Origin of the sequence: Roseovarius sp. (assembly GCF_040219995.1) — a bacterium.
GTDB lineage: Bacteria > Pseudomonadota > Alphaproteobacteria > Rhodobacterales > Rhodobacteraceae > Roseovarius.
In genome coordinates this window covers 1-40,674 of record NZ_JAVJUC010000028.1, presented here as the reverse complement: position 1 = coordinate 40,674, position 40,674 = coordinate 1, and the positions used below count along the sequence as shown (strand labels likewise).

The following is a 40,674-nucleotide window of genomic DNA, read 5'->3' as shown; positions in this document are numbered from 1 at the left end:
TCCCCCACCAGATCCTCGGGTCAAGCCCGAGGATGACGGGGAGGTGGGGTCGCGTTGCAGACAGGAGAGCGACCGGCCTGCCGCGCGATGGCCGACGCGCGCGGGGGCGATCCGACCGATGCGCATGTCACTTTATCTCAGCCACATCCGCGTGACCTTCATACGGTGCACCCAGCCTCACCAAATCGCCGCCGCGTGGGGGCGCGTCGGCGATCGCGCGGCGGGCCTGCGGCCCTCGATTCCGCGCGGGGGAGAAGCCGCTTAGTGGATCGACATACATTTCGGAAAATTATTTGCACGCGGCGAAAAATCCACGAATGAGCGTCGATGCAGACGTCTCCGTAGAAGCTATGAGACTAAAATCGTCGGTCTATCGATCTGCACGGCCTATCGCCTTTCATTGTTCGATACACCGTGGAACCACCAAGCACCGCATGGAAAAGTTTACCAGATATGCGGTCAATAGTTATTCGAGACCGATACCCCTCTGTATTCTCAGGGTCATAATCCAGAATTATGCGATCACTCTCGTTAGAATAGGACCAGCGCGAACCGTTAATCCAAGCAAAGTCGTCTTCAAGCTTAATAACGTACTCCACATTTTCCTGGTCGGACACGCGTGTAGCTTCACACTCCAGAATTTTTTCTGCAGCAAGCGCCATATTTGCGGTAGCCGTGCCAAGGGCGAAAACAAGTAACGCCAATCCCCACATTAGATAATCACCTCGCAAACTTCTTATACTTCACCCGCTTCGGCTCCAGCGCATCCGGCCCCAGACGGCGCTTCTTGTCTTCCTCGTAATCCGAGAAGGCGCCTTCGAACCATTCGACATGGGCCTCGCCCTCGAAGGCGAGCATGTGGGTGCAGATGCGGTCGAGGAAGAAGCGGTCGTGGGAGATGACCACGGCGCAGCCGGCGAAATCGACGAGGGCGTCTTCCAGAGCGCGGAGGGTTTCGACGTCGAGATCGTTGGTGGGCTCGTCGAGGAGCAGCACGTTGCCGCCCTCTTTCAGCAGCCGCGCCATGTGGACGCGGTTGCGTTCGCCGCCCGAGAGCAGCGAGACCTTTTTCTGCTGGTCGCCGCCCTTGAAGTTGAACGCGCCGCAATAGGCGCGCGAGTTGATCTGGGCGTCGCCCAGCTGGATGATCTCGGCACCGCCGGAAATGGCTTCCCACACGGTCTCGTCGGGTTTCAGGTCATCGCGGGACTGATCGACATAGGACAGCTCCACCGTGTCGCCGTAGTCGATGCTGCCTTCGTCCGGGTTCTCCTGCCCGGTCAGCATCTTGAAGAGGGTGGATTTGCCCGCGCCGTTGGGGCCGATCACGCCGACGATACCGCCGGGGGGCAGCGAAAAGCTGAGATCCTCGATCAGGAGCTTGTCGCCCATGGCCTTTTTCAGCCCCTCGACCTCGATCACCTTGGACCCGAGACGCGGCCCGTTGGGGATGACGATCTGGGCGCGGCCGACCTTTTCGCGCTCGGACTGGCCTGCCAGTTCGTTATAGGCGTTGATCCGGGCCTTTTGCTTGGCCTGGCGGGCCTTGGCACCCTGCCGCATCCATTCCAATTCGCGCTCGAGCGTCTTCTGCTTGGACTTGTCTTCCTTGGCCTCGCGCTCCAGCCGCTTGGCCTTTTGCTCCAGCCAGGCGGAATAGTTGCCCTCGTAGGGGATGCCGCGGCCGCGGTCCAATTCCAGAATCCAGCCGGTGATCGAGTCGAGGAAATAGCGGTCATGGGTGACGATCAGGATCGTACCCTTGTAGTCGATGAGGTGCTGTTGCAGCCAGGCGATGGTTTCGGCGTCGAGGTGGTTGGTCGGTTCGTCGAGGAGCAGCATGTCGGGCGCTTCGAGCAGCAGCTTGCAGAGCGCAACGCGGCGTTTCTCGCCGCCCGAGAGGGTGGTGACATCGGCATTGTCGGGCGGGCAGCGCAGCGCCTCCATCGAGACGTCGATCTGGGCGTCGAGATCCCAGAGGTTGTCGCTGTCGATCTCGTCCTGAAGCTGCGCCATCTCATCGGCGGTCTCGTCCGAGTAGTTCATCGCCAGTTCGTTGAAGCGGTCGAGCTTGGCCTTTTTCCCGGCCACGCCCAGCATGACGTTTTCGCGCACGGTGAGGCTCTCGTCGAGATGCGGCTCCTGCGGGAGATAGCCGACCTTGGCGCCCTCGGCGGCCCAGGCCTCGCCGGTGAAGTCGGTGTCGAGGTCGGCCATGATCTTCATCAGGGTGGATTTGCCCGCGCCGTTCACGCCCACGACGCCGATCTTCACGCCGGGCAGAAAGCTGAGATGGATGTTCTCGAAGCATTTCTTGCCGCCCGGGTAGGTCTTGGAGACGCCCTGCATGTGATAGACGTATTGATAGGCTGCCATCGCTCTGGCCCTCCGTTGCGTGTGGGGTGATCAGAGGTGGTGATAGCGCCCAAGGGCGGCGGGGGCAATGGCTTGCGCGCGGCTCGGCGGTTCAGCTTTCCATCCAGATGGTCACCGGGCCGTCGTTGAGCGGCGACACTTTCATATCCGCGCCAAAGCGCCCGGTTTCGGTTGGAATGCCATGGGCCGCGATCCGGGCGGCGAAATGCTCATAGAGGCGGCGGCCCTCGTCGGGGGCAGCGGCGGTGGAAAAGCCGGGCCGGTTGCCGCGCGAAGTGTCGGCGGCGAGGGTGAACTGGCTGATCACGAGGGCAGAGCCGCCCGCATCGACGACCGAGCGGTTCATCTTGCCCGCGTCATCGGTGAAGATGCGTAGTTTCACGATCTTTGCCGCCAGCCGGTCGGCCTCGGCCTCGGTGTCGCCCTGCATGGCGCAGACGAGGACCAAGAGGCCCGGGCCGCATTGGCCGATGGTGTCGCCCCCGACGGTGACGGAAGCCTGGGAGACACGTTGCAGAAGGGCGCGCATGGGACCACCTTTGGTGCGGGGATTTGATACGGGTCAAGGCCGTGGTGCCGGTGTTAGAGTAGGCTTGCGCCGTCTTCAACGTGAAGGAGGATGCATCATGGTTGAAAAATCGCATACTGCCGGGTTCTGGCCGCAGCTATATGAGCCGCTGCGCAATTTCGGCACGCGGGTGGCGGATTGGCTGGCCCCGGCTTCGGATGCCTCGTCGGACGAGGCGGCGTACCGGATCACGATGGAATTGCCCGGTGTCGAGGAGAAGGACATCGAGTTGTCGGTGCATGACGGGGTGATCAGCATCAAGGGCGAGAAAAGCGCCGCGCGCGAGGAAAAGGGCGAGACGTGGTTCTTTACCGAGCGCCAGTATGGCAGTTTCAGCCGCTCGTTCCGGCTGCCGCCCGATGCCGATGGTGAGAAGGTGGAGGCGCATCTCAAGGACGGTGTGCTGAGCGTGACGATCCCGCGCCGCGACACGGCCGCGCCGGAGGGGCGCAAGGTGGCGATCAAGCGGGGGTGAGGGGGAGGGTCACCCCGATGGGTGCTCAAGAGACAAGCCGCGCGGGCGACCGACTGCGGGTGGGCGCTGCTACGGTCGTGGGGCGCGCTTTATGGTAGCCGAATACTGCAACGTTTGCGCGGGTTTGCGACGTTGCAAAAGCGCCCGCCCGGGGGGCGGTCGGGCGCTCGCGCGGCGGCGTGCAAGCACGCCTTGATCCCGCGCGGGGGCAAAAGTCTGACCACCGCTTCAGCGGCTGCTCCCTACCCCCGTGGATCGAACACCTCGTTGAGGTCTGCCCGCGTGGTCCGGAACGTATTGGCGGGGTGATCCGGGTCGGGCAGGCCGAAGGAAATGGCACAGAGGATCAACCGGCTGTCGGGCAGATCGAAATGCCGCCGGATCATCGGCGCGTAGGCCGCGACCGAGGCCTGCGCGATGCTGCCGACGCCAAGCGCCGTTGCCGCGAGCATGAAGGCGGTGACGAAGCCGCCGGTATCCATCGCGCCGTAGGGTCCGAGGGCGGCCTCGGAATGGACGATGGCCACATGCGGCGCGCCGAAGAGGTGGTAATTCTGCATGCTCTGCTCGGCCCGGGCTGCACGGTCATTGCGGGCGATGCCCACGGCCTCGTAGAGTTGCAGCCCGCATTCGAGGCGGCGCGCGCCATGCGCGCCCGGATAGCTTTCGGGCCAGGGCAGGTCGGGGGCGGGGGTGTCATGGGTCACGGCCTCAAGCAGGGCGTGGCGAAAGCGCTCGGTTTCCGTGCCCTGCGTGACCGTCACCTTCCAGGGCTGCGCGTTGCACCACGAGGGCGCGCGGCTTGCGGAGCGTATGATTTGCTCGATCACGTCTGTCGCCACCGGATCGGGCAGGAAGGCGCGGCAGGACCGGCGCGCATCGAGAATAGTGTGGAGCGTGTCGTGGGCGTTGGTCATTCAGGCTCCTCTGTGCCGGGCCATGTGTCGGAGAGACGGTAGCCCTCGGGCCAGGGGTCTTCGGGGTCCAGCATAAGGGTGGATTGCCCGGTGATCCATGCCCGGCCCGCGATTTCCGGGCGGATCGCCGCCAAGGGGCCACAGGTGGTGGCCCCGAGGATGCGCCCGTCAAAGCGCGCACCGATGAGCGAGGTGGCGCTGTAGCGGTCGTCTTGGGTCATCTGCCCGCGCGCGTGCAGGAGCGCCATGCGCACCGAAAGGCCGGTGCCGGTGGGCGAGCGGTCGATCTTGCCGGGGCGGATGGCGACGGCGTGGCGGGCATGGAACGCGTCGCCGTCGCGCTCGGGCGGGGTGGCGAAAAGGCAAAATGAGATATGCCGCCAATCGGGGTTGGTGGGGTGGTCAAACCCGAGTTGATCGGTCGCGGCGCGGGTGATGCGGGTGCCGGTCTCGGCCAGCGCCCGCGCGTTTTCAGGGGTCAGCGCCAGATCGAGTGTGTCGGGATCGACCACCACGAAACTGTCGCCGCCAAAGCCGGTATCGACGGTGATGCGCCCCAGCCCCGGCACGTCAATCGTCGCGTCGAGTTGGCAGGCGAAGGAGGGCAGGTTCTCCAGCGCGATGTCGGTCACGCGGCCACCTTCGCAGCGCGCGCGCACCGCCACCAGTCCGCCGGGGGCCTCGAGCGTGAGGCGGGTTTCGGGCTCCGTCATCGGCAGGATGCCGGTCTCCAGAAGCACGGTCGCCACGCAGATCGTATTGGAGCCGGACATCGGCGGGGTGTCGCAGGGCTCCATGATGATGAAGCCCATGTCGGCGCGGCTGTCCACCGGCGGCACCAGCAGGTTGACGTGACGAAAGACGCCGCCGCGCGGCTCGTTCAGCACGAAACGGCGCAGCCGGTCGTCGCGGGCGATGTGGCGGGATTTCTCCCACATGGTGGCGCCGGGGGGCGGGGCGACGCCGCCGGTGATCACGTCGCCCACCTCGCCGCCCGCATGCGCCGTGGTGATCTGGATCGCGACGGTGGAGCGCATCAGAAGCCGCCCTGTTCAAGGGCGATGAGATAGCCGATGCCGCCTGCGATAGCCGCGCCCAGAATGACAGCCACGGCGATTTTCCATGCCGACCACGGCCGTTCGCCCTGCACGCGGCCGGTGCGGGCGTTGACCACGAAGCGGTAGGTTTCACCGCGGTATTTATAGGCGGCGAGCCATAAGGGGAGCAGGATATGCTTGAAAGTGACATCGCTGATGGCGGTGTCGATGTCGTGGATGCGTTGCCGGTCGCCGCCGATATCGAAGCGCACGTCGCGGGCGATGGTGGCGTCCATCTTGTCACGAGCCTGGCTGAAGCCGTCGTCGAGGTCGACGCTGTAGCCCTCGGCGCGGAAGCCTGCGAGATATTCCGGCGTGTAGGGCTCCAGTGCCGACAGATCCCACGGCTCCAGCGCGTCGGTGAAGCGTTTGGGCAGCGAGGTGGAGGCCAGCACCAGCACATCGTCGAAGAAGCGCGCGACCCGGCCCGAGACGGCGCGCCAGCGAACCTTGGCGACCTGAACGGTCTGGCGCTTGCCGTCGCGCATGACGGTGCGGCTTTCATAGTAAACGGTGCCGCGCTCGCCGCGATAGTGCGACTTGGTGTCGGCGTCGAAGGTCCAGTAGGGGACGTAGATGCCTTCCATCTTGCGGCCTTTTCTGGCGTAGTCCTGCAGGCCGTTCGGCGCGAACCAGAGACGGCCCAGCCAGTCGGTCATCGCTTTGCGGGCCTGCGATTCGTCCAGCGCGAAGGGCAGCAGCGCGCGCGGCTTGATATGGCGGTGCGTGCCGGTATCGGTGACCACGGGTGAGGCGCAAAACGGGCATTCGGTGGCGTGGGTGGCGTCGCCCAGTTCGACCTGCGCGCCGCAGCTTGTGCATTTGGTGGTGCGGGTCTCTTCCATCTCCTGCGCGGGAAGCTGGTCGCGGAGCGCGGCGCGGAAATCGAGTTCCTTGATGCCGCCCTGCCACGGACCGCCGGTCTCGATCTCGGCCACGTCGCCGCAATGGTCGCAGATCAGCTGGCCCGCGCCGGGATCATAGCGGTAATCCGACCCGCAGCTTGTACAGGGAAAGCGGTGATCCGTCACCGACATGTCCTGCCCCCCTTCTTGCTAAAGTCACAGGTCATCTGACCGTTTACCTGAATGACCCCGCAAGACAAGGATGCACAATGACTGACCTCGCGCTCTACGACAATCTCACCGACGCCATCGGCGCGCATGGTGCATGGAAATTCCGGCTCAGGGCCGCGATCCGGAAGGGGGCGGATGAGGCGCTTGTGGCGCAGGCGGGCGACCATCACGGCTGTGCCTTCGGTCGGTGGCTGGACAGTCTGCCGAGCGACGTGCGACTGGAGCAGGAGGCGAGTGAAACGATTGTGCGGCATGCCGAGTTTCATCGTGCGGCATCGCGTGCGGCGCAGCTGATCAAGCAGGGCCGATCGGATGCTGCGAGTGAGATGCTTGAGGCGGAATTCACCCAGGCGTCGCAGGCGCTGACCGTGGCGGTGTCGCGCTGGCGGATGACCGCGAGCCATTGACCGGGTGACGCGCGGCATCGCGATCACAGAATGTGGTGAATGGCGCGCGGGGTGATCCGCCGCAGCGCGCCGTCGCCAAGCGCGGTGTGACGCCAGAGGTTGAAGACCGCGTGGAGCGCCGTCGTCGCGAGCAGCGTCAGCAGCAGCGTGCGCGCGGTGGGGCCGGGCAGGGGCGTGGCGAGCGTCTCGGCCAGAAGCGCCACGGCGCCCCAGCCGAGGAGCGCGTAGATCGCCCGGTGCAGCCATGGATGCAGGGCGCGCACCGCCCCTTCGAGCTTTGGCCCCGGGCCGCTCATCAGCCCGAAGACCAGTGCCAGCGCGCACATGGTGAGCGCCGAGGCGGCGTAGAGCAGCGAGAGCCATGTGGTCACCCCGCCATCGCCCAGCACGAAGAGCAACAGCAGCAGGTTCAGCCAGTGCAGCGTGATGGTGGCGCGGCGGCGCATGGGGTCACGCGCCCGGCGGGGGCGGCGGCATGACGGTGAAGAGCTGTGCCAGTTCCGCCACGTCCTCGGCGCGTTTCCAGCCGTCCTGACCGGCGGTCCAGACATGGCTGTCGCGGGTCAGGCTGCCTTCGGTCACCATGCGCCCGAGGCGGGCCTTGGAATAGGGGCCGTGGGTCTGGCCGTCTTCGGCGATATGCCAGACATGTTCGACGGGCGGCGGTGGCGGGGGCGCTGCGGCGGCAGCCTCGGGGCGCGCGCCCCATGGTCCCGGATTGCGGCTCTGATCGGCCATCTGCTGCGCCATCGCCATGCCCATCCCCATGCCAAGGCCCGCGCCGATGCCGCCGCCGCCCGACGGGTTCTTGGCCGCCGATGTCATCGCCTCGGCGGTGGAATACTGGGTAAAGCGGCCCAGATCGCCCGCGAGGCCCATCGAGGTGCGCTTGTCGAGTGCCTGTTCCACGGCGGGCGGCAAGGATATGTTTTCAATGTAGAATTCCGGGATTTCCAGCCCGTATTCGGCGACCACGGCGGTGATTTCACCGGCCACCAGCTTGCCCAGATCGGCGGTGTTGGCGGCCATGTCGAGGACCGGGATGCCGCTGCCTGCGATGATGCGGCTGAACGCCTGCACGATGATGTTGCGGATCTGGAAGCTGATCTCGTCCATGGTGAATTCGCCGTCGGTGCCGACGATTTCCGACAGGAACTTCGCTGGGTCGCTCACACGCACGGTATAGGTGCCGAAGGCGCGGATGCGGGTCGGGCCGAATTCCGGATCACGCAGCATGATCGGGTTCTTGGTGCCCCATTTGAGGTTGGTGAACCGGTTGGTGGCGACGAAGTAGATTTCCGACTTGAAGGGCGAGCGAAAGCCGTGATCCCAGTGTTGCAGGGAGGTCATGATCGGCATGTTGTTGGTCTCGAGCATGTAAAGACCGGGGGTGAAGACATCGGCCAGCTGCCCCTCATGGACGAAGACGGCGGATTGGCCTTCGCGGACGGTCAGCTTGGCCCCGTACTTGATCTCGTGGCCCTCGCGCTCGAAGCGCCAGACCATGGTGTCGCGGGTGTCGTCGGTCCAGTGGATGACGTCGATGAACTGGCCGGAGAGGAAATCGAAGATGGGCATGTGAAAAGCTCCTGTAATCGGGGGGTCAGACCGGCCCGCCCGCGCGCTCATCCAGAAGGCGGCGGATGATGGGGCGGGCCTCGTCGGGGGTCATGCCGGGTTTGAGATCGGGGGAATAGAGCAGGCGCAGCAATTCCTCGTCCTGGGTGGTTAGCCAGGCGAATTCGTCGTCGTCGTTGAAGATCGAGGGCCGGGCGGCGGGGCTGTCATCGGCGAGGCCGAGGCCCTGCGCCAGTTCCTCGTGGACGCAGGATTCGCGCATCAGCGGGGGATGTTCGGCCCTGATCCATGCGATGGCCTGGGTATAGATGTGGGGGTCGCCTTTGCCGGAGAAAGCCACGACCAGACAGTGGATGCTGCGCGGCATGGAGCGGAAGATGCCCATGGTGGCCGGGTCGATATCCGGCACCATCTGGCGAATTCGGGCAAGCCCCTCGGCGCGGTCATCCTCGGCCATGACCAGAACGTGGAAATTGGGATTGCGCGTGCCTGCGCTGATCGGGTGGCGCGCGGCCTGCGACAGGCGGTTGGCATAGGCGGTGATGGTGTTGCGATCCTGCACCTGCTGATCGCGCGGGACCGAGGCGCCGAATTCGACGCCCATGCGCACCGGCCCCTGCCATTTGCGCAAACCGCCCGCGCGCCCCGAGGAGGGGCGATAGCCGCCGCCGGGGGCGTATTCGTCGAAGAACACGATCCGCTCGAAATTGCGAAGGAGATCGGTGTCGGTATAAGGCGTGTCCGGCCCGCCGCCATCGGTGCGCAACAGGCCCCGCGACAGCAGGTTGCGCTCGATCCGCTCGTAATAGCTGGCAAGTGCGCGGCTTTCATAGGAGGGGCCGGGCTCGGGGAGAGGTGCGCCGCCCGGCGGGCGCGCCGTCGGGCGTTCTGCAGGGGGTGGGGCGGGCACGTCGCAGGCCGCGAGCGCCGCAAGGGCCGCGCCCGCAATCCATGCCGTGTACCGCTGTGCCCGCATGCCCCGGGTCAGCCCTTGGGCACGGCGGTGCCGGCGGTGTCGCCCGTGCCATCGCGTCGCGCCTTGGCCGAGGCCAGCGTGTCGCGCAATTCGGCCTCCATCTTCTTGAGGTCTTCCTCGGCCTTGGCGCGTTTGGCCTTGCCCTCGTCGGCGATCTGGAGACTTTCCTGAATGGTGCCAATCAGGTCGGCATTGGCCTTTTTCACCGCTTCGATGTCGAACACGCCGCGCTCCATCTCCTGCCGGATCATCTTGTTGCTTTCGCGCAGGTTGGCGGCGTTGGCGGTCAACAGCTCGTTGGTGAGGTCATTGGCGCTGCGCACGGCCTTGGCGGCCTCTGCCGAACGCTGGATGGTGACCGCCTGCGCCAATTGGGTTTCCCAGAGAGGCACGGTGTTGACGAGGGTGGAGTTGATCTTGGTGACCAGCGATTTGTCGTTTTCCTGCACGAGGCGGATCGAGGGCAGGGATTGCATGGTGACCTGACGGGTCAGTTTCAGGTCATGCACCCGGCGTTCGAGATCGTCGCGCGCGGCGCGCAGGTCGCGCAACTCCTGCGCGGTCATCACCTGGTCGTTCTCGGGCGCGGCCTGCACCTCGGCCTCCTTGGCGGGGATGTCCTTTTCGTCGAGTTCCTTGAGCTTGGCCTCGCCCGCCGCGATGTAGAGCGCGAGTTCGTCATAGAAGGCGAGCGTCTTCTCATAGAGCATGTCGAGCGACTTGATGTCCTTCAGGAGGGTGTGCTCATGCGCCAGCAGATCGTCGGTGATCTTGTCGATCTGGCCCTGCACCTCCTCAAAGCGGGCGGTGAACTTGGCGATGGGGGCGGCGCGGCCCAGAAGTTTCTCCCACCACGACCGTTCGCGGCGTACGTCAAGCTCGGAGACCGAGAAGCCGCGGATCGTGGTGACGATGCCGCGCAAGCTGTCGCCTGCCGGGCCCACATCCTTATTGCGCACGCCTTGCAGCATGCTCTGCGAGATTTCCTGCAATTCGGCCTGCGCGGCGGAGCCGAAAGAGACGATGGACCGCGTGTCGGCCATGTCGATTTCACCCATCCGGCGGGTGATCTCGGCGCTGGCGGGGGCGTCTGCCTGATCGAGCGCTACGATGGCATTGGCATCCGATGGCTCGGGCAGGATCGCGCGGCTGACGGCCTCGACATCGGCGAGGGCGGCTTCGGCCTTTTGGCGGGTGGTCTCTGACATGGATTGGTCCTCTTACGCTAAATCTCTGGTCTCAAGGTGAACGCCCTCACGCTCCAGCCGGTCGCGCAGCACCTCGATCTCGATATCGAGATCGGTGGTGCTGTCGGCCATGAGCGCGCGGGTCTTGGCAGTGAAATTCTGTTCGAGGTCCGACAGCAGCGCGAGGTATTTCTCGCGCGCCTCGGGGTTGGGGGCGCGGGTGGCGAGGTCGGCGTATTTGACCGAGGCGTCGCGCGCGCCCATCAGATAGACGCCCAGGAATTTGCGCGCCTTGGTCAGGTCGCGCGGGTCGTCCTCGACCGTGCGCAGCATGTCGCGCACGGTGATCTGGAACTGGTCGAGCCGCGATTCGAGCGCGCGGTCGCCGGTGCGGCGGATCGCGTCTGACATGGATTTGAGATACTCCTCGGCCTGATCGACGACGCGGGCGACGCGGTCGGTCTGAAAGCTGTCGACGCCCTCGCTGCCCTTGTCACGCAGAGGGTCAAGCCCGAAGGCGAGGCTGTGCAGCGCGGTGCCCGCGACCGCGTAGATCAGCGGCTCAATGAGGCCGCCGCCGGTGGCAAAGCCCGCGAGGCCAAGACCTGCGCCGGTGAGCAGAGAGGCGAAGATCTTGCGCGGAATGGCGGGACGGCGGGCGATCTTGCGCGCCTCATAGGCCTCTTGTGCAAGAATACCCTCGCGGGTGAGCCATGCGGCGAGCAGCAACAGCCCGAGGGCGGTGAGGTTGAGCGCCATCTCGACCGGGCCGGAGGTGAAGGCGCGCACAGTGAGGGGCAGCGGGGCCATGAAGAGCAGGTTGACACGCCCGCCCGCGCGGGTGCGCCGCGCGCCGCGATAGCCGCCGGTTTGGGCGGGGGGCGTGGAGCCGTTGCCGTCGGGGCTGAATTTTCCGCCGAAACGCTGCGCCATCACACGCCTCCTGCGGCGGCGACGAACAGGATCAGTGCCACCAGCAGGAAAAACGCCAGTTTCTGTAGTCCGGTCTCATTCATGACGCCCCCGGGGCCGGTTTCACTTGGGGATGAACTTAGGCGATGGGGGGCGGGCTTGCTAGGGGGAAGATTGCCCGATGTGGCGCAGGGTGCAGGGGGCGAAATCAGATGTTTCCGCCAAGCAGACCACGCGTGCGCCGGAGGGCTTGGCCGGGAAAACGCAGAACGGCCGGTGCAAGACCGGCCGCCCGTCTGAACCTTGCCCTGTGTCAGGGGATGATGCGGGTATATTTCATGCCTTCGAGCGAGGCCCCGGCAAGCAGACCCGCCTGCCCGAAGATCACCGCCACGACGGGGGCTGTGGAGGTCGTGGTTTCGGCGCGCAGGTTGTCGCCGCGATCATTGAAGACATATTCAAGATCGGCACCCGCGGCCCAGCCCGAGGAGCGACGGAACCGTTCCAAAGCCTCTTCGGTCATGAAAAAGAGCACATGGGCGAATTGCTGGGCCCCGAATTGCAGGCCGAAGCTGCCTTTGGTCGCGGAGTAGTAATCGACCGTGACACCGTCGATCTGAAGCGCGCCCTGGCCATAGCCGCCGCCGACAAAGAATCCGCCTTCGGTGATCACCGGCATGACCAGTATGCCGGTCGATTTCTCGGCGAGATCGCGGGTGCCGGGATAGTTGGCGAACATGTGGCTTTTGGTGGATGCGACGCGCGCGTCGATGCGGGCCGCACCCGGACTGCCGACGCCGTTGCCGCAGGCCGCAAGGAGCGGTGTGCCAGCCAAAAGGCCGAAGGTGAATCCACGTCGTGAAAGGTTGCTCATGTCATTGCCCGTTTCGTTGCCTCTGGAAATGCCGGTCTGGTGCCGGGTTTGATGCCACTTAGTATAGACAGGCCGACCGCTGCTGTCACTAGGGATTGCGGGCCTACGCGGGTTCTTGCGCGTATGGCATGTGTCAGGACAAGAGGCGGGCCACCTTGGGGGCGAAATAGCTGAGCACCCCGTCGCAGCCTGCGCGCTTGAAGCACATCAGGCTCTCCAACATGGCGCGTTCCTCGTCGATCCAGCCGTTCTGCACGGCGGCCATGATCATCGCGTATTCGCCCGACACCTGGTAGGCGAAGGTGGGCGCGCCGAAATTATCCTTCACCCGTCGGCAGATATCGAGATAGGGCAGGCCGGGTTTGACCATCACCATGTCGGCCCCTTCGGCGAGGTCACGCTCGACAAGGCGCAGCGCCTCGTCGGTGTTGGCGGGGTTCATCTGGTAGGTTTTCTTGTCGCCCTTGAGCGCCGCGCCCGCGCCCACCGCATCCCGGAATGGCCCGTAGAAGGCCGAGGCGTATTTGGCGGCGTAGGACATGAGCATCACGTTCGGGTGACCGTTTGTCTCGAGTGCGGCGCGAATGGCACCGATGCGCCCGTCCATCATGTCCGAGGGGCCGATTATGTCGACACCCGCCTCGGCCTGGCTCAGCGCCTGTTTCACCAGCGCCTCGACGGTGGCGTCGTTGATGATCTCGCCATTCACGACAAAGCCGTCATGGCCGGTGTCGGAATAGGGATCGAGCGCCACGTCGGCCATCACCGCGATGTCGGGCACCGCCGATTTGATCGCCCGGGTGGCGCGATTGGAGAGGTTGTCGGGGCTCCATGCCTCGGCGCAATCGGCGGTGCGGTTCTCGGCGGAGGTGAAGGGAAAGAGGCAGATCGCCGGAATTCCGAGATCGGCGGCCTCGCGGGCGGCCTCGACCACGCGGTCGATGGAGCGGCGCATCACGCCGGGCATCGAGGGCACCGGTTCCTCGACTCCCTCGCCGTCGCGCACGAAGACCGGCCAGATCAGATCGGCCGAGGTCAGCGTGTTTTCCGCCACCATGTCACGGATTGCGGGCGACTGGCGGGTGCGGCGCAGGCGGGTGGCGGGGAAGGCGGCTTGGGTCGGGCGCATGGGCGGACTTTCTGGTGATCTCGGGGTGTCAATTGAGTGGCATGGAAATTCGTGCATCTCAAGGGTAGGAATTGCCGCGCACCGGCGCTAAGAGGGGCGACGGTAGTGAAACAGGGGCGTGGCCTTGGACTGGTATGACAATGTGTTCGAGCTCATTGACATGCGCTCTTTTAGCAACCTCTGGTATTGGATCGCCTTGGCGGTGACGTGGTCGTCGGCCTCGCACTGGGTGCTGGGCGTGCCGTGGGACATGGCGATCCGTGCGCGCAAGAGCGAGAGCGACGCGCCGATGCGGGATTTTCAGGATCTTGTGCGGGTGAACACCAATCGCATTCTCTTTGTCGCGCGCGAGAGCGGATTGCTACTGGCCGGGCTGGTGGCCTTCGCCATGACCAGCGTGGCACTTATGGGGTTTGTCTATGACAGCGAGTTCGCACAGGCGATTTTCCTGTTGGGCTTTCCGCTGCTGCTGGTGGCGCTGCTGTCGGTGCGCACGGCGCATATCATCCAGGATCAGGCGCTGGCGGGCGAGGCGCTGATCAAGCGCATTCAGCGCCACAGGTTGCACATCCAGCTGATCGGCATGGCGTCGATCTTTGTCACCGCGATGTGGGGCATGTATCAGAACATGAACGCGAACGTGCTGAGCTGACCGGCACGGCGCGACGGAACGGGTGAGGCAATGAGCGATCACATCAAGGTGGGCGGCGCGCCCGAAGGCTTTGACGCGCGGCTGGTGCTGAAAGAGGCCGAGGCGTGCGGCGGGCCGGTCATCCATGTCGCGCGCGACGACAAGCGGATGGCGGCGATGGCGGCGGCGCTGGAGTTCTTTGCCCCCGACATGCCGGTTATCCGCTTTCCCGGCTGGGATTGCCTGCCCTATGACCGGGTGTCGCCCAATGCCGATATTTCCGCCACGCGGATGGCGACGCTGGCCACGCTGGTGCATGGCGCGCCCAAGCAGTTCGTGCTGCTGACCACGCTCAATGCCGCAACACAGCGCGTGCCCGCGCGGGAGGTGCTGCGCGAGGCCGCCTTTGCCGCCGCCGTGGGCGAGCGCATCGACGAGAAGGCGCTGCGCGATTTTCTGGTACGGATGGGGTTTTCGCAGGCCCCCACGGTGACCGAGCCCGGAGATTACGCGCTGCGCGGCGGCATCATCGACATCTATCCGCCGGGTGAGGCGGGGCCGGTGCGGCTCGATCTTTTTGGCGATATCCTCGATGGGCTGCGCCGGTTCGACGCCGCGACGCAGCGCACCACCGAGACGCTGGAGCGGATCGAGCTGGCCCCGGTGTCGGAGGTCATTCTGGACGAGGCCGCGATCCGGCGGTTCCGGCAGAATTACCGGATCGAGTTTGGCGCGGCGGGCACCGATGATCCGCTCTACGAGGCGGTGAGCGCGGGGCGTAAACATGCCGGGGTCGAGCATTGGCTGCCGTTCTTTCATGAGCGGCTGGAGCTGATTTTCGATTATCTGCCAGAGGCGTCGATCACGCTTGACGATCAGGTGGGGCCGGCGCGGGTGGCGCGGTGGGAGAGCATTGCCGATCAATACGAGGCGCGCCAGCACGCGCTGAGCCAGAAGAACCGCAGCGATACGGTCTACAAGCCGGTGCCGCCGGGTCTGCTCTACCTCGATGACGATGCCTGGCAGGCGGCGGTGGCGGATCGGCGGGTGCTGCAATTCGTGGCGTTGCCGCAGGCCACCGGGCCGGGGGTGATCGACGCGGGCGGGCGTATCGGGCGCAGTTTCGCGCCCGAGCGGCAACAGGAAAACATCAACCTTTTCAGCGTTCTGAAGGATCATGTTGACGCACGCATGGCCGAGGGGCCGGTGGTGGTCGCGTCCTATTCCGAAGGCGCGCGCGAGCGGATCGAGGGGCTGTTGGAGGATGAGGGCCTGTTGGGCGCGGTCACCATCCGCAGTGCCAAGGCGCTGGGCAAGCGCGGGCTGCATCTGGCGGTCTGGCCGCTGGAACAGGGGTTCATCGCACCGGGGCTGACGGTGATCGCCGAGCAGGACGTGCTGGGCGAGCGCCTTATTCGCGGGGCCAAGCGCAAGCGGCGGGCCGAGAATTTCCTGACCGAGGCGCAGGCGCTGAGCGCGGGCGATCTGGTGGTGCATGTGGATCACGGGATCGGGCGGTATCTGGGGCTTGAGGTGGTCACGGCGGCGGGGGCGGCGCATGAGTGCCTGGTGCTGGAATATGCCGAGAGCGCCAAGCTGTATCTGCCGGTCGAGAATATCGAACTGCTGTCGCGCTACGGCCATGACGAAGGGCTGCTCGACAAGCTGGGCGGCGGTGCGTGGCAGGCCAAGAAGGCGCGGCTCAAGGAACGTATACGCGAGATGGCCGACCGCCTGATCCGTGTGGCCGCCGAGCGCGAATTGCGCCGCGCGCCGGTGGTCGAGGCCGAGCATCACGCCTGGGAGGCGTTTGCCGCGCGTTTTCCCTATCAGGAGACCGACGATCAGCTGCGCGCGATCGAGGATGTGGTGGGCGATCTGGGCGCGGGCCGTCCGATGGACCGGCTGATTTGCGGCGATGTGGGCTTTGGCAAGACCGAGGTGGCGATGCGCGCGGCCTTTGTCGCGGCGATGTCGGGGTTGCAGGTGGCGGTGATCGCGCCGACCACGCTACTGGCGCGGCAGCATTACAAGGAGTTTGCCGAGCGGTTTCGTGGATTTCCCGTCAATGTGCGCCCGCTGTCGCGCTTTGTCAGCGCGGGCGAGGCCAACAAGACCCGCGACGCCATGGCGAGGGGCGAGGCCGATATCGTGGTGGGCACGCATGCGCTGCTGGCAAAGAGTGTGCGGTTCAAGAATTTGGGCCTGTTGATCATCGACGAGGAGCAACGCTTTGGCGTGGCGCATAAGGAGCGATTGAAGCAGTTGCGCTCGGACGTGCATGTGCTGACGCTGACCGCGACGCCCATCCCGCGCACGCTGCAACTGTCGCTCTCGGGCGTGCGGGATCTGTCGATCATCGGCACGCCGCCCGTCGACCGCCTGTCGATCCGCACCTATGTGAGCGAGTTTGACACGGTGACGGTGCGCGAGGCGCTGTTGCGTGAGCATTACCGGGGCGGGCAGTCGTTTTTCGTGGTCCCACGCATCAAGGATCTGCCCGAGATCGAGGCGTTCATGGCCGACGAGGTGCCCGAGGTGTCCTATGTGGTGGCGCATGGGCAGATGGCCGCCGGAGAGCTCGATGACCGGATGAACGCCTTTTACGACGGCAAATACGATGTGCTGCTGGCCACGACCATCGTGGAATCGGGGCTGGATATCCCGACCGCCAACACGATGATCATTCACCGCGCCGACATGTTCGGGCTGAGCCAGCTCTATCAGATCCGGGGGCGGGTGGGGCGCTCCAAAACCCGCGCTTATGCGTATCTGACGACCAAGCCACGGGTGCCGCTGACGCCCGGCGCGGAAAAGCGGCTGCGGGTGCTGGGCAGTCTCGACACGCTGGGGGCGGGGTTCACGCTGGCGTCTCAGGATCTCGACATTCGCGGGGCGGGGAACCTCTTGGGTGAGGAACAGTCGGGGCAGATGCGCGATGTGGGCTATGAGCTCTATCAATCCATGCTGGAAGAGGCGATTGCCAAGATCAGGTCGGGCCAGATCGACGGGCTGTCGGAGGCCGATGAGCAATGGGCACCGCAGATCAATCTGGGTGTGCCGGTGCTCATTCCCGAGACCTATGTGCCCGATCTCGATGTGCGGCTGGGGCTCTATCGCCGCTTGAGCGGGCTGGAGAGCAAGGTCGAGATGGAAGGCTTTGCCGCAGAACTGATTGATCGGTTCGGCAAGCTGCCGCGCGAGGTCAACATGCTGATGCTGGTGGTGCGGATCAAGGCGATGTGCAAGCGGGCGGGGATTGCCAAGCTCGATGGCGGGCCCAAGGGCGCGACGATCCAGTTTCACAATGACAAGTTCGCCTCGCCGCAGGGGTTGGTGGAGTTCATCAACGACCAGAAGGGGCTGGCCAAGGTGCGCGACAACAAGATCGTCGTGCGGCGCGACTGGAAGGGCGAGGCGGACCGGATCAAGGGGGCCTTTGCCATCGCGCGCGATCTGGCGGAGAAGGTCGTGGCCGAGAAGAAGAAGGCGAGCGGGCGCGCGGGGTGAGGTGATGTGGGGGGCGCTGCCCCCGTCGCCGCGAGGCGGCGACTCCCCCGGAATATTTCAGGCAAGATGAAGCTGGAGGTGGAGATGATCGAGGGCACGGCGGAGGGGCTGATCGGGCGAATGGTGCGGCGCGAGGTGAGCGCCGAAGCGGTGATGCGCGAGACGTTGGACCGCATCTCGGCGGTCAATCCCCGGGTCAACGCGATTGTCAGCCTGCGCGACGCCGCCGATCTGATCGCCGAGGCGCGCGCGGTGGATCAAGGCGGGCCGCGCGGGGCGCTGCACGGGTTGCCGATCGCGGTCAAGGATCTGGCCAATGTGGCGGGGTTGCCGACCTCGCAGGGCTCGCCGCTGTTCGCGGGGCAGGTGGCGGAGGGTGACGATCTCCACGTCGCGCGGATGCGCGCGGCGGGGGCGATCTTCATCGGCAAGACCAACACGCCCGAGTTTGGGCTGGGCAGCCATACGTTCAACCCGGTGCACGGTGTGACGGTAAACCCCTATGATCCCGCGCGGTCCTGTGGCGGATCGTCAGGCGGGGCGGCGGTGGCGCTGGCCTGCGGCATGCTGGCGCTGGCGGACGGGTCGGACATGATGGGCAGCCTGCGCAACCCGGCGGGCTGGTGCAATGTCTATGGCATGCGGCCAAGCTGGTCATTGGTGCCAAGCGAGCCGCGCGCCGATACCTTTCTGCATCAGTTGTCCACCAACGGGCCGATGGCGCGCAACCCGCGCGATCTGGCGCTGTTCCTGTCGGTGATGGCGGGGCGTGACGGGCGACAGCCGCATGGAATGGAGGCACCGGACCTGTCGGAGATCGCGCCGCGCGCGGCGGGGGTGCGGATCGGCTGGCTGGGCGATTGGGGCGGGGCCTGGCCCTATGAGGAGGGCATCCTGTCGCTCTGCGAGGCCGCATTGGGCGTGCTGGAGGGGCTGGGCGCGCAGGTCGAGGCGTTGGCCGCGCCCTATAGCCGCGAGGCGCTCTGGGAGGCGTGGGTGACGCTGCGGCATTGGGCGGTGTCGGCCAATCTCGGGCCGCTGCTGGAGAGCGGGCGGTTGAAGCCGGAGGCGGTCTGGGAGGTGGAGGCGGGGCAGCGCCTGAGCGCGCTTGATGTGCACCGCGCGAGCGTGGCGCGCAGCGGGTGGTTTTCCACCGCCGCGCGGCTTTTCGAGAGCCATGACGTGCTGGCCCTGCCGACCGCGCAGGTCTGGCCGTTTCCAGCCGATGAGGTCTATCCGCGTGCGATAGCCGGGCAGGCGATGGACACCTATCACCGCTGGATGGAGGTGGTGGTGCCGGCCTCGCTGGCGGGCTTGCCGGTGGTGGCGGTGCCGGCGGGGTTCGGGCCGCAGGGCCTACCGATGGGGCTGCAACTGATCGGCAAGCGCGGGGCCGACCGGCAGTTGCTGGAACTGGCCGAGGCCTGGCACGCAGCGACCGATTGGCCGGGACAGCGCCCGCCGGTGCTAAGCTGAGTTCAACTTGCATCTTTTTATAAGATGCGCCTGCCGCTAACCTTTGCCGAAACGGGAGAGGATGCGCGATGCCAGCAAGAGAGGTAAAGCCCCTGGGCGTGCCGGAGATGGGCGCGGTGCGGACGGGCATGCTGGGCGAGGCGCTGCGCCGGGGCTGGGCGGATATGCGACAGGCCCCGGGCTATGCGGTAACGTTCGCCGGGGTCTATGTGGTGATCGGGATGCTGCTGGCCTGGATCACGCTGGCCACGGGCAAGAGTTACTGGCTGATCTTCGCCGCTGTCGGCTTTCCGCTGGTTGGGCCGTTCGCAGCCGTGGGGTTCTACGAGGTGAGCCACCGGCTGAGCGAGGGCCGCGCGCTGGTGGCGTCGGAGATTTTCGCGGTGATCGCGTATCAGCGGCGGCGGCAGTTGCCGTCGATCTGCGCGATCATCATCATGGTGTTCCTGTTCTGGTTTTTCCTCGCGCATATGATCTTTGCGCTCTTTCTGGGGCTGTCGACGATGACCAATGTCTCCTCGTCGCTGGAGATTTATTTCACGCCCGAAGGGCTGAGCATGCTGGCGGTGGGCTCGGGCGTGGGGGCGGTCTTTGCGCTCCTGCTTTATAGTCTGACGGTGGTGGCGCTGCCGATGCTGCTGGATCGCGAGGTGGATTTCGTCACCGCCATGATCACCAGCCTGCATGCGGTGATCGCGAACCCGGTGCCGATGCTGATCTGGGCGGCACTGATCGCGGGGCTGACCTTTGTGGCGATGCTGCCCGCGTTCCTGGGGCTGTTCTTCGTGCTGCCGCTGCTGGGGCACGCGACGTGGCATCTTTACAAGTTGATGTGCGAGGACGGGGCGAAGGTTGCGGCAAGCGCGTCATAGACCAGCCGTATCCGGCGGCTGGTGTGCAATTCGCGGTGCGTGGTCAGCCAGACCGGGATTTCGAACCCCGGCAAGTCGGGCAGAACGCGCATGACATCGGGACAGGCGGCGGCGACCTCGTCCATCATCACGCCGATGCCGAGCCCCTTGCGCACCATTTCCCAGGCGACGGTGCCGCTTTCGGATTTCAGGGGAAAGCTGGCTTGCGTGGCGGGTATGCCGATGGCGGTGAGGCCGTCGAGCAACCGGTCACTGCCATCGAAGCCGATGAAATCGGCATCGGCGAGGTCCTGTGCCGTGACGGGTGTACCGATGCGGGCGAGATAGGATGGCGCGGCATAAAGACTGGCGCGGCTGGTATGGATCAGCCGGGCGATCAGGTCGGGCTCTGTCGGGCGCTGGTGGCGCAGGGCGATATCGGCCTCGCGGCGGCGCAGGTCGCTAAGCGCATTGGTGGCCACGATTTCAAGTTCGATGCCGGGGGCCTTGGCGCGGATATGCGCGAGTGCGGGGGGCAGGACATGGGCGGCAAGGGCGTCGCTGGCGGTGATGCGGACCTTGCCGGCGATGGCGTGGTTGCGCCCCGAGGCGGCGAGCGAAATGCGCGTCGCGGCGTCGCCCATGGCGCGGACATGCTCGACGAGATCGAGGCCCGACGGCGTGATCTCGAGACCGCGCCCGACGCGCTCGAAGAGGGCGATGCCAAGATCAGCCTCAAGGGCGCTGATCTGGCGGCTGAGCGTGGGTTGTGATTGCCCGAGGGCGCGGGCCGCCGCCGAGAGCGAGCCTTCCTCGACCGTCGCGAGGAAGGCGCGGATCTGATTCCAGTCGAAATGCATCGCGGGCCAATTCATACAAAAACGCATACATGAAATAGATAATTATGCAATTATCATGGGGCCGATTGGCGGCTATAGGCGCTACATCACATTCAGGAGCCACACCATGACCGCCGATGCCACGTTCTGGGACAAGATCGCCGACAAATATGCCGCAAGCCCGGTCAAGAATATCGCAGCCTACGAGGAAACGCTGACGCGGACGCGCGCCTATCTGGACCCGGCGGATAACGTTCTGGAACTGGGCTGCGGCACCGGGACGACCGCGCTCAAGCTGGCGGGGGATGCGGGCCATATCACCGCGACCGACATTTCGCCGCGGATGATCGCGATTGCGCAGGACAAGATCCTGCAAGCGGGGGCGGGGAATGTGACGGCGCGGGTCGCGACGGCAGCCGATATCGGGATGCCGGGCGCGGGTTATGACGCGGTGCTGGGGTTCAATTACCTGCACCTGCTGCCCGACATGGAGGGCACCATCGCGCAGATCCACGGGCTGCTGCGCCCGGGCGGCCATTTCATCTCCAAGACCGTCTGTCTGGGCCGCGCGCCGCATTTCAAGGTGCTGATCTGGGTGATGCAGAAGCTGGGCAAGGCGCCGTTCGTGCGGTGCCTTAAGGTCGAGACGCTGGAAGCTGTCATACGGCGTCAGGGATTCGAGATTGTCGAGACGGGCAACTATCCGGCGCGGCCGGTGAGCCGCTTCATCGTGGCGCGCAAGGTGTGACGGGGTGCGACCTGCGTCACGCCTCGCGGCCGTGTGCCTTGAGCCGGGCGTGGAGGGCGTGCGCCTCGGATGCCCCCGCCTCGAGCGCGAACACGTAGGCATGGGTCAGGTAGAAGCAGGACGCGTCGAGGTCGTTCACCGCGTCGGCCGCCTGCGCATAGAGCTTGATCAGCGCGCGGCGGTCGCCCGCCTCGTGCGCGCTGATCATGGTGGCGTCGAGATCCTTCATTCCGCGGCCCTCGCAAGGGCGCGATGTGCCTCGACCTTGCCCGCGACCCAATCGTGAAAGCAATGCGTGGGGCTGTCCATCACCGGAGAGAAGCGCCCGCCGTCGAAATGGGTCGCGTGGCGGCCCTTTTGCATGCCTTCGACGACGAAGATGTCCTCTTCAAACACGGTTTTCCAAAGCTGGGTGTTGCGCATGCGCAGCCCCTCGTCGCTGCGCGGCACCGAATAGTAGAGGTGAATGTGCTCGACGGTGCGCTCTGGCCCCTTCGGCTCGAGAATGATGGCGAAGGCGTGGTCGCGGTGCACGCCCAAGAGGACGTTGGGATAGGCCGCGATATATTCGGCCTGCTCGTTCCATTTCGCGCCGACATCCTCGAAATCGAGGAATTTCTCGCCGTTCTCGTTGGTCAGCTGGCGGTAGACCATCGTGCCCTGACCGGAATATTCGCCGGGTTTCTCGATGTGGTAGTGATCCTCGAGCTTGGAGTAGCTGTTGAGGCCGGGATGCACCCAGGGCAGGTGGTAGCTCTCGCAGTAATTCTCGACGGCGAGTTTCCAGTTGGTCTGGACCTCAAGCTCAAACCGGCTGTCATGGCCGCCGTGATAGAGCGGTAGGTCGAACTCGGACCAGCGGGCGATGAGGTCGGACATCGCCTCCTCGAACGGCGCGGCGTCGCCCGAGACGTTGATCCAGACGACATCGCGCCAGATATGGCTGCGCACCTCGTTGAGGCCAAGCTCATCGCGGCGGATAGACTCGTGGGTGTTGTGGCCCGGTCCGCCGACATGCGGGGTGGAGACGAGCGCGCCCTTGGTCGAATAACACCAGGAATGGTAGGGGCAGCGAATGGCGCCTTCGATCTTGCGCGGTTCCTCGACAAGGATCATGCCGCGATGGCGGCAGATGTTCTGAAAGACCCGCACGTCACCGTCCTTGTCACGGATGAGCAGCAGCGGCATGCCGAGAAATTCCAGCGGCTTGGCATCGCCCGGTTCCGGCACATCTGCGGCCACCGCAAGCCCGGCCCATTGGCCGAACAGCAGCGCGTGCTTTTCTTCCTCATAGACCGCAGGGTCGATGTAATGCGCGTTGGGCAACCCGTTGGCCTGTTCGACGCTTGCGCGCACGCGGCCAAGATCGGTCAGCGGCTGGGTCATCTGGTCTCTCTCCCGTTTGATTTAACGGGAGACTACCGGCGCGCGCGGCGTTCGGCGCATACGCTTGCGACCTCTGGATTGTCTCAAGGCGACATGCAGAGCGGGGTTTCGCGCCCCTGTCAGAGGCCGCGCGACATCGCCGCGACGCCGGTGCGGGCCATTTCCACGAGGCCGAGGGGGCGCATCAACTCGGCAAAGGCGTCGATCTTTTCCGGCGCGCCGGTGATCTCGAAGACGAAGCTGGAATGCGTGCTGTCCACGGCGTTGGCGCGAAAGATATCCGCAAGGCGCAGCGCCTCGACCCGCTTGTCGCCCTCGCCCTCGACCTTCAGGAGCGCCAGTTCACGCTCCACGCTCGCACCCTCGACGGTGAGGTCATGCACCTCGTGGACCGGTACGATACGGCCAAGCTGTGCCTTGATCTGTTCGATCACCTGCGGGGTGCCTGTGGTGACGATGGTGATGCGCGAGGTGTGCCCGGTATGGTCGACCTCGGCCACGGTCAGGCTGTCGATATTGTAGCCGCGCCCAGAGAAGAGGCCGATCACCCGCGCGAGCACGCCCGGCTCGTTATCGACGATCACGGTGAGGGTATGGGTTTCCTGCACATCCGAGAATTGCGGCCGCAGGTTATAGGCCGAATGCTTGGACGAGCCTTTTTTGATTTTCAGCGGGGACATTTATGCGTTCCTTGTTGAGGCGGTTTTGTCCCGGAATTTTTCAAAAATTCCGGGACGTTTTCTTTTCAAGAAAACGGGCTCACACCAGCACCGCGCCGCCTTCCTTGATGGCGTCCTTGGTGCTTGCCTCGCCCAGGAGCATCTTGTTGTGCGGCTCGCCCGACGGGATCATCGGGAAGCAGTTCTCGTGCTTCTCGACGAGGCAGTCGAAGATCACCGGCCCGTCGTAATCGAGCATTTCCATGATCGCGTCATCGAGATCGGCGGGGTCCTTGCAGACGATGCCTTTCGCGCCGAAGGCCTCGGCCAGCTTCACGAAATCTGGCAGCGCCTCGGACCACGAGGACGAGTAGCGCTCGCCGTGCAGGAGTTCCTGCCACTGCCGGACCATGCCCAGCCGCTCGTTGTTGAGGATGAACTGCTTGACCGGCAGGCGGTATTGCACGGCGGTGCCCATCTCCTGCATGTTCATCAGCCACGAGGCTTCGCCGGCGACGTTGATCACCAGTGCCTCGGGATGGGCCATCTGCACCCCGATGGAGGCCGGAAAGCCGTAGCCCATGGTGCCAAGCCCGCCAGAGGTCATCCAGCGGTTGGGGTCCTCGAAGCCGAGATATTGCGCCGCCCACATCTGATGCTGGCCGACCTCGGTGCAGATGTAGCGGTCATGCCCCTTGGTCAGTTCCTCGAGCCGGTGCAGCGCGTATTGCGGCTTGATCGTCTTGCCCTGCTGCTTGAACTTGAGGCAGTCGACCTTGCGCCATTCCTCGATCCGTGCCCACCATTTGGCCAGACCTTCGCCATTCACCTTGCGGCCGCGTGATTTCCAGACCTTGAGCACGTCCTCGAGCACATGGGCGATATCGCCGACGATGGGGATGTCGGTCTTGATCACCTTGTTGATCGACGACGGGTCGATGTCGATATGCGCCTTGGTGCTGTCGGGGCTGAACGCATCCAGCCGCCCGGTGATCCGGTCATCGAAACGCGCGCCGATATTGATCATCAGGTCACAGCCATGCATCGCCATGTTGGCCTCGTAAAGGCCGTGCATGCCCAGCATCCCCAGCCAGTGCTTGCCGCTCGCAGGGTAGGCGCCGAGGCCCATCAGCGTGGAGGTGATTGGAATGCCCGTGGCCTCGACCAGTTCGCGCAAAAGCTGGCTGGCGGCGGGGCCGGAGTTGATCACGCCGCCGCCGGTGTAGAAGACAGGGCGCTTGGCCTTTTCGATGGCGGCGACCAGATCGGTGATGCCCTCGATATCGCCCTTGACCTGCGGCTGGTAGTGATGCGTGCGCGCCTGTCGCGGACCGACATAGTCGGCGGAGGCGAATTGCACATCCTTGGGTATGTCGATCAGCACCGGGCCGGGGCGGCCCGAGGTGGCGACGTGGAACGCCTGATGGATCGTGTCCGACAGGGTCTTGGTGTCGCTGACCAGCCAGTTATGCTTGGTGCAGGGGCGGGTGATGCCGACGGTATCGGCCTCCTGAAAGGCGTCGGTGCCGATCATGAAGGTCGGCACCTGACCGGTGAGGACGACCAGCGGGATGCTGTCCATCAGCGCGTCCGTCAGGCCGGTGACGGCATTGGTGGCCCCGGGGCCCGAGGTCACCAGCACGACACCCGGCTTGCCGGTCGAACGGGCATAACCTTCGGCGGCATGCACCGCGCCCTGTTCGTGGCGCACGAGGACGTGACGAATGTCGTTTTGCTGAAAGATCTCGTCATAGATCGGTAGCACGGCGCCACCGGGATATCCGAATACGACGTCCACGCCCTGATCCTTGAGGGCCTGAACCACCATTTTCGCTCCGGTCATCTGACGTGTCATGTGCTTGTGCTCCGTGTATGACGTCATTTCAATTCGCATAAAAAAGCCCCCGGTCGTGAGACGGGGGCGCATGGGGAACCATCAGGGTGTCCGTTACCGGCCCATGCGCCACGTGCCTACGATGTCTACTAGCGTGTCCATCCCGCGCGACTCCTTTGCTGCGTGGCGGAGACATTAGGTCTGGTGGGCGGGGGCGTCAAGGCGATTTGGCGGATAAAATGTCGCCGGAAGGGGCGTTTTCTTTGCATTTGTTGCGTGAATTGGCGGTGATCGGTTGGATGGGGCCGAGATACGCGGGTGTTACAGGAATCAGTCATAGTCCGACGGGTCACAATCGCAGCCAGCCACGGGGGCCCGCCATGCATGATTTCGATGATCTTCACCTCTCTGCCGATGACTGGGACGAATTGCACGATCCGCGCCCCGAAGAGAGCGATTTCGACCGGGTGATGGCGGCGGCGCTGTCGCGGCGCGGGTTCCTGTCGGGGCTGGTGGCGGTCGGCTCCGGGGCGGCGGCGATGGGGCTGGGTGCGGTGCTGCCGGGTGCGGCTGAGGCGGCGGAGCGGTTCGGCTTTGTCCCGATCCCGGCGCAGACCGATGGCACGGTGCATGTGCCCGAGGGCTATGACTGGAAGGTGCTGATCCGCTGGGGCGATCCGTTGTTTTCGGACGTGGCCGGGTTTGACAATGCCACAGGCGGCGCAGCAGGCGACGCCGACCGGGTGTTCGGCGAGAACACCGACGGGATGGAACTGTTCAGCGTCGGCGACCGGCAATTGATCGCGGTGAACCATGAATATGTGAACCGCGACGTGAACCTGCCGCAGCGCATGGATGGCGCACCCGAAAACCTCGAAGATGTGCGCAAGTTGCAGAACCTGCAGGGCGTCACGGTGATGGAGGTGGCACCGGGCGACGATGGCTGGCGGGTGGTCACCGACAGCCCCTATACACGGCGGATCACGCATCTGACGCCGATGCGGATCAGCGGGCCTGCGGCGGGGTATGACCTGCTCAGGACCGAGGCCGATCCGAGTGGCACGCAGGCGTTGGGCACGTTCAACAATTGCGGGTCCGGGCGGACGCCCTGGGGGACGTATCTGACCTGCGAAGAGAATTTCAACGGCTATTTCGGTGCCTCCGACGAGGGGACCGCGCTTCCCGAGGATTATGCGCGCTACGGTATCCGGGCCGAGGGTAGGGGGTATGATTATCACAAGTATGATCCGCGGTTCGATGTCTCGAAGAACCCGGGAGAGCCGCGCCGGGCGGGCTATGTGGTCGAGATCGACCCCGCCGATCCGGCCTCGACCCCGGTGAAGCGCAGCGCGCTTGGCCGGTTCAAGCATGAGAACGCCGAGGTGGTGCTGGCGCAGGACGGGCGCGTGGTGGTCTATATGGGCGATGATGAGCGGGGCGAGTTCCTGTACAAATATGTCTCGGACGCAGCCTATGTGCCCGGCGGCGACACCGGGGCGCTGCTCGACGCGGGCACGCTCTACGTGGCGCGGTTCCTCGACAATGGCTCGGGCCAGTGGCTGGCGCTGACGCCCGAGACCACGGGGATGAGCCAGGCGGAGATCTGCATCCTGACGCGGCAGGCGGCCTCTACGGTGGGGGCGACGACGATGGACCGCCCCGAATGGGTGGCGGCGAACCCGGTCATGGCCGAGGGCTATTGCGCGCTGACCAACAACAAGAACCGCGGGATCAAGCCCAATGCAGGCGGCGATGCGACGCCGGTGGGCGGCCCCAACCCGAGGGGCGAAAACCGCTATGGCCAGATCGTGCGCTGGCGGCCTGCGGGGGCGGACCATGCCGCCGACGATTTCACCTGGGATCTCTACGTGATGGCGGGCAATCCCGGCGTCCACGAGGGGGCCGATGCGGGCAGCGCCAATATCCACGCGGGCAATCTCTTCAATTCGCCCGACGGGATGGCGTTCGACAGCACCGGGCGCCTGTGGATCCAGACCGATGGCAGCGACAGCAACGAGGGCGATTTCGCGGGCATGGGCAACAACCAGATGCTGGTGGGCGACCCGGTCTCGGGCCGGATCGAGCGGTTCATGACCGGGCCGAACGGGTCCGAGGTCACCGGGCTGTGCTGGTCCGCCGACCGGCGCGCGATGTTCGTCGGCATCCAGCACCCCGACGCGCCATTTCCGGATGGCGAGGGGCGGCTGCCACGCTCGTCCGTCGTGGTGGTGACCCGCAAGGATGGCGGTCTGGTGGGGTGAGGCATGCGGGGCCCGGCACTGCGGTGCCCTTGCTTCGATGCGGATCCGGCTGGGGTGGGCCGGGAAAGGCGCTTCGCGTCGTGGCGGCGGGTCAGGGGGCCTTGCGTCCTATGCTGCAAATGCGTTCGGCTCCTGTCAGCGCGCCGTGGACCCACCACGCTAGACGCAAAATTGCGAGAGCTGACTTTCGCTGCACCGTGCATGAATTCACACAGTGCGGGACAAAAGGTGAATTCGCTGCGGCTGCGCCAAGGTCTGCTTTCGAGAAACCGAGACGGCAAAAACGGTCGTTTTTGGGAGATTTTGAAAGAGCCGTTTGAGCGCATAGCGATGACTATAAAAGTGGCTCGGACTTTCTCTGGACAAGGATTGTAAGGAGCGAGGCAATCGCATTCTCATAAGCCTTGATGTCTGCTCCCGCATCACAGGCCAGTGCGGCCCGATCAAACATCGCCGATACCAAATCCGCGCAGATATCAATCTTGATGGTCGAAGCATTTTCCCCCAGCGCATCCTTAATCCCGTGACGCAACTCCCGACCGCCAGTTTCCATATCTATCCGGCGCATCTCTTCTGGGCCTAAGACGGCTGGACCTTCTAGCAATAATAACCGCACTCGCCCCGGCTTGCGCATGGCTTCAAAGTAGGCATTTGCCCCATGAACTAGCGCTTCTACGGAGGTTATTGCGTGGGCCGAATTAGCTTCGATCTCTCTGGCGATCTGTGCGGCTTCAGCCTCCGCTACAGCCTGAAACAACGCCTGTTTATCCTTAAAATGATGATAGAGCGCACCACGCGTCACCCCTGCTTGCTCTACGACTTCGGGGGTTCCCGTGGCTGCATACCCTTTCTCGATGAATAGGCGGCGAGCGACCCCAAGCAACGCACTGCACGTTTCTTGACTACGGTTTGAGTTTGAACGTCTCTCTTGCATACATACAGCCTGCATGTTAATTCATCATTTACATACATTGTGTATGTTTTTGTAAAGGAGCGCAAGCGATGAAACTGACCCAATACTACCCTGTTCTCATGGTAGAGGACGTTGCCGAGATCAGCACATTTTACCAGACGCACTTCGGTTTCCGGTCTCTTTTCGACAGCGATTGGTATGTGCATCTGCAATCAAGTGATGACGAGAACGTCAATCTTGCGATCCTTCAAGGGGATCACGAGACGATCCCCGAAGTGGCGCGTGGCCGTGCATCAGGAGTGCTGCTGAACTTCGAAGTAGAGGACGTGGATGCGATTTACGAGAATCTTAAAGCCAAGGATTTACCCATGTTGCTTGCGCTTCGTGACGAACCTTTCGGTCAAAGGCATTTCATAACGCGCGACCCGAGCGGCGTGCTGATCGACGTGATCAAGCCCGTTCCCCCGAGCGAAGAATTCCTTGCTCAATTCGCTGATGAAGCGTTACCCAAATGAGTCGACTTCTTGGGCTGATAATTTGCATTAGCCCAAGATCAACACTGCCAGAAACCGTCGTTTTTGGCATGAAACGCCCGATCACCAAGATCATTGAAAATTCTTGTGACCCAAACCCTTGGCAGAACTGACTTTGATTTGTCACGTTTTGGCCGCGCTTCAAAATGCGGACATTTGACCGTCGCGCAGCATTCTGAACTATGGGCTCTCACACGTCATTCGCCGCGTGATCCACTAGTGTCGGCTCTGGGAAACAACGCCGTTCACTGCAAGGGCATGAAGGATCGAGATGCGGACAAAGCGGGCTTTCGTTTCGGCTGCGACACTAGCCCAAAATGTGGAGAGCAAAAAACGCATCGCTTATATAGTTCCCAATTTTGCACGAAAAGAGCATGTGCTCTGGCATCCGTTTTTAGATCTAAGATTTTGGCGAAACCGTCCAGGTTTGCTTATTGATGACTAACGCATTGAAGCTGTTCGTCTGCTCTAGGCGATAGTGAGCAGCATCCGCTGATGTACGAAGTCGCGCAAAAATCTCAGTCATGCCAAGTTCGAAAAATCGTGCTTGCAAAGAAATGTCCGCACCATTCGCCCACTTGATAATCAAGCCATGTTTGTTGCGTGGGACTTGGAAGAGTACGATTTCTTTGATGTCCCGCCAATTAAAGTGATGTTCTGCATCACGACGAAAGAACAATCGCATTCGACACGTAAAACCGTCTTCCCTGAAGCAAATGTTCCCGCCAACCCGCTGCGGAGTGAGGAGCAAGTATAAGGCTGTACCAACGAACAGGGCCGCAATAGCTGACAGCCAATTGAACAGAGGGGGCCAGTCTAGAACACTTTCAATTCCGTCATGGTACACCGCGAGAGGGATCGGAAACCCAACGAGACCCCCAAGAATAAGGAGACACACACCCAGTCTAAGGTTGATCCAACGTGCGGGTCCAATATCTTCTGGCATCGGCTTTCAATTGCCTCCGAATTCACATTGCCACACGGTGGCATAACGCAAGCCCTGAAGCACGCATCATTTGGCAGAAGCCTTTTACACGTATGACGGCACGAGGTTGGTTGTGAGCCACATATAATACAGCATGCTTGGCCCTCTGCCGCTGTTAGGTCACTCGCAGCAAGTTCGCCTTTCCGGTAGCGCCGAATGGGCTCACAGCCCAAGTTCGCCGCACTTGGTACGTAAGGCCGCTTTCGGCGGCTTTCGGGACATCGTCCGGAATTTGCAAGGCCCGCTGCGCTGCGCATGACGTTCGCCCGATCCATGCGAGGCTGCGCTTGAAGCGTATCGCGTCCGGGTCCTGCAAGGTGACCGTCCGCGGAAACGCAGGGGTGCCGCGTCAGAGCCGCACGCCGGTGCCCTGGAGGACGCCGTGTTCCAGCGCGTAGCGGGTGAGGCCTGCGGTCGAGGAAATGCCCAGCTTGCGCTTGATGTTCTTGCGGTGGGTTTCGACCGTGCGCACCGAGATATCGAGCGTCTCGGCCACCTCGCGGTTGGATTTGCCCTGCGCCAGTTGCAGCAGGATGGTCTGCTCGCGGTTGGTCAGTTGCTCGCGGTCGGGCGCGTCGAACGGCGCAAGTGAGCCCTGTGCGCCGGTGCAGAGATACCGCTGCCCGGCCATGACCGCGTCGATGGCGCGCTTGATCTCGTCGGTGGGCACGTCCTTGAGCACGTAGCCCGCAGCACCGTGGCTGAGCGCCGAGGAGATGTATTCGGGGCTGTCATGCATGCTGAGGATCAGGATGCGGGTGCCGGGGCGGCGTTCAAGCAGGAGTTCGGCGGTCGACAGCCCGCCCAGCCCCGGCATGTTGAGGTCGAGCAGGATCACGTCGGGGCCGAGGTCTTCGACCCGGTCGATGATCTCCTGCCCGGTGCCGCAGGTGGCGATCACCGCGACGTCCTCGTAGCTTTCGAGAATCGACTGGATGCCTTCGGCGACCATCGGGTGGTCGTCGACGATCACGACGCGGATCGGGGGTGTGGTCATGCCTGTGCCTTTGTCCTTGGGGCGGGGTCGGGTTGGCCCTGCGGCTGCAAGAGGTGGGTGAGGGGGACCGAGGCCTCGATCCCGGTGCCCGATTTCGAGGAGGTGATGCGCAGCGTGCCGTCAAGCTGGTCGATGCGTTCCTGCATGTTGCGCAGCCCGAGGCCGCTGCTGCCGCCCTGCCGGGCCTGTGCCTCGTCGAGGCCGCAGCCATTGTCGGTAATCCGCAGGGTGGCCCCGTTGAGATGGCCGCGCACGTCGATCGCCACATGGGTCGCGCCGGAATGGCGCTCGATATTGGTGAGCGCCTCTTGTGCCACGCGGTAGAGCGCGATCTTGGCCTCGTCATCGAGCCGGTTGCGGAACACGACAGTGGTGAACTCGGTCTCGATGCCGGTGCGTTTGCCGAAATCCTCGGCCAGCGCCTTGATCGCGGGCCCGAGCCCGAGATCGTCGAGCACGCCGGGGCGCAGGTCGCGGCTGATGCGGCGCACCTCCTGGATGGCGCCCGAGAGGTGGGTGATGCCACGCTCCAGCGTGTCGGCGGCGCGCGCATCGCCCGCCGCCAGCCGCCGCTTGGCGGTGTCGAGCGCGTAGCGCACGCCGACGAGGATCTGGCTGATCCCGTCATGCAACTCGCGCGCGACGCGGCCGCGCTCTTCTTCCTGCGCGTCGAACACCCGCTGGGTCAGCCGCTTGAGCTTGGCATCGGCGAGGCGGCGTTCGCGGATATTGATGAAGAGCCCCGACACGAAGACGAAGAGCAGCGCTGCCAGCATCGCCGCCCCGATGTAGAGAAAGGTGCGTTCGACCCGGGCCTCGACCTTTTCGCGGGACTTGGCCACGGTGGCGACCACGTCGTCGATGAAGACGCCGGTGCCGATGGCCCATCGCCAATCCTGAAGCCCCGCCACATAGGCCACCATCTGTGCGCGTTCGCCGGTCGAGGGTTTGGGCCATTCATAGCTGTGATAGCCGCCGCCCGAGCGCGCCAGCCGGATCAGTTCGTCGGTGATCGGGCGGCCCGAAGGGTCTTCGAGCCCGGTCCAGTTGCGGCCGATGAGTTCGGTGCGGCGCGGGCTGACGAGGTTGGTGCCCTCATAGTCGAAGACGAAGAAATAGCCGTCCTGCCCGTAGAGCATGCCCGCGAGGATCTGTGTGACCAGCAGCTTGGCGCGGTCGTCATCGGGGGCGGCGCGGCCGTAGATGTTCACGACGGCGGTGCGCGCGATGGAGAGGTAATTCTTGAGTTCCGCGCGTTTGGCCTCGATCAGCTGCGCCTCCAGCGTCTCGATCTCGCGTTCCGCCAGTTGCCGCGATTGCAGCGTCACCACGACCGAGATTGCCACCGCCGTCAGGATCAGCGGCAGCGTCGCGATCAGGAAAAGCTTTTGCCCGTAATTGAGCCGCAGGCGGGAGATGAGCTGTCTCATGGTTCAGCGATACGGCGAAATCCGCGCGATATCCAGTATTTCGCGCTTCACCGGTCGGGTGTGTCCCAGTCGGCGGGCGGCACGTTGCGCCGCCGCAGCCGCAGCGCGAGGCCAAGCGCCACGCCGGTGCCGATGGCCACGGTCAGATCCGCCAGCACCGTCAGGATGAGGGTCAGTAGCAAGAGCGCCAGATCGGCGCGCGGCAGGGCCATGTAGCCGCGCCATTTCTGCGGCTCGGCCATGTTCCACGCGGTCAGGATCAGCAGGCCTGCCAGCGCGGGCATCGCCAGATAGCCCGCGAGCGGCGCTGCGAGCAGCATCACGATCAGGATGGTGAGCGCGTGCACCATGCCCGCCACGGGGGTGAGCCCGCCTGCGCGCACATTGGTGGCGGTGCGCGCGATGGCCCCGGTGGCGGGCAGTCCGCCGAAGAGCGCCGATCCGATATTGGCCGCGCCGCCCGCGATCACCTCGGCATTGGGGCGGTATTTGCCGCCGATCATCCGGTCGGCGACCGAGGCCGACAGCAGCGATTCCACGCCTGCGAGGAAGGCGATCACGAGGGCGGAGGGCAGAAGTTCGGTGATCCGCGCAAGGCTGAGGTCGGGCAGGGCGGGCATCGGCAGGGTTGCGGGCAGCGCGCCGTAACGCGCGCCGAGCGTGTCCACGGGCAGATGCCACAGCGCCACCGCCGCCGAGGCTGCCGCTACGGCGACGATGAGGCCGGGATAACGTGGTGCTGCGCGGCGCAGGACGACGATCAGGGCCATGGTGCCGAGGCCGATCATCAGGGCGGCACCGCTCAGCGTGTCGCGCGCCTGCCAGAGCACCGCGATCTTGTCGAGGAATTCACCGGGCAAGTCCTCGGTGGTCAGGCCGAGAAGGTCGCGGATCTGGCTGGTGGCGATGATGATCGCGATGCCGATGGTAAAGCCGTGGATCACCGGCTCGGGGATATGGCGCACGAGGCTGCCTGCGCGCAGCGCGCCCGCGATCAGCAGGATCGCCCCGGCCATCAGCGTGGCGAGGATCAGCCCGTCAGGACCGTACTCGGTGATGACGCCGTAGACCACGACGATGAACGCCCCCGTCGGCCCGCCGATCTGAACCCGGCTACCGCCGAGTGCCGAAATCAGGAAACCGCCGATGATCGCGGTGGTCAGCCCGGTGGCGGGGTCTGCGCCCGAGGCGATGGCGATGGCGATGCTGAGCGGCAGAGCCACCATCGCGACGGTGATCCCTGCCAGCACATCCACGCGCAGCATCGCGGCGGTATAGCCGGGCAGGGTGCTGAGGATCTTGGGCTTCATGCACCGTTTGAACACCCGCGGCGCGGCCTGTTCAAGCGCCATTTCGGTGGTTTCGGGCACCGCATGCGGAGCGCGCGAAGAATTTACCGGGAAAATGCCCGTTCTACGCAGTACTAGGTATTCTCAGAGTCAGAAACGCTGTCTAATGTCCGCGCACTCAAACGGGTCCGGGTGCCGCCGGAGCGAGGGCGGCATCTTTGATAATGGGGAGGAAAACCAACAATGGATCGTCGTTCTTTTCTGAAAAATACTGCTCTGGGTGGCTCTGCCGCCGCTGCGACCACACTGGCCGCACCGGCCTATGCGCAAGGCAATCGCACGCTGACCATGGTCACCACATGGGGCCGCGGTCTGGCCGGTGTGTTCGACGCCGCACAGCGCGCCGCCGACAACATCAACGGCATGGCCGACGGCGCATTGACCATCGAGGTCAAGGGCGCCGGTGAACTGGTCGGCGCCTTCGAGGTGTTCGACGCGGTGACCGCCGGTCAGGCCGATCTCTATCACGGGGCGGATTATTATTTCGTGGGTCAGCACCCGGCCTACGCGTTCTTTACCTCGGTGCCGTTCGGGATGACCGCGCAGGAACTGGTGAACTGGTATTACCATGACGGCGGTGCCGCGTTCCACGATGAGCTGGGAGAGATTTTCGGCCTGAAATCCTTCCTCGCGGGCAATACCGGCGCGCAGGCCGGTGGCTGGTTCTCGAAAGAGATCAACGGGCCCGAGGATTTCAACGGGCTCAAGTTCCGGATGCCGGGTCTGGGCGGTCTGGCGCTGGGCAAGCTGGGTGCATCGGTGCAGAACCTGCCCGGCTCGGAAGTGTATCAGGCGCTGGCCTCGGGGGCGATTGACGGCACCGAATGGATCGGCCCCTGGGCGGATGAAAAAGCCGGTTTCCAGGAGATCACCAAGACCTATTACACCGCCGGGTTCCATGAGCCGGGCGCGGGTCTGTCGATCGGCATGAACCGCGACGTGTTCAACGAACTGACGCCGGCGCAGCAGAAGATGGTCGAGATCGGCTGTGCCGAGGCGCATCAGTGGAACCTCGCGCAGTTCCTGGCCAACAACGGTGCGGCGCTGCAGCGCCTGCAATCGGCCGGTGTCAAGACGATGGAATTCCCCGACAGCGTCTGGGATGCCTTTGGCGAAGCGTCGAACGCCGTGCATCAGGAAAACATGGGCGACGACATCTACAAGCGGGTCTATGACAGCTACATGGCGTCGATGGCCTCTTCGTCGTCGTGGATCCAGAAATCCGACGGTGCCTATACCGCGCAGCGCGACCGGGTTCTGGGCTGATCCGCGCCAATATCGTACCATGACAGGCGGGCCCCGGCACCTCCGGGGCCTGCCACGTTACCCAACAGGGGGCGCTGCGGCCCGGCAGAGGCCGCGCGCGTGAGGGGGAGAGATGCTCGACGCTGTTCTCTGGCTGATCCAGAATATCGGCATGGCCTTTTACAATCTGGGCTATGCGCTGACCCATCCGGGCCTGTGGCTCGACTGGTCCGACAAGGAAGCGATCATGCGCTTCGTCTATTACGGCGGGTCGGTGGAGCTCTTCTTTGTCGCCTTTACCGCCTTTTTGGTGATCACCGGGATCGGCATGTGGAAACACGCCTTTCTGTGGGGCTGTGTGCGCGGGCTGGAAGGCTTTGCCAACACGGTGGGGCGCTTTTTCGCCTGGGCCGGGCTGATCATGGTGATCCAGCAGATCATCATCGTCTTCATTCAGCGCATCATTGCCCGGCCCGATATCGTTCTGGGCTTTGGCATCCCGCTGCAATTCGACATCAGCTGGTGGGCCGAGGAGCTCAAGCTCTATAACGCGATGATCGTGGCGCTGTGCTGCACCTACACCTTCGTTCAGGGCAGCCATGTGCGGGTCGATCTGTTCTACGCACCGGTGCGGCACGGCACCAAGAAGGTGATCGACATGTTCGGCTCGATCGTCTTCATGATGCCGATGGCGGTGCTGACATGGATGTATGGCTGGTATTTCATGTGGCGGCACCTGATCACGCCCAAACCGTCGGCCTCGGACACGCTGGACCGGCTGATCCTCAAGGCGCGGGCGGTGCGATGGAACGTCGAGACCATCGGCTTCAGCCCCAACGGGTTCAACGGCTATTTCCTGTTCAAGGTCCTGCTCGTGGCCTTTGCGGGCATGATCTTTCTGCAGGCCTGCGCGTTTTTCTGGCGCTCCTGGCTGGAGTGGAGGGAAGGGCCGGAGAGCCTGAACAAACATCTCGACCGCGACACGCTGGGCGCGGGCGAAGAAGCCTATGAAGGCACGCATTAAAGGAACTTTGGGACATGCTATTCGGACTTGATGGCGTCGAGATCGGCCTGATCATCGTCTTTATGTGCCTCTTCGGCGGCATCCTGTCGGGCTTTCCGGTGGCCTTTGCCATCGGCGGGGCCGGGGTGGTGTCGTTCGCGATCATCGCGGGGCTTGATAGTGCGGGGCTGCTGATCCATCAGGCGATCGACACCGGCAGCGAGGCCTATGACGCGCTGGTGGCGAGCGGGGTGCGGCCCGACGCGATCTCGATCTTCCGATACCCCGATCTGCCACGCATGGCGCAGCCGGTGTTTGACCGTGGCTGGGAGGTGGCGCTGGATCGCAACGTGTCGTTCATCGTCAACCGCATCAACGAGCGGGTGCTGGCCGGGGCTGCGATCGAGACGCTGCTGGCGGTTCTGATGTTCGTGATGATGGGGATCACGCTGGAACGCTCGAAGATCGCCAATGACCTGCTGACCACAATGGCCAAGGTGTTCGGCCCGCTGCCCGGCGGTCTGGCCGTGTCGGTGGTGGTGGTGGGCACCTTCCTTGCCGCCTCCACGGGGATTGTCGGTGCGACGGTGGTGACAATGGGCCTGCTGAGCCTGCCCACGATGCTGCGCGCGGGCTACTCCCCGCAGATCGCGACGGGTGTGATTGCGGCCTCGGGCACGCTGGGTCAGATCATTCCGCCCTCGATCGTGATCGTTCTGCTGGGCACGCTGGCGGGCGATCTCTATTCCGTGGCGCAGGACAACCGGGCGATTGCCGCCGGGTGTTCGGATGCGCTGACCTTTCTGGGCGAGCCTGCGGTGGTGTCGGTGGGCACGCTGTTTCAGGCGGCGCTCTTGCCGGGCATCCTGCTGGCGCTGCTTTATGCGCTCTATGCCTTTGGCTATGCGCTGGTGAATCCGTCGAAGGCCCCGGCGGTACAGCTGGGCGGCGGCACCGGTGGCGAGGTGATCACGCGCGGCGAGGGCTTTACCTGGTTCCTGGGCGTGCCGGTGGCGCTGATCGCGGGCACGATGCTGCTCTCGACACTGGGCATGGTGGGCACGCAGAACCTGACCATCGACAGCTTTACAGACATGGGCGAAACGGCATCCCTGCGCACCAATGTGAGCCCCGAGTGCCAGACCTCGATGATCGAGTTGCACGGGCAATCGGCCTGGGATGCGGCGGTGGCCGAGCAGGAGGCGATCGATGAGGCGGGCGGGGTTGAGCAAAGCGTGCGTCTGAGCCCCGAGGAGATCGAGCAACTGCGGCTTGAGAAGATCGCCGATGCCGCCCCCATCGGGACCGGCGTGGCGACGATCATGGTGCTGCTGGGCCTGACGCTGGCGATTGCGCGCGGTGTGGCCCCGTCGGCCAATCCCGCGCCGCTGTTGATAGGGGGGCTGGGTATCGTGCTGGGGCTTCTGGCGGATATTCTGCTCATCTCGCCGACCATGTCGTCGGGGGTGACATGGTTGATCCTCGCGATCCCCGTGGCGATGGCGCTTTATGGCTGTGCCCAGGGCGCGATGCGGATGGCCCGGAACGAGCTCATTCGCGTGGTCTTTCCGCCGCTGGTGCTGATCGTGGCGGTGCTGGGCTCGATCCTCGGCGGGATCACCAATCCGACACCGGCGGCGGCGCTGGGGGCGGGCGGGGCGATCATGCTGGCGGCCTATCGCAAGCTGCGCGATCAGGACCGATCGCCCCGGATCATCCTGTTTTCCACGCTTGCCGTGGTGGTGGCCATCCTGATCGGGATCAATTTCGATCTGCGGATCAACAACGAGGTGGTCAGTTTCGAGAGCTGGGTGGCGTTCCTTGCGGCCTATGCGGCCTATCTCTATGCCGCCTTTGGCCTGCTCTTTGCCTGCTGGGTGCTGTTCACCGGCGGGGTGCTGACCCCGGTGGTGCGCGAGACCGCCAAGGTCACGAGCATGGTGTTCACCATCCTGATCGGCTCGCAATTGCTGAACCTCGTGGTGATCAGCTTTGGCGGCGAGCATTACATTCAGGAATTCCTCAAGAGCTTCGACAACGAGTTCAAGGTCTTCCTGATCGTGATGCTGGTGCTGTTCATCCTCGGGTTCGTGCTCGATTTCCTGGAGATCATCTATATCGTGATCCCGATTGTCGGGCCGGTGATCTATGGCGGCAGTTTCGATCCCAAATGGGTGACGATCATGATCGCGGTGAACCTGCAGACCTCATTCCTGACGCCGCCTTTCGGCTTCGCGCTGTTCTACCTGCGGGGGGTTGCGCCGAAGGAGGTGACGACCGGGCATATCTATCGCGGGGTGTTGCCGTTCGTGCTTATTCAGGTGGCGGGGCTGGCGATCCTGTGGTTCTTCCCGGATATCGTGACGATCCTGCCGGCGCTGATGGCGAATTGAGGGGGGTGGCCTGATCGTGCCGCTACCATAAGCCGCGCAGCGTCGTGCCGCCCCCCGGCGCGGCGGCCCTTTGGGCCGCGTTTCGCGCAGGTGCCTCAATCCAATACCGCTTGATCCGGCAACAACCACCTCGGCCTCAGCCGCGCGGGTCGAGCAGCTTGGCGAGGATGCGGTTGCGGGTGATCTGGCCGAGGAGTTTGCCGTTCTCCTCCACGCCCACCGGCGTGTCGTGGCCCTGTGCCTTTTCCATCACCTGCTGAATGGTTGCGTCGGGCGGCACCGTCGAGGTGGGCGTGCCGGTCGCTGCCTCCATCACGTTGCGCGCGCAGAGCACGCCGAGCGGGTTCATATGGGCCACGAATTCGGCCACATAATCGGTCGCCGGGTTGGTGAATATCTCCTGCGGGGTGCCGCATTGCACGATGCGTCCGCCTTCCATGATGGCGATCCGGTCGCCCAGCTTGAACGCCTCATCAAGGTCGTGACTGACGAATATGATTGTGCGCCCCAGCTTCTTTTGCAGGTCGATGAGCTCGTCCTGCAAGTGGTTGCGGATCAGCGGGTCGAGCGCCGAGAACGGCTCGTCCATCAGCAGGATCGGGGCATCGGTGGCGAAGGCGCGGGCGAGGCCCACGCGCTGCTGCATGCCGCCCGACAACTCGCCCACCTTGCGGTCGGCCCAGTCGGAGAGATTGACGAGGGCAAGCTGATCGGTGACGCGCTGTGCGCGCTCGTCCTTTGGGATGCCCGCAAGTTCGAGGCCAAGGCCCACATTCTCGGCCACCGTGCGCCATGGCAGCAGGCCGAATTGCTGGAACACCATGGCGATATGGCGTTGACGCAAGCGGCGCAGGGTGGCGGCATCGGCATGGGTCACGTCGACCATCTGCGTGCCGTCATGCACCTCGACCATGCCGCGCGCCACCGGGTTGAGGCCGTTCACGGCCCGCAGCAGCGTGGACTTGCCCGAGCCCGACAGGCCCATCAGCACGAGGATCTCGCCGGGGGCCACTGACAGCTTGCAATCATGCACACCCAGAACCTGCCCTGTGGCGTGCTGGATATCGGAGCGCGATTGCCCCTCGTCCATCAGGGGCAGGGCGGTCTCGGGCGCGTCGCCGAAGACGATGGAGACGGATTTGAAATGAACGCTGACCTCGGTCATTTGCGGCCCTCCATGCGCAGCATCCGGTCGAGCACGATGGCGACGACAACGATCATCAGGCCCGACTCGAACCCGAGTGCGATATTGACCGTGTTGATCGCGCGCAGAACCGGCACGCCGAGACCGTCCGCGCCCACCAGCGCGCCGATCACCACCATCGAGAGCGACAGCATGATGGTCTGATTGAGCCCTGCCATGATCTGCGGCAGGGCGTAGGGCAACTCCACCTTCCACAGGGTCTGGCGGTTGGTGGCACCAAAGGCCTGCGCCGCCTCGAGGAGCGGCTGTGGCGTGTTGGAGATGCCCAGATGCGTCAGGCGGATCGGGGCGGGCACCACGAAGATCACCGTGGCAATCAGCCCCGGCACCATGCCGATGCCGAAGAACACGATGGCCGGGATCAGGTAGACGAAGGGCGGCAGCGTCTGCATCAGGTCGAGCACCGGCCGCATCGCGTCATAGAGCCGGGGGCGATGGGCGGCGGCGATGCCGATGGGCACGCCCATGGCCATGCAGAAGATGCAGGAGGACAGCACCAGCGTGAGGCTTTCGGTGGTTTCCTCCCAATAGCCCTGATTGAGGATGAAAAGGAACCCGAGCGCCACGAAAAGGCAGGTCTTCCAGTTGCGTTGAAGCGCCCATGTGAGGCCCACGAAGACGGCGATGATCACCAGCGGATGCGGGGTTTGCAGCACCCACAGAAAGGCGTCGATCAGCGTTTCCATCAGGATGGCCAGCGCATCGAAGAACCCGGCGGCATTGTCTTGCAGCCAGAGGAAGAAATCCTCGGCCCATGTCCCCACGGGGATCTTGTGATCGCTCAGCCACTCCATGGAAAAGCCTCGACTATTGAATTTTTGAAAGAACGAAAGACGCGCCGCCCGCGGCAGGGCC

General features: G+C 64.3%; 37 protein-coding genes. 13 read left to right on the top strand and 24 right to left on the bottom strand.

The genetic code is table 11. From position 1 onward, the window contains the following. Positions 1 to 265 (top strand): hypothetical protein (locus RID11_RS12835; RefSeq protein ID WP_350139750.1); only part of this gene is annotated, 265 nt, incomplete at its 5' end. Between the two features lie 455 nt (positions 266 to 720). On the opposite strand, the gene ettA is transcribed toward RID11_RS12835, so the two are convergent. Then, positions 721 to 2,376 carry an energy-dependent translational throttle protein EttA gene (gene ettA / locus RID11_RS12830; protein WP_350139748.1) on the bottom strand — a complete coding sequence of 552 codons (1,656 nt, stop codon included), beginning with the start codon at positions 2,374 to 2,376 and terminating at the stop codon, positions 721 to 723. A 91-nt stretch (positions 2,377 to 2,467) separates the two neighbouring features. Next, complete coding sequence (gene dtd / locus RID11_RS12825; protein WP_350139745.1) at positions 2,468 to 2,905, bottom strand: D-aminoacyl-tRNA deacylase; 438 nt, start codon at positions 2,903 to 2,905, stop codon at positions 2,468 to 2,470. Between the two features lie 97 nt (positions 2,906 to 3,002). On the opposite strand from dtd, the gene RID11_RS12820 reads away from it, so the two are divergent. Further along, positions 3,003 to 3,419: an Hsp20/alpha crystallin family protein gene (locus RID11_RS12820; protein WP_350139742.1), complete on the top strand. Its 417-nt coding sequence runs from the start codon at positions 3,003 to 3,005 to the stop codon at positions 3,417 to 3,419. Positions 3,420 to 3,661: 242 nt separating this feature from the next. Here the strand turns inward: RID11_RS12820 and RID11_RS12815 are convergent, their stop codons facing one another. From RID11_RS12815 to RID11_RS12805, 3 genes are read right to left on the bottom strand one after another with little or no spacing between them, the layout of a single operon-like run. Then, positions 3,662 to 4,336: a nitroreductase gene (locus RID11_RS12815; RefSeq protein ID WP_350139740.1), complete on the bottom strand. Its 675-nt coding sequence runs from the start codon at positions 4,334 to 4,336 to the stop codon at positions 3,662 to 3,664. Beyond that, positions 4,333 to 5,373, bottom strand: a complete 1,041-nt coding sequence (locus RID11_RS12810) for a trans-3-hydroxy-L-proline dehydratase (protein ID WP_350139737.1) — start codon at positions 5,371 to 5,373, stop codon at positions 4,333 to 4,335. The genes RID11_RS12815 and RID11_RS12810 overlap by 4 nt, the downstream gene beginning before the upstream one ends. Further along, on the bottom strand, positions 5,373 to 6,470 hold the full coding sequence (locus tag RID11_RS12805) for a TFIIB-type zinc finger domain-containing protein (RefSeq protein ID WP_350139733.1): 1,098 nt from the start codon (positions 6,468 to 6,470) through the stop codon (positions 5,373 to 5,375). Before RID11_RS12805 ends, RID11_RS12810 begins: the two co-directional genes overlap by 1 nt. Positions 6,471 to 6,547: 77 nt before the next feature. On the opposite strand from RID11_RS12805, the gene RID11_RS12800 reads away from it, so the two are divergent. Continuing rightward, positions 6,548 to 6,916 (top strand): CZB domain-containing protein, encoded by a 369-nt coding sequence (locus RID11_RS12800; RefSeq protein WP_350139731.1) that lies wholly within the window; start codon positions 6,548 to 6,550, stop codon positions 6,914 to 6,916. 23 nt (positions 6,917 to 6,939) lie between these two features. On the opposite strand, the gene RID11_RS12795 is transcribed toward RID11_RS12800, so the two are convergent. From RID11_RS12795 to hemB, 7 genes are all read right to left on the bottom strand, one after another. Next, positions 6,940 to 7,362: a hypothetical protein gene (locus RID11_RS12795; RefSeq protein ID WP_350139729.1), complete on the bottom strand. Its 423-nt coding sequence runs from the start codon at positions 7,360 to 7,362 to the stop codon at positions 6,940 to 6,942. A gap of 4 nt (positions 7,363 to 7,366) precedes the next feature. Next, entirely contained in the window at positions 7,367 to 8,494 is a 1,128-nt protein-coding gene (locus tag RID11_RS12790; protein WP_350139727.1) for an SPFH domain-containing protein, read from the bottom strand. A 25-nt stretch (positions 8,495 to 8,519) separates the two neighbouring features. Beyond that, positions 8,520 to 9,470, bottom strand: a complete 951-nt coding sequence (locus RID11_RS12785; protein WP_350139724.1) for a DUF2927 domain-containing protein — start codon at positions 9,468 to 9,470, stop codon at positions 8,520 to 8,522. Between the two features lie 8 nt (positions 9,471 to 9,478). Then, the gene (locus RID11_RS12780) at positions 9,479 to 10,678 is read right to left on the bottom strand and encodes a toxic anion resistance protein (protein WP_350139722.1); all 1,200 of its coding nucleotides are present in this window, start codon (positions 10,676 to 10,678) and stop codon (positions 9,479 to 9,481) included. Between the two features lie 12 nt (positions 10,679 to 10,690). After that, positions 10,691 to 11,590, bottom strand: coding sequence for a 5-bromo-4-chloroindolyl phosphate hydrolysis family protein (locus RID11_RS12775; protein WP_350139719.1), 900 nt, complete (start codon positions 11,588 to 11,590; stop codon positions 10,691 to 10,693). Positions 11,591 to 11,882: 292 nt separating this feature from the next. Further along, positions 11,883 to 12,443: a lipid-binding SYLF domain-containing protein gene (locus tag RID11_RS12770; RefSeq protein WP_350139716.1), complete on the bottom strand. Its 561-nt coding sequence runs from the start codon at positions 12,441 to 12,443 to the stop codon at positions 11,883 to 11,885. A 133-nt stretch (positions 12,444 to 12,576) separates the two neighbouring features. Further along, positions 12,577 to 13,572, bottom strand: coding sequence for a porphobilinogen synthase (gene hemB / locus RID11_RS12765; protein WP_350139713.1), 996 nt, complete (start codon positions 13,570 to 13,572; stop codon positions 12,577 to 12,579). 160 nt (positions 13,573 to 13,732) lie between these two features. Here hemB and RID11_RS12760 point away from each other — a divergent pair, with 160 nt between their 5' ends. The 4 genes from RID11_RS12760 (at position 13,733) to RID11_RS12745 (ending at position 20,061) form a co-directional block, all read left to right on the top strand. Further along, complete coding sequence (locus RID11_RS12760) at positions 13,733 to 14,224, top strand: component of SufBCD complex (RefSeq protein ID WP_350139710.1); 492 nt, start codon at positions 13,733 to 13,735, stop codon at positions 14,222 to 14,224. A gap of 30 nt (positions 14,225 to 14,254) precedes the next feature. Continuing rightward, positions 14,255 to 17,713 (top strand): transcription-repair coupling factor, encoded by a 3,459-nt coding sequence (gene mfd / locus RID11_RS12755; RefSeq protein WP_350139707.1) that lies wholly within the window; start codon positions 14,255 to 14,257, stop codon positions 17,711 to 17,713. 84 nt (positions 17,714 to 17,797) lie between these two features. Beyond that, positions 17,798 to 19,189: an amidase gene (locus RID11_RS12750; protein ID WP_350139753.1), complete on the top strand. Its 1,392-nt coding sequence runs from the start codon at positions 17,798 to 17,800 to the stop codon at positions 19,187 to 19,189. Between the two features lie 68 nt (positions 19,190 to 19,257). Beyond that, positions 19,258 to 20,061 carry a DUF2189 domain-containing protein gene (locus RID11_RS12745; protein WP_350139705.1) on the top strand — a complete coding sequence of 268 codons (804 nt, stop codon included), beginning with the start codon at positions 19,258 to 19,260 and terminating at the stop codon, positions 20,059 to 20,061. Here RID11_RS12745 and RID11_RS12740 read toward each other — a convergent pair. Then, positions 20,010 to 20,915, bottom strand: a complete 906-nt coding sequence (locus tag RID11_RS12740) for a LysR family transcriptional regulator (RefSeq protein ID WP_350139703.1) — start codon at positions 20,913 to 20,915, stop codon at positions 20,010 to 20,012. The genes RID11_RS12745 and RID11_RS12740 overlap by 52 nt on opposite strands. 91 nt (positions 20,916 to 21,006) lie before the next feature. Between RID11_RS12740 and RID11_RS12735 the strand changes: the two genes are divergently transcribed. Then, positions 21,007 to 21,627, top strand: a complete 621-nt coding sequence (locus tag RID11_RS12735) for a class I SAM-dependent methyltransferase (protein WP_350139701.1) — start codon at positions 21,007 to 21,009, stop codon at positions 21,625 to 21,627. 16 nt (positions 21,628 to 21,643) lie between these two features. On the opposite strand, the gene RID11_RS12730 is transcribed toward RID11_RS12735, so the two are convergent. The 4 genes from RID11_RS12730 to RID11_RS12715 form a co-directional block, all read right to left on the bottom strand. Then, positions 21,644 to 21,856 (bottom strand): hypothetical protein, encoded by a 213-nt coding sequence (locus RID11_RS12730; RefSeq protein ID WP_350139699.1) that lies wholly within the window; start codon positions 21,854 to 21,856, stop codon positions 21,644 to 21,646. Continuing rightward, complete coding sequence (locus RID11_RS12725; RefSeq protein ID WP_350139697.1) at positions 21,853 to 23,013, bottom strand: aromatic ring-hydroxylating oxygenase subunit alpha; 1,161 nt, start codon at positions 23,011 to 23,013, stop codon at positions 21,853 to 21,855. The genes RID11_RS12730 and RID11_RS12725 overlap by 4 nt, the downstream gene beginning before the upstream one ends. 119 nt (positions 23,014 to 23,132) lie before the next feature. After that, positions 23,133 to 23,693, bottom strand: a complete 561-nt coding sequence (ilvN, locus tag RID11_RS12720) for an acetolactate synthase small subunit (protein WP_350139695.1) — start codon at positions 23,691 to 23,693, stop codon at positions 23,133 to 23,135. Between the two features lie 79 nt (positions 23,694 to 23,772). Further along, positions 23,773 to 25,527: an acetolactate synthase 3 large subunit gene (locus tag RID11_RS12715; RefSeq protein WP_350139693.1), complete on the bottom strand. Its 1,755-nt coding sequence runs from the start codon at positions 25,525 to 25,527 to the stop codon at positions 23,773 to 23,775. Positions 25,528 to 25,886: 359 nt separating this feature from the next. On the opposite strand from RID11_RS12715, the gene RID11_RS12710 reads away from it, so the two are divergent. Continuing rightward, a complete protein-coding gene (locus RID11_RS12710) occupies positions 25,887 to 27,767 on the top strand; it encodes a PhoX family protein (RefSeq protein ID WP_350139690.1) in 1,881 nt (626 codons plus the stop codon). 334 nt (positions 27,768 to 28,101) lie between these two features. Here the strand turns inward: RID11_RS12710 and RID11_RS12705 are convergent, their stop codons facing one another. Next, complete coding sequence (locus RID11_RS12705) at positions 28,102 to 28,701, bottom strand: TetR/AcrR family transcriptional regulator (RefSeq protein ID WP_350139688.1); 600 nt, start codon at positions 28,699 to 28,701, stop codon at positions 28,102 to 28,104. 68 nt (positions 28,702 to 28,769) lie between these two features. Here RID11_RS12705 and RID11_RS12700 point away from each other — a divergent pair, with 68 nt between their 5' ends. Then, positions 28,770 to 29,195, top strand: a complete 426-nt coding sequence (locus RID11_RS12700) for a VOC family protein (protein WP_350139686.1) — start codon at positions 28,770 to 28,772, stop codon at positions 29,193 to 29,195. Between the two features lie 418 nt (positions 29,196 to 29,613). On the opposite strand, the gene RID11_RS12695 is transcribed toward RID11_RS12700, so the two are convergent. The 4 genes from RID11_RS12695 to RID11_RS12680 all read right to left on the bottom strand — a co-directional run bounded on the left by RID11_RS12695 (position 29,614) and on the right by RID11_RS12680 (position 33,935). Continuing rightward, complete coding sequence (locus RID11_RS12695) at positions 29,614 to 29,898, bottom strand: hypothetical protein (protein ID WP_350139684.1); 285 nt, start codon at positions 29,896 to 29,898, stop codon at positions 29,614 to 29,616. 649 nt (positions 29,899 to 30,547) lie between these two features. Further along, a complete protein-coding gene (locus RID11_RS12690) occupies positions 30,548 to 31,195 on the bottom strand; it encodes a response regulator transcription factor (protein ID WP_350139682.1) in 648 nt (215 codons plus the stop codon). Beyond that, positions 31,192 to 32,625, bottom strand: coding sequence for a cache domain-containing protein (locus tag RID11_RS12685; RefSeq protein ID WP_350139680.1), 1,434 nt, complete (start codon positions 32,623 to 32,625; stop codon positions 31,192 to 31,194). Before RID11_RS12685 ends, RID11_RS12690 begins: the two co-directional genes overlap by 4 nt. Positions 32,626 to 32,672: 47 nt before the next feature. After that, positions 32,673 to 33,935 (bottom strand): SulP family inorganic anion transporter, encoded by a 1,263-nt coding sequence (locus RID11_RS12680; protein WP_350139678.1) that lies wholly within the window; start codon positions 33,933 to 33,935, stop codon positions 32,673 to 32,675. A gap of 222 nt (positions 33,936 to 34,157) precedes the next feature. Here RID11_RS12680 and RID11_RS12675 point away from each other — a divergent pair, with 222 nt between their 5' ends. From RID11_RS12675 to RID11_RS12665, 3 genes are all read left to right on the top strand, one after another. Next, positions 34,158 to 35,240 carry a TRAP transporter substrate-binding protein gene (locus RID11_RS12675; RefSeq protein WP_350139675.1) on the top strand — a complete coding sequence of 361 codons (1,083 nt, stop codon included), beginning with the start codon at positions 34,158 to 34,160 and terminating at the stop codon, positions 35,238 to 35,240. 112 nt (positions 35,241 to 35,352) lie between these two features. After that, on the top strand, positions 35,353 to 36,243 hold the full coding sequence (locus RID11_RS12670) for a TRAP transporter small permease subunit (protein ID WP_350139673.1): 891 nt from the start codon (positions 35,353 to 35,355) through the stop codon (positions 36,241 to 36,243). A gap of 14 nt (positions 36,244 to 36,257) precedes the next feature. Next, positions 36,258 to 38,615: a TRAP transporter large permease gene (locus tag RID11_RS12665; protein ID WP_350139670.1), complete on the top strand. Its 2,358-nt coding sequence runs from the start codon at positions 36,258 to 36,260 to the stop codon at positions 38,613 to 38,615. A gap of 136 nt (positions 38,616 to 38,751) precedes the next feature. On the opposite strand, the gene choV is transcribed toward RID11_RS12665, so the two are convergent. Together choV and choW are read right to left on the bottom strand one after the other, a co-directional pair. Beyond that, complete coding sequence (gene choV, locus RID11_RS12660; RefSeq protein ID WP_350139667.1) at positions 38,752 to 39,780, bottom strand: choline ABC transporter ATP-binding protein; 1,029 nt, start codon at positions 39,778 to 39,780, stop codon at positions 38,752 to 38,754. Next, a complete protein-coding gene (choW, locus tag RID11_RS12655; RefSeq protein WP_350139751.1) occupies positions 39,777 to 40,613 on the bottom strand; it encodes a choline ABC transporter permease subunit in 837 nt (278 codons plus the stop codon). Before choW ends, choV begins: the two co-directional genes overlap by 4 nt. Between the last annotated feature and the right edge of the window lie 61 nt (positions 40,614 to 40,674).

Bases quoted from the DNA above. Each gene is read 5' to 3' on its own strand.
- ettA (WP_350139748.1), bottom strand. From the start codon at position 2,376: ATGGCAGCCTATCAATACGTCTATCACATGCAGGGCGTCTCCAAGACC.
- dtd (WP_350139745.1), bottom strand. From the start codon at position 2,905: ATGCGCGCCCTTCTGCAACGTGTCTCCCAGGCTTCCGTCACCGTCGGG.
- RID11_RS12820 (WP_350139742.1), top strand. From the start codon at position 3,003: ATGGTTGAAAAATCGCATACTGCCGGGTTCTGGCCGCAGCTATATGAG.
- RID11_RS12815 (WP_350139740.1), bottom strand. From the start codon at position 4,336: ATGACCAACGCCCACGACACGCTCCACACTATTCTCGATGCGCGCCGG.
- RID11_RS12810 (WP_350139737.1), bottom strand. From the start codon at position 5,373: ATGCGCTCCACCGTCGCGATCCAGATCACCACGGCGCATGCGGGCGGC.
- RID11_RS12805 (WP_350139733.1), bottom strand. From the start codon at position 6,470: ATGTCGGTGACGGATCACCGCTTTCCCTGTACAAGCTGCGGGTCGGAT.
- RID11_RS12800 (WP_350139731.1), top strand. From the start codon at position 6,548: ATGACTGACCTCGCGCTCTACGACAATCTCACCGACGCCATCGGCGCG.
- RID11_RS12795 (WP_350139729.1), bottom strand. From the start codon at position 7,362: ATGCGCCGCCGCGCCACCATCACGCTGCACTGGCTGAACCTGCTGCTG.
- RID11_RS12790 (WP_350139727.1), bottom strand. From the start codon at position 8,494: ATGCCCATCTTCGATTTCCTCTCCGGCCAGTTCATCGACGTCATCCAC.
- RID11_RS12785 (WP_350139724.1), bottom strand. From the start codon at position 9,470: ATGCGGGCACAGCGGTACACGGCATGGATTGCGGGCGCGGCCCTTGCG.
- RID11_RS12780 (WP_350139722.1), bottom strand. From the start codon at position 10,678: ATGTCAGAGACCACCCGCCAAAAGGCCGAAGCCGCCCTCGCCGATGTC.
- RID11_RS12775 (WP_350139719.1), bottom strand. From the start codon at position 11,590: ATGGCGCAGCGTTTCGGCGGAAAATTCAGCCCCGACGGCAACGGCTCC.
- RID11_RS12770 (WP_350139716.1), bottom strand. From the start codon at position 12,443: ATGAGCAACCTTTCACGACGTGGATTCACCTTCGGCCTTTTGGCTGGC.
- hemB (WP_350139713.1), bottom strand. From the start codon at position 13,572: ATGCGCCCGACCCAAGCCGCCTTCCCCGCCACCCGCCTGCGCCGCACC.
- RID11_RS12760 (WP_350139710.1), top strand. From the start codon at position 13,733: ATGCGCTCTTTTAGCAACCTCTGGTATTGGATCGCCTTGGCGGTGACG.
- mfd (WP_350139707.1), top strand. From the start codon at position 14,255: ATGAGCGATCACATCAAGGTGGGCGGCGCGCCCGAAGGCTTTGACGCG.
- RID11_RS12750 (WP_350139753.1), top strand. From the start codon at position 17,798: ATGATCGAGGGCACGGCGGAGGGGCTGATCGGGCGAATGGTGCGGCGC.
- RID11_RS12745 (WP_350139705.1), top strand. From the start codon at position 19,258: ATGCCAGCAAGAGAGGTAAAGCCCCTGGGCGTGCCGGAGATGGGCGCG.
- RID11_RS12740 (WP_350139703.1), bottom strand. From the start codon at position 20,915: ATGAATTGGCCCGCGATGCATTTCGACTGGAATCAGATCCGCGCCTTC.
- RID11_RS12735 (WP_350139701.1), top strand. From the start codon at position 21,007: ATGACCGCCGATGCCACGTTCTGGGACAAGATCGCCGACAAATATGCC.
- RID11_RS12730 (WP_350139699.1), bottom strand. From the start codon at position 21,856: ATGAAGGATCTCGACGCCACCATGATCAGCGCGCACGAGGCGGGCGAC.
- RID11_RS12725 (WP_350139697.1), bottom strand. From the start codon at position 23,013: ATGACCCAGCCGCTGACCGATCTTGGCCGCGTGCGCGCAAGCGTCGAA.
- ilvN (WP_350139695.1), bottom strand. From the start codon at position 23,693: ATGTCCCCGCTGAAAATCAAAAAAGGCTCGTCCAAGCATTCGGCCTAT.
- RID11_RS12715 (WP_350139693.1), bottom strand. From the start codon at position 25,527: ATGACACGTCAGATGACCGGAGCGAAAATGGTGGTTCAGGCCCTCAAG.
- RID11_RS12710 (WP_350139690.1), top strand. From the start codon at position 25,887: ATGCATGATTTCGATGATCTTCACCTCTCTGCCGATGACTGGGACGAA.
- RID11_RS12705 (WP_350139688.1), bottom strand. From the start codon at position 28,701: ATGCAAGAGAGACGTTCAAACTCAAACCGTAGTCAAGAAACGTGCAGT.
- RID11_RS12700 (WP_350139686.1), top strand. From the start codon at position 28,770: ATGAAACTGACCCAATACTACCCTGTTCTCATGGTAGAGGACGTTGCC.
- RID11_RS12695 (WP_350139684.1), bottom strand. From the start codon at position 29,898: ATGCGATTGTTCTTTCGTCGTGATGCAGAACATCACTTTAATTGGCGG.
- RID11_RS12690 (WP_350139682.1), bottom strand. From the start codon at position 31,195: ATGACCACACCCCCGATCCGCGTCGTGATCGTCGACGACCACCCGATG.
- RID11_RS12685 (WP_350139680.1), bottom strand. From the start codon at position 32,625: ATGAGACAGCTCATCTCCCGCCTGCGGCTCAATTACGGGCAAAAGCTT.
- RID11_RS12680 (WP_350139678.1), bottom strand. From the start codon at position 33,935: ATGAAGCCCAAGATCCTCAGCACCCTGCCCGGCTATACCGCCGCGATG.
- RID11_RS12675 (WP_350139675.1), top strand. From the start codon at position 34,158: ATGGATCGTCGTTCTTTTCTGAAAAATACTGCTCTGGGTGGCTCTGCC.
- RID11_RS12670 (WP_350139673.1), top strand. From the start codon at position 35,353: ATGCTCGACGCTGTTCTCTGGCTGATCCAGAATATCGGCATGGCCTTT.
- RID11_RS12665 (WP_350139670.1), top strand. From the start codon at position 36,258: ATGCTATTCGGACTTGATGGCGTCGAGATCGGCCTGATCATCGTCTTT.
- choV (WP_350139667.1), bottom strand. From the start codon at position 39,780: ATGACCGAGGTCAGCGTTCATTTCAAATCCGTCTCCATCGTCTTCGGC.
- choW (WP_350139751.1), bottom strand. From the start codon at position 40,613: ATGGAGTGGCTGAGCGATCACAAGATCCCCGTGGGGACATGGGCCGAG.